63 protein-coding genes and 3 pseudogenes (2 of these 66 cut by a window edge) are annotated in these 54,771 nt (G+C 69.1%); 24 read left to right on the plus strand and 42 right to left on the minus strand.

What is annotated here, in order from left to right; all coding sequences use genetic code 11:
- The 17 genes and pseudogenes from DAETH_RS18850 to DAETH_RS18930 all read right to left on the minus strand — a co-directional run.
- Positions 1-44, minus strand: the beginning of a protein-coding gene (locus tag DAETH_RS18850; RefSeq protein WP_264777635.1) for a major royal jelly family protein. The gene continues 1,069 nt to the left of window position 1, outside the view; only the first 44 of its 1,113 coding nucleotides appear in the window; it begins with the start codon at positions 42-44; its stop codon lies beyond the left edge, outside the window.
- A gap of 82 nt (positions 45-126) precedes the next feature.
- A complete protein-coding gene (locus DAETH_RS18855) occupies positions 127-1,269 on the minus strand; it encodes a glutathione-independent formaldehyde dehydrogenase (protein WP_264777636.1) in 1,143 nt (380 codons plus the stop codon).
- Positions 1,270-1,590: 321 nt separating this feature from the next.
- A complete protein-coding gene (locus DAETH_RS18860; RefSeq protein ID WP_264777637.1) occupies positions 1,591-2,760 on the minus strand; it encodes a zinc-dependent alcohol dehydrogenase in 1,170 nt (389 codons plus the stop codon).
- 38 nt (positions 2,761-2,798) lie between these two features.
- The gene (locus tag DAETH_RS18865; RefSeq protein WP_264777638.1) at positions 2,799-3,536 is read right to left on the minus strand and encodes an SRPBCC family protein; all 738 of its coding nucleotides are present in this window, start codon (positions 3,534-3,536) and stop codon (positions 2,799-2,801) included.
- A gap of 132 nt (positions 3,537-3,668) precedes the next feature.
- Positions 3,669-4,895 carry a zinc-dependent alcohol dehydrogenase gene (locus DAETH_RS18870; protein WP_264777639.1) on the minus strand — a complete coding sequence of 409 codons (1,227 nt, stop codon included), beginning with the start codon at positions 4,893-4,895 and terminating at the stop codon, positions 3,669-3,671.
- Positions 4,892-5,542, minus strand: coding sequence for an SRPBCC family protein (locus DAETH_RS18875; RefSeq protein WP_264777640.1), 651 nt, complete (start codon positions 5,540-5,542; stop codon positions 4,892-4,894). Before DAETH_RS18875 ends, DAETH_RS18870 begins: the two co-directional genes overlap by 4 nt.
- 101 nt (positions 5,543-5,643) lie before the next feature.
- Complete coding sequence (locus tag DAETH_RS18880; RefSeq protein ID WP_264777641.1) at positions 5,644-5,940, minus strand: hypothetical protein; 297 nt, start codon at positions 5,938-5,940, stop codon at positions 5,644-5,646.
- A gap of 263 nt (positions 5,941-6,203) precedes the next feature.
- A pseudogene (locus tag DAETH_RS18885) lies at positions 6,204-6,737 on the minus strand (recombinase family protein); the annotation flags it as partial.
- A gap of 189 nt (positions 6,738-6,926) precedes the next feature.
- Positions 6,927-8,234: pseudogene (locus DAETH_RS18890) on the minus strand (transposase).
- A gap of 131 nt (positions 8,235-8,365) precedes the next feature.
- Entirely contained in the window at positions 8,366-9,184 is an 819-nt protein-coding gene (locus DAETH_RS18895; RefSeq protein ID WP_264777643.1) for a class I SAM-dependent methyltransferase, read from the minus strand.
- An 11-nt stretch (positions 9,185-9,195) separates the two neighbouring features.
- Positions 9,196-9,381: a hypothetical protein gene (locus DAETH_RS18900; protein ID WP_264777644.1), complete on the minus strand. Its 186-nt coding sequence runs from the start codon at positions 9,379-9,381 to the stop codon at positions 9,196-9,198.
- A gap of 52 nt (positions 9,382-9,433) precedes the next feature.
- Positions 9,434-12,445, minus strand: coding sequence for a Calx-beta domain-containing protein (locus DAETH_RS18905; RefSeq protein WP_264777645.1), 3,012 nt, complete (start codon positions 12,443-12,445; stop codon positions 9,434-9,436).
- Between the two features lie 173 nt (positions 12,446-12,618).
- On the minus strand, positions 12,619-13,059 hold the full coding sequence (locus tag DAETH_RS18910; RefSeq protein WP_264777646.1) for a hypothetical protein: 441 nt from the start codon (positions 13,057-13,059) through the stop codon (positions 12,619-12,621).
- A gap of 39 nt (positions 13,060-13,098) precedes the next feature.
- The gene (locus tag DAETH_RS18915) at positions 13,099-13,251 is read right to left on the minus strand and encodes a hypothetical protein (protein ID WP_264777647.1); all 153 of its coding nucleotides are present in this window, start codon (positions 13,249-13,251) and stop codon (positions 13,099-13,101) included.
- Between the two features lie 74 nt (positions 13,252-13,325).
- Positions 13,326-13,649, minus strand: a complete 324-nt coding sequence (locus DAETH_RS18920) for a hypothetical protein (protein WP_264777648.1) — start codon at positions 13,647-13,649, stop codon at positions 13,326-13,328.
- Between the two features lie 458 nt (positions 13,650-14,107).
- Entirely contained in the window at positions 14,108-14,320 is a 213-nt protein-coding gene (locus tag DAETH_RS18925) for a hypothetical protein (RefSeq protein WP_264777649.1), read from the minus strand.
- Between the two features lie 141 nt (positions 14,321-14,461).
- Complete coding sequence (locus tag DAETH_RS18930) at positions 14,462-18,001, minus strand: ATP-binding protein (RefSeq protein WP_264777650.1); 3,540 nt, start codon at positions 17,999-18,001, stop codon at positions 14,462-14,464.
- A gap of 283 nt (positions 18,002-18,284) precedes the next feature.
- Between DAETH_RS18930 and DAETH_RS18935 the strand changes: the two genes are divergently transcribed.
- The 5 genes from DAETH_RS18935 to DAETH_RS18955 all read left to right on the plus strand — a co-directional run bounded on the left by DAETH_RS18935 (position 18,285) and on the right by DAETH_RS18955 (position 21,023).
- On the plus strand, positions 18,285-18,614 hold the full coding sequence (locus DAETH_RS18935) for a LexA family protein (RefSeq protein ID WP_264777651.1): 330 nt from the start codon (positions 18,285-18,287) through the stop codon (positions 18,612-18,614).
- Positions 18,615-18,616: 2 nt separating this feature from the next.
- Positions 18,617-19,462 (plus strand): Y-family DNA polymerase, encoded by an 846-nt coding sequence (locus tag DAETH_RS18940; protein WP_264777652.1) that lies wholly within the window; start codon positions 18,617-18,619, stop codon positions 19,460-19,462.
- A gap of 9 nt (positions 19,463-19,471) precedes the next feature.
- The gene (locus DAETH_RS18945) at positions 19,472-20,185 is read left to right on the plus strand and encodes an IS6 family transposase (protein ID WP_264777631.1); all 714 of its coding nucleotides are present in this window, start codon (positions 19,472-19,474) and stop codon (positions 20,183-20,185) included.
- 64 nt (positions 20,186-20,249) lie between these two features.
- Positions 20,250-20,669, plus strand: a complete 420-nt coding sequence (locus DAETH_RS18950) for an SBBP repeat-containing protein (RefSeq protein ID WP_264777653.1) — start codon at positions 20,250-20,252, stop codon at positions 20,667-20,669.
- A gap of 189 nt (positions 20,670-20,858) precedes the next feature.
- Positions 20,859-21,023, plus strand: a complete 165-nt coding sequence (locus tag DAETH_RS18955; protein ID WP_264777654.1) for a hypothetical protein — start codon at positions 20,859-20,861, stop codon at positions 21,021-21,023.
- Here DAETH_RS18955 and DAETH_RS18960 read toward each other — a convergent pair.
- Positions 21,020-21,649, minus strand: coding sequence for a cysteine hydrolase (locus DAETH_RS18960; RefSeq protein WP_264777655.1), 630 nt, complete (start codon positions 21,647-21,649; stop codon positions 21,020-21,022). The two genes, DAETH_RS18955 and DAETH_RS18960, sit on opposite strands and share 4 nt — an antisense overlap.
- Positions 21,650-21,900: 251 nt before the next feature.
- On the opposite strand from DAETH_RS18960, the gene DAETH_RS18965 reads away from it, so the two are divergent.
- Positions 21,901-22,281, plus strand: a complete 381-nt coding sequence (locus tag DAETH_RS18965) for a winged helix-turn-helix transcriptional regulator (RefSeq protein ID WP_264777656.1) — start codon at positions 21,901-21,903, stop codon at positions 22,279-22,281.
- Positions 22,282-22,771: 490 nt separating this feature from the next.
- A complete protein-coding gene (locus DAETH_RS18970; RefSeq protein WP_264777657.1) occupies positions 22,772-23,029 on the plus strand; it encodes a hypothetical protein in 258 nt (85 codons plus the stop codon).
- Positions 23,030-23,300: 271 nt separating this feature from the next.
- On the opposite strand, the gene DAETH_RS18975 is transcribed toward DAETH_RS18970, so the two are convergent.
- From DAETH_RS18975 to DAETH_RS19065, 19 genes and pseudogenes are all read right to left on the minus strand, one after another.
- Positions 23,301-23,921, minus strand: a complete 621-nt coding sequence (locus DAETH_RS18975; RefSeq protein ID WP_264777658.1) for an NADPH-dependent F420 reductase — start codon at positions 23,919-23,921, stop codon at positions 23,301-23,303.
- A gap of 272 nt (positions 23,922-24,193) precedes the next feature.
- Positions 24,194-24,775 carry a Uma2 family endonuclease gene (locus DAETH_RS18980; protein ID WP_264777659.1) on the minus strand — a complete coding sequence of 194 codons (582 nt, stop codon included), beginning with the start codon at positions 24,773-24,775 and terminating at the stop codon, positions 24,194-24,196.
- A 367-nt stretch (positions 24,776-25,142) separates the two neighbouring features.
- Positions 25,143-25,661 (minus strand): SRPBCC family protein, encoded by a 519-nt coding sequence (locus DAETH_RS18985; RefSeq protein ID WP_264777660.1) that lies wholly within the window; start codon positions 25,659-25,661, stop codon positions 25,143-25,145.
- Positions 25,654-26,703, minus strand: a complete 1,050-nt coding sequence (locus tag DAETH_RS18990) for a saccharopine dehydrogenase family protein (protein ID WP_264777661.1) — start codon at positions 26,701-26,703, stop codon at positions 25,654-25,656. Before DAETH_RS18990 ends, DAETH_RS18985 begins: the two co-directional genes overlap by 8 nt.
- 45 nt (positions 26,704-26,748) lie before the next feature.
- Positions 26,749-27,549 (minus strand): SDR family NAD(P)-dependent oxidoreductase, encoded by an 801-nt coding sequence (locus tag DAETH_RS18995; protein ID WP_264777662.1) that lies wholly within the window; start codon positions 27,547-27,549, stop codon positions 26,749-26,751.
- A gap of 54 nt (positions 27,550-27,603) precedes the next feature.
- Positions 27,604-28,476, minus strand: a complete 873-nt coding sequence (locus tag DAETH_RS19000; protein ID WP_264777663.1) for an SDR family oxidoreductase — start codon at positions 28,474-28,476, stop codon at positions 27,604-27,606.
- A gap of 79 nt (positions 28,477-28,555) precedes the next feature.
- Positions 28,556-29,215 carry a TetR/AcrR family transcriptional regulator gene (locus tag DAETH_RS19005; RefSeq protein ID WP_264777664.1) on the minus strand — a complete coding sequence of 220 codons (660 nt, stop codon included), beginning with the start codon at positions 29,213-29,215 and terminating at the stop codon, positions 28,556-28,558.
- A gap of 355 nt (positions 29,216-29,570) precedes the next feature.
- The gene (locus tag DAETH_RS19010; protein WP_264777665.1) at positions 29,571-30,272 is read right to left on the minus strand and encodes an SDR family oxidoreductase; all 702 of its coding nucleotides are present in this window, start codon (positions 30,270-30,272) and stop codon (positions 29,571-29,573) included.
- Positions 30,265-30,522, minus strand: coding sequence for a hypothetical protein (locus DAETH_RS19015; protein ID WP_264777666.1), 258 nt, complete (start codon positions 30,520-30,522; stop codon positions 30,265-30,267). The genes DAETH_RS19010 and DAETH_RS19015 overlap by 8 nt, the downstream gene beginning before the upstream one ends.
- A gap of 46 nt (positions 30,523-30,568) precedes the next feature.
- Entirely contained in the window at positions 30,569-31,135 is a 567-nt protein-coding gene (locus DAETH_RS19020; protein WP_264777667.1) for an NADPH-dependent F420 reductase, read from the minus strand.
- Entirely contained in the window at positions 31,132-31,863 is a 732-nt protein-coding gene (locus DAETH_RS19025) for a nuclear transport factor 2 family protein (RefSeq protein WP_264777668.1), read from the minus strand. Before DAETH_RS19025 ends, DAETH_RS19020 begins: the two co-directional genes overlap by 4 nt.
- A complete protein-coding gene (locus DAETH_RS19030; protein WP_264777669.1) occupies positions 31,860-32,048 on the minus strand; it encodes a Sec-independent protein translocase subunit TatA/TatB in 189 nt (62 codons plus the stop codon). Before DAETH_RS19030 ends, DAETH_RS19025 begins: the two co-directional genes overlap by 4 nt.
- A 78-nt stretch (positions 32,049-32,126) precedes the next feature.
- Positions 32,127-32,525 (minus strand): nuclear transport factor 2 family protein, encoded by a 399-nt coding sequence (locus DAETH_RS19035; RefSeq protein WP_264777670.1) that lies wholly within the window; start codon positions 32,523-32,525, stop codon positions 32,127-32,129.
- A gap of 10 nt (positions 32,526-32,535) precedes the next feature.
- The gene (locus DAETH_RS19040; protein WP_264777671.1) at positions 32,536-33,492 is read right to left on the minus strand and encodes an alpha/beta hydrolase; all 957 of its coding nucleotides are present in this window, start codon (positions 33,490-33,492) and stop codon (positions 32,536-32,538) included.
- Positions 33,493-33,550: 58 nt separating this feature from the next.
- The gene (locus tag DAETH_RS19045) at positions 33,551-34,147 is read right to left on the minus strand and encodes a nuclear transport factor 2 family protein (RefSeq protein ID WP_264777672.1); all 597 of its coding nucleotides are present in this window, start codon (positions 34,145-34,147) and stop codon (positions 33,551-33,553) included.
- 10 nt (positions 34,148-34,157) lie between these two features.
- A pseudogene (locus tag DAETH_RS19050) lies at positions 34,158-34,984 on the minus strand (SDR family NAD(P)-dependent oxidoreductase).
- A gap of 250 nt (positions 34,985-35,234) precedes the next feature.
- Complete coding sequence (locus tag DAETH_RS19055) at positions 35,235-37,406, minus strand: tetratricopeptide repeat protein (RefSeq protein ID WP_264777673.1); 2,172 nt, start codon at positions 37,404-37,406, stop codon at positions 35,235-35,237.
- A gap of 238 nt (positions 37,407-37,644) precedes the next feature.
- On the minus strand, positions 37,645-38,133 hold the full coding sequence (locus DAETH_RS19060) for a thioredoxin domain-containing protein (protein ID WP_264777674.1): 489 nt from the start codon (positions 38,131-38,133) through the stop codon (positions 37,645-37,647).
- Positions 38,134-38,739: a CGNR zinc finger domain-containing protein gene (locus DAETH_RS19065; RefSeq protein WP_264777675.1), complete on the minus strand. Its 606-nt coding sequence runs from the start codon at positions 38,737-38,739 to the stop codon at positions 38,134-38,136.
- Between the two features lie 308 nt (positions 38,740-39,047).
- Between DAETH_RS19065 and DAETH_RS19070 the strand changes: the two genes are divergently transcribed.
- From DAETH_RS19070 to DAETH_RS19140, 15 genes are all read left to right on the plus strand, one after another.
- A complete protein-coding gene (locus tag DAETH_RS19070) occupies positions 39,048-39,680 on the plus strand; it encodes a YceI family protein (RefSeq protein ID WP_264777676.1) in 633 nt (210 codons plus the stop codon).
- 52 nt (positions 39,681-39,732) lie between these two features.
- On the plus strand, positions 39,733-40,140 hold the full coding sequence (locus DAETH_RS19075; RefSeq protein WP_264777677.1) for a DM13 domain-containing protein: 408 nt from the start codon (positions 39,733-39,735) through the stop codon (positions 40,138-40,140).
- A gap of 65 nt (positions 40,141-40,205) precedes the next feature.
- Complete coding sequence (locus DAETH_RS19080) at positions 40,206-41,117, plus strand: alpha/beta fold hydrolase (RefSeq protein ID WP_264777678.1); 912 nt, start codon at positions 40,206-40,208, stop codon at positions 41,115-41,117.
- Between the two features lie 93 nt (positions 41,118-41,210).
- On the plus strand, positions 41,211-42,179 hold the full coding sequence (locus DAETH_RS19085) for an NAD(P)/FAD-dependent oxidoreductase (protein ID WP_264777679.1): 969 nt from the start codon (positions 41,211-41,213) through the stop codon (positions 42,177-42,179).
- 17 nt (positions 42,180-42,196) lie between these two features.
- Positions 42,197-42,691, plus strand: coding sequence for a peroxiredoxin family protein (locus DAETH_RS19090; protein ID WP_264777680.1), 495 nt, complete (start codon positions 42,197-42,199; stop codon positions 42,689-42,691).
- 43 nt (positions 42,692-42,734) lie between these two features.
- Positions 42,735-43,214, plus strand: a complete 480-nt coding sequence (locus DAETH_RS19095; RefSeq protein WP_264777681.1) for a YkgB family protein — start codon at positions 42,735-42,737, stop codon at positions 43,212-43,214.
- A gap of 94 nt (positions 43,215-43,308) precedes the next feature.
- Positions 43,309-43,647 carry a thioredoxin gene (trxA, locus tag DAETH_RS19100; protein WP_264777682.1) on the plus strand — a complete coding sequence of 113 codons (339 nt, stop codon included), beginning with the start codon at positions 43,309-43,311 and terminating at the stop codon, positions 43,645-43,647.
- On the plus strand, positions 43,644-44,132 hold the full coding sequence (locus DAETH_RS19105) for a GNAT family N-acetyltransferase (RefSeq protein WP_264777683.1): 489 nt from the start codon (positions 43,644-43,646) through the stop codon (positions 44,130-44,132). Before trxA ends, DAETH_RS19105 begins: the two co-directional genes overlap by 4 nt.
- A 37-nt stretch (positions 44,133-44,169) precedes the next feature.
- Positions 44,170-44,622, plus strand: a complete 453-nt coding sequence (locus DAETH_RS19110) for a nucleotidyltransferase domain-containing protein (RefSeq protein WP_264777684.1) — start codon at positions 44,170-44,172, stop codon at positions 44,620-44,622.
- Positions 44,623-44,850: 228 nt separating this feature from the next.
- Positions 44,851-45,381 carry a MarR family winged helix-turn-helix transcriptional regulator gene (locus DAETH_RS19115; protein WP_264777685.1) on the plus strand — a complete coding sequence of 177 codons (531 nt, stop codon included), beginning with the start codon at positions 44,851-44,853 and terminating at the stop codon, positions 45,379-45,381.
- Positions 45,374-45,895: a TspO/MBR family protein gene (locus tag DAETH_RS19120; RefSeq protein WP_264777686.1), complete on the plus strand. Its 522-nt coding sequence runs from the start codon at positions 45,374-45,376 to the stop codon at positions 45,893-45,895. The genes DAETH_RS19115 and DAETH_RS19120 overlap by 8 nt, the downstream gene beginning before the upstream one ends.
- A gap of 86 nt (positions 45,896-45,981) precedes the next feature.
- Complete coding sequence (locus tag DAETH_RS19125; protein ID WP_264777687.1) at positions 45,982-46,185, plus strand: LysR family transcriptional regulator; 204 nt, start codon at positions 45,982-45,984, stop codon at positions 46,183-46,185.
- Positions 46,186-46,205: 20 nt separating this feature from the next.
- Complete coding sequence (locus DAETH_RS19130) at positions 46,206-46,355, plus strand: LysR substrate-binding domain-containing protein (RefSeq protein WP_264777688.1); 150 nt, start codon at positions 46,206-46,208, stop codon at positions 46,353-46,355.
- 321 nt (positions 46,356-46,676) lie between these two features.
- Complete coding sequence (locus tag DAETH_RS19135) at positions 46,677-48,164, plus strand: Fic family protein (RefSeq protein ID WP_264777689.1); 1,488 nt, start codon at positions 46,677-46,679, stop codon at positions 48,162-48,164.
- 7 nt (positions 48,165-48,171) lie between these two features.
- Complete coding sequence (locus DAETH_RS19140) at positions 48,172-48,303, plus strand: hypothetical protein (RefSeq protein WP_264777690.1); 132 nt, start codon at positions 48,172-48,174, stop codon at positions 48,301-48,303.
- 48 nt (positions 48,304-48,351) lie between these two features.
- On the opposite strand, the gene DAETH_RS19145 is transcribed toward DAETH_RS19140, so the two are convergent.
- Together DAETH_RS19145 and DAETH_RS19150 are read right to left on the minus strand one after the other, a co-directional pair.
- Positions 48,352-49,239 carry an NAD(P)-dependent oxidoreductase gene (locus DAETH_RS19145; RefSeq protein ID WP_264777691.1) on the minus strand — a complete coding sequence of 296 codons (888 nt, stop codon included), beginning with the start codon at positions 49,237-49,239 and terminating at the stop codon, positions 48,352-48,354.
- The gene (locus tag DAETH_RS19150) at positions 49,236-49,961 is read right to left on the minus strand and encodes an SDR family oxidoreductase (RefSeq protein WP_264777692.1); all 726 of its coding nucleotides are present in this window, start codon (positions 49,959-49,961) and stop codon (positions 49,236-49,238) included. The genes DAETH_RS19145 and DAETH_RS19150 overlap by 4 nt, the downstream gene beginning before the upstream one ends.
- A gap of 109 nt (positions 49,962-50,070) precedes the next feature.
- Between DAETH_RS19150 and DAETH_RS19155 the strand changes: the two genes are divergently transcribed.
- Entirely contained in the window at positions 50,071-50,991 is a 921-nt protein-coding gene (locus DAETH_RS19155; RefSeq protein WP_264777693.1) for a LysR family transcriptional regulator, read from the plus strand.
- A gap of 41 nt (positions 50,992-51,032) precedes the next feature.
- On the opposite strand, the gene DAETH_RS19160 is transcribed toward DAETH_RS19155, so the two are convergent.
- From DAETH_RS19160 to DAETH_RS19170, 3 genes are all read right to left on the minus strand, one after another.
- A complete protein-coding gene (locus DAETH_RS19160) occupies positions 51,033-51,665 on the minus strand; it encodes a TetR/AcrR family transcriptional regulator (RefSeq protein ID WP_264777694.1) in 633 nt (210 codons plus the stop codon).
- Positions 51,662-52,879 carry an SMP-30/gluconolactonase/LRE family protein gene (locus DAETH_RS19165; protein WP_264777695.1) on the minus strand — a complete coding sequence of 406 codons (1,218 nt, stop codon included), beginning with the start codon at positions 52,877-52,879 and terminating at the stop codon, positions 51,662-51,664. The genes DAETH_RS19160 and DAETH_RS19165 overlap by 4 nt, the downstream gene beginning before the upstream one ends.
- A gap of 233 nt (positions 52,880-53,112) precedes the next feature.
- Positions 53,113-53,799 (minus strand): MarR family transcriptional regulator, encoded by a 687-nt coding sequence (locus tag DAETH_RS19170; RefSeq protein WP_264777696.1) that lies wholly within the window; start codon positions 53,797-53,799, stop codon positions 53,113-53,115.
- 110 nt (positions 53,800-53,909) lie between these two features.
- Between DAETH_RS19170 and DAETH_RS19175 the strand changes: the two genes are divergently transcribed.
- Positions 53,910-54,771 carry the 5' portion of an MFS transporter gene (locus DAETH_RS19175; protein ID WP_264777697.1) on the plus strand. The gene runs 539 nt beyond the window's last position, so only the first 862 of its 1,401 coding nucleotides appear in the window; its start codon is at positions 53,910-53,912; its stop codon lies off the right edge, out of view.

The following is a 54,771-nucleotide window of genomic DNA, read 5'->3' on the forward strand; positions in this document are numbered from 1 at the left end:
CCGACGGGTTCGTCGGTGGGCAAGTTTTGCGCCTGATCGTTCATCGTATTCTCCTGACGAGAAGTCACGGGTGATTGGAGGCGGGGGCAGCAGAAGGGTTCTGCTGCCCCCACGTTCTGCCTGAAGTCAGGTGCCGGGGTGGAGGATTACCTTGGTCCAGCCGTCGTTGCGTTCGTCGAAGTTCTTGTAAGCGTCAGGCGCCTCGTCCAGCGGCAGATGGTGCGAGACGATGAAGGAAGGTTTGGCCCGGCCCACCGAGATCAGGTCCCGCAACTGGCGGTTGTACGCCTTGACGTTGCACTGCCCGGTGCCCACATGCTGCCCCCGGAACCAGAACATGCCCCAGTCGAAGGGAATCTCGCCTTCTTTGGCGAGCTTGGTGGCCCCGCCCGGGTCCTGCGGCACGAAGACGCCCACCACGCCGATTCCCCCGGTGAACTTCACCGATTTCACCAGGTTGTTCATGGTCAACCCGGGAATCTCCTTGCCGTGATGGTCGTGGCACTGATACCCCACGCACTCGCAGCCCCGGTCCGCCCCGATCCCGTTGGTCAGTTCCAGCACCCGGTCCACCGGGTTCACCTGTGAGTCGTCGATGGGGATGGCCCCGATGCTCTCGGCGAGCCGCAACCGGTCGGCGTGGTGGTCCACCACCATCACCATGCAGGCCCCCTGAAGCATGGCGGAGTAGGCCGCCATCAGGCCCACGGGACCGGCGCCGTAGACCACGACCGACTCGCCGGGGCACAGCCCCGCCAGCCGGGTCGCGTGCCAGCCGGTCGGGAAGATGTCGGCCACCATCACGTAGTCGGCCTCCTTTTCCCGGGCGTCCGGGGGAAGCAGCAGGCAGTTGTAGTCCCCGTAGGGTACCCGCAGGAGTTCGGCCTGCCCGCCCGGGTAAGGCCCCATGTCGGCAAAGCCGTAGGCCGCACCGGCCATGCCAGGGTTGGCGGTCGTGAGGCAGAAAGCACTTAGGCCCCTCTCGCAGTTCTTGCAAAAGCCGCAGCCGATGTTGAAGGGCAAGACCACCAGGTCCCCGACCTTCACCCGGTCGACCGCCTCGCCGACCTCGATCACTTCGCCGAAGTTCTCGTGTCCGAAGATGCTGCCCTTCTCGAAGTCGGTGCGGCCCTCGTACATGTGGAGATCGCTGCCGCAGATGTTGGTGCTGGTGATCCTGACCAGGACATCGGTGGGACGCTGAATCCGGGCATCCGGGACGTTCTTTACCGCCACATCGCGGGAACCGTTGTAGACGACGGCTTTCATGGTGTTCCTCCTGTTCCAGGGGACGCGTCCCTGTGGTGGCGTTGAACAGGCTGCCGACCGCTCGCTGTCCCGTCTGTTCCTCTTCGGGGCCTCCTCTCCCCGGGGAGCTTGGCCGCCATGACCTCCCCCTTCTCGAGGTCGGGTGCCCGCCCGAACAGTTCAGCGTTCTCCTTGAGGGCCGCTGCGACCGGGGAGTCGTGCGGTTCGGGCGCTGTACCGAGAACAACTTGGGGAGGGTTCAACTCGCTGCGATGGTCATCCTGCTGAGGAGTGTTGAGACCGGTTCATGGCCCCCCTCCTTTCTCGGCCTCTTGCCGACCGTCAGGGTGTGAAGACCGCGCGCACGAGGCCGTCTTCCTTGTTCTTGAACATCTGGTAGGCGCGCGGCCCGTCCTCCAGCGAGAAGCGGTGCGTGGCGAGATAGGAAGGATCGAGTTCGCCCTTCACCGCGTGCTCCAGCAGTCTGGGCAGGTAGTGCTGGCCGTGTTGCTGGGCGCTGCGCACCGTGAGGCCCTTGTTCATGATCACCCCGATAGGGAACTTGTCCATCACGCCGTACACGCCCAGGACGGAAAGCGTGCCGCCCTTGCGGACTGCCATGATGGCCTGCCGCAGTGCCTGCCCCCGGTCGGTCACGAGGCGCAGCGTCTGCATGGCCTTGTCGTACAGGTAGCCGGGTCCGGTGCCGTGCGCCTCCATCCCCACCGCGTCGATGCAGGCGTCGGGGCCGCGCCCACCTGTCATCTCGTGGAGGATGGCGAGCACGTCGGGCGTTTCGGCGTAGTTGATGGTCTCCGAGCCGATATGGTCGCGCGCCATCTTCAGCCGCTCCGGGAAGCGGTCGATGGCAATGACCCGCTCGGCCCCGAGCAACAAGGCGCTCTGCTGGGCCATCAGGCCCACGCCGCCGCAGCCCCACACGGCCACGATGTCGCCGGGCTGGATGTCACAGAAGTCGGCGCCCATGTATCCGGTGGGGGCGGCGTCGGATAAAAAGAGGACCTGCTCGTCGCGCAGCCCCTCGGGAACCTGAAAGCAGCCCACGTCGGCGTGCGGCACCCGCATGTACTGGGCGTGCGATCCGGCGTACCCCCCGAAGGCGTGGGTGTACCCGAAACACGCTCCCGTCGGATAGCCCAGCAGCGGCGCCTGCACCTCGGCGTTGGGATTGGTGTTGTCGCACAGCGAGTACAGGTCGTGCTGGCAGTACCAGCAGTCCCCGCAGGCGACGAAGGACGGCACGACCACCCGGTCACCCTTCTTGACTTTCTTCACCTCGGATCCGGCGTCCTCGACGACGCCCATGAACTCGTGGCCGATCACGTCGCCGGGCAACATGCTCGGCACGTACCCGTCGATGAAGTGCAGGTCCGAGCCGCAGGTGGTGGACATCGTGATTCGCAGGATCACGTCGTGCGGGTTGACGATCTCGGGGTCGGGGACGGTCTGGACCCGCAGGTCGTTCACGCCTTCCCAGCAGAGTGCGCGCATAGGGGGTTCTCCTTGGGTTCGCTGCGGCGGGGCGAAAGTCAGGCGGTGCTCGCCCGGGCCGAGGGGTTGCGGTCCAGCGTGGGAATCTCACCCGTTTCGACCAGGCTCTTGAAGCGGCGCAGGGCGTCTCCTACCAGCAGGCTCGGCACCAGCCCGTTCAATGCCCTCGCCGCCGCTGCGCCGAGCGTGCCGCCGGGCGGCTGGAAGTGCAGGCGCAACGTGACCTCGGTGCCGCGGTCGCCCGGCGCGGGACGGAAGTGCACCTCGCCCCGGTTGGGCAGCTCGGTGCCCGGCAGCGACTGCCAGCTCACCAGTTCTCCGGGGCGGCTTTCCACGACCCGGGTGTCCCAGGAGAGACTGCGCCCACCGGGAACGCGCACCGTCCAGTGCGCCTGATCCATGTCCGTCTCGGTGATCTCGGCGAAGTGCCCCATGACGCGGGGCAGGTGTCCCCCCTCGCGCCAGAAGCGGTACAGCTCGGCGGCGGACTTGCCGATGGTGATGGAGCGCGTCACCTCGGCCATGTGGGTTTCCGCCCCAGCTTGACCGGACTGCCTGCTCAGTTCCCGGTACAGCAGGGCGCCGCCCGCGAGCGCCAGCGCCGCGCCACCGAACGAGACGCGCCGCAGGCCGAGCGTCAGCAGAACCCCGCCGAGGATCAGGGTGACCCGGCGCTGCTCCTGACTCGCCTTGCCTGTTCCCCCCGGAAGCGCCCCCTTGAGCGCGTCCGCAATTCCGCTCGTGGCCGGTCCTCCCAATGGGCTTCCCACGTCCATACCGCCTCCTCCGTGATGGCTCACCCGTGCGCGAGGGGAGCTGGCATCGTTTGCGTTGCTCTCGCACCGCTCCCTGGTTGCTGTGTGGTCGCCCGCGCCGCTTTGGCGGGGGCACATGAGCGCCCGCGCGAGTCAGTCCGCGCCCATCGCCTTGGAGGTCCCGCTGGCGTTCCCCTGCCTGGGGGCCGCCCAGGGGTCGAGGACGCACTTCACGCAGTGGTCCTCCTTGTGCTTGAAGATGTGGTACCCGTGTGGAGCCTCGTCCAGGCTGAGGCGGTGCGAGATGATGACCGTCGGGTCGATCTCGCCCTTCACGATGTGCTCCAGCAGCCTGGGAACGAAGCGGTGCACGTGCGTCTGCCCGGTGCGCATGGTAAGCGCCTTGTTCATGAATGCGCCAAGTGGAATCTTGTCCCCGAAGCCGCCGAACACGCCCGGCACGCTCACCGTACCGCCCTTGCGTACGGAGATGATCGCGGAGCGCAGCGCGTGCGGGCGGTCGCTTTCCAGGACGCGGGTGGTCTGCTTCACGGCGTCCGCCAGCCCACCCAGGCCGAGGCCGTGCGATTCCATGCCGACCGCGTCCACCACGCTGTCCGGGCCGCGCCCGCCGGTGCGGAGCTTCAGCGCCTCCAGCACCTCCTCCTGCTCGTAATTCAGGGGGTCCGCGCCCAGCGCCGCGGCCTTTGCGAGGCGGTACGGGAAGCGGTCGATGGCGATCACACGGCCCGCGCCCAGCAGGAACGCGCTCATGATCGTGAACAGCCCGACTGGCCCGCAGCCGTACACGGCGACCGTATCGCCCGCCTGGATGTCGCAGTTCAGTGCGCCCATGTACCCGGTGGGGAGGATGTCGGTGAGGAACAGCACCTGGTCGTCCGTCAGGCCGCCAGGAATCTTGAAGAGGTTGTCGTCCGCGTACAGCGTCCGCGCGAACTGCGCCTGCCCGCCCGCGTACCCGCCTGTGAGGTGTGAGTACCCGTAAATGCCACTCGGCGCGTACCCGAACATCTTCTCCGCGAGTTTCGCGTTGGCATTGCTGTTGTCGCACAGGGAGGTGAGGTCGTGCTGGCAGAACCAGCAGTGCCCACACGCGATGGGGAACGGCACGATGACCCGGTCCCCCACCTTGACCTTCCGCACCTCACGGCCGACCTCCACGACCTCCCCCATGAATTCATGCCCGAGGATGTCCCCGTGCACCATGGTGGGAATGTACCCATCGAGGAGGTGCAGGTCGCTGCCGCAGATGGCGGTGGAGGTAATCCGCACGATGGCGTCCGTCGGTTGCAGGATGGTCGGGTCCGGGACAGTCTCGACGCCCACGCGGTTCACGCCCTGCCACACCAGCGCTTTCATGCGGTCCTCCGGTTGTCGTACATCTGCGCGAGGCCGCGCGTCACGGGGTTCTTCCGGCCGCTCGGCTGCCCCTGGTTCGTGGGCTCAGCGCCCGTCTCCAGCAGGCGCTTGAGGCGCCTCAGGTCCTCATCCACCTGCTGCGCCGGTTCCTCCCCGAACCGGCGCGCGAACGCCACGCCCAGTGCGCCTGCGGGCGGGTGGTACGTGAGGCGCACGCGCACCTCCGTGCCCCGGTCGGCGGGCGCGGGAATGAAGTCCACGCGTCCCTCGTTGATGATCTGGCTGCCCTCCACGCTGCGCCACGCGAGGTGCCGCTCGGGCTCGTCCTCGGTCAGCAACGCGTCCCACTCCACACGGCTCCCGGCTGGGCCCTTCGCCACCCAGTGCGAGCGGCCCTGTCCCTGCACCCGCACGCTCTCCAGGTGACTCATGAACCGCGCGAGGTTCCCGAAGTCCCGCCAGAAGGCGTATACCTCCGCGACGGGCCGCGTGATGGTGATGGCGCGCTCCACCTCCTGGCGCGACGTGGCCGCGCGCGTACGGCGCTGCGCGACGTTCTGCGGCAGCGGCGCGCTGGACCCCCGCATCGCAAACAGCGCGGCACCCGCCGCCACGCCCAGGGCCAGTTGAAGGAGGCTGGGCGCCAACCTGCTGGCGCGACGCGCGGGTCCTTGCTCAGATACGGAGGCCCGCCCGCCCACTCCGGTGAGTTGCAGGGCGCACAGAGTGTCTGCGACAGTGGTGGCCGTCACGATACCCAGCGCCGCCCCACTCGGGCACGCGCTGGATTCTCGGGCTTCAGGGTCGCACCGAGGGCGGCGAAGTCCATCACGTCCCCGAGCACCCGCGACCACATCCCGACGGTCGGCTGCGTAAAGACCAGCGCGGCATGCGCGAGTTCCCGAGCGCCGAACAAGCGGATCCGACTGGTGCGGTCCGGCACGCCCAGTGCTTCCGCGAGCGGTCCACTCGCAAGAAGTTGTGTGGTGCCGAGGGCGACGCTGTAATAGCCCAGCGCACGTGCGAATCGAGAGGTGTTGGTCATGTGCTGTGGCCTCCTAAAGCCGTGCATAGGAACATTCAGGCGACATGAAGGGCTTACGGACCAGCGCCGTGCGGCTGAGGCCACTCAACCGTAGCTATTGATACACCTGATTACGTGGAACACGTGGTAGTCCCGTTATGGTTGGGCTAGCAACTCTTTCCCTAGCCTTCACTGCCGATGAGGATGTAAGAAGAATCATCATCCTCCCCATTGCGCAGGTGGGTGAAGTGGCGGGTGAAGCCCGTTCACGCGTCCACGTTGAGGAGCAGCCGGGTAATGTTGACGCGAGGCACAAGGGCATACAGCCGGGCAGCGAGGTGTTCCGCTTCCTTGGCCATCTCCACGATCTCGCGCTCCTGGTGGGTCAGGAGCTTGTGCCTCCGTCCCCCGATCCGTCCTTCCAGCCGGGCCTCCTCCAAACCGACCCGTGTCCGTTCCCGGATCATGGCGCGCTCGAACTCGGCGAACGCACCGACCATCTGCATTATCCGGCCTGCGGGTGTGGTCGTGTCGATGGCCTCCGTCAAACTGCGGAAGCCCGCCCCCCGCGCGCCCAGGTGCTCCATCATGTGCAGGAGGTCCTTGAGGCTGCGGCTGAGTCGGTCCAGCTTCCAGACGAAGACCACATCGCCCTCCCGGAGCTGGTCGAGCATCTTGTGGAGTTCAGGGCGGTCCCAGAGGCCACCCGACGCGTGTTCCGTAAACGCGCGCGCTGCTCCGGCCTCTCTCAGGGCGCGAAGTTGGAGGGCGGTGTCCTGGTCATGCGCCCTGCTGACGCGGGCGTAGCTGAACTGCAAGGGGCCTCCGAGTTGCGAAAAAGGCTTGCCATTCGAGAATCTGCAATACCGCTCCGCAACTCTGGAGGGTGTGCTGCGTCAGGGCACCGGCATCATTGCACAGACGGTCGGACTCTGCTGGCGAAGTCAGGCCGCGCGCAGTTGGGCAAAGCGTGAGGGCTTCGTCCCTATAAGGCGCTCGCCCTCCCATCAAGCCGCCAAACGGACCACGTTGATCGCCAGTGCCGTCAAGACGTGCTGGAGGTGCGTCTTTCAGGTTCCGATATAGCGGCAACGACGTGGCCCAAAAGCCCGTACGCCCTGTGACAACGTGCCTTCGATCCCCGCGCGGCGCTGATACAAGCGCTTCCCTTCGTCATGGCTGGTCCAGGCGCTATTGGGGCGGACTGGACCAATGATCTGCGTGCCGTGTTGTTCCCGGGCAGCCACGATCAACTCCGCGCCGTTGTAACCGGCATCCAGCCAGTGTTGTTCCGGGCTGAGATTCCGCTGGTAGAGCTGTTCCTGAATTTAATGGCCCAGCGACGCGTCATGCACTTCGGCCATGGTCGTGGCAACATGGGTGACCAGGTGGGGCAGTCCGCCATCACAGGTTTCGGAGACATGGACCTGGTAGCCGGTCCACTCCCGACCGCGTTTTGTGCTGTACCGCGCCTCGGGATCGTAGGGGGACTCCAACATGCCCTCCTTGGGGAACTCCTCGCGTTCCCGAAAACGCAGCTTGCCCTTCTCGACGGCAAACTGGCGCTTCCAGCATCGCTGGAGCGCCAGAACCTCGGGGAGGTGAAGTGCACCGTTGGGGGCATCGGGCTGCCCCAGCAGGTCGAGCAGCGCCCGACCATCCTGGCCCACCACCCCTGCGTACTCACGCCTTGCCGTGTCGCTTTTAGGAAGTCGGTAGTTCTCGGGGCGGTGCGCGTACCGGTCGTACCACGCGGGGTCAGCTACGCGCTGCACCCAGTCGGGGGCAAAGCCAGCCAGTGCATTCAAGGCAGCCCGCACGGTTTCGGTGATCAGTTCCAGACGGCTCATGACCCGGATGGCGGCCAGGACGTGAGTTGAGTTGGTCCGCTGCTTCCCATGTCGGCGCAACAAGCCGAGTTCCTGACAGCGGTCAAGAAGTCGGTCGAGCATCAGCAGCGGGTTGTCCTGGGCCAGAAGTCGGCTGCGGAACTCGCTGAGCATACTGGAGTCGAAGCCCGGGTCGCCCAACCCGAGGGAGAGGGCATACTTCCACGCCAAGTGCCCTCGGACGGCATCAGCCGCCTGACGGTCACTCAGGTTCTCCACGAACTGCATGACGGTCACCAGGGTCAAGCGCCAGGGCGCAGCCGCAGGCTGCCCCCTGACTGGATAGAGTTGGGCAAAATCCTCGTCCACAAGCAGCACGCCCAGTTCGTCACGCAGGCGCATGAACATCGTGCCCTTGGGGAAGGCTGAGCGGGCAACGCGAGCGGTTTCCGCCGGAACCTCGGGAACCTGTCTAGGACGCAACATTCTTCAGTGTGCGCCCCACCCGGTGACTTCGCCAGCAGAGTCCGGTCGTTTGCGCAAGTTGAGGCTGGGATACAGAACCGCCCGTCAAAGCCCATACGGCTCCACTGATGCCAGCTCTTCCAGACGGCCCCTCAGAGGGTTCGCCGTCCCCAGGCTCCGGCCAGCGCTGGGGGCAGCACCGCACAGCCCGTCGTCTGGACGGCGGCGGCAATTCGCTGGGAAAGGGTCTCGATCCCGATCTGCTCGGGCGTGGCAATGCCCGCAGCGACGATTTGCGGTGCCATCGAGCGCACCACCCCACCCAGCAGCGCTGGGCCGCGTGGGTCGCCTGGGGCGAGGTAGCCCTGGACGCCGAAGGTCTGCACGTCCGCGAGGCCCGCCTCGGCCAGCAGCAGCGCCAGCCGGGTCCCCACCACCGGACTCGCGCCTGCGCTGCGAAAGGCGGCCATCACCCACTCCAGCGTCTGGGTCACCAGCGGCACGGCCGGTTCGGCACGGGACGAACCCAGGTCAAAGTCCAGCATGAGCATTACGCCGCCCGGGCGCAGCGCCCCGAGTTGATGGTGCAGCACGTTCCCCGCATCGGGCAGATGAAACAGGATCAAGCGTCCGACCACCGCGTCGAACGGGGCAGGGTCACGCCAGGTCCGCACATCGCCCTGCACGAAGGTCACTTGCGGATATTCATGGGCTCGCTCGCGGGCCACTTCGAGCAACCTCGCGCTGGTGTCGATGCCGACCACTTGCCCCTCGGGGCCGACGAGTTCGGCCACCAGCCTCGCCACATGGCCCAGTCCGGTGCCGAGATCAAGCACCCGCATCCCAGGCTCTATCCCTGCTGCCCGCAAGAACAGGCGGGTCGGAGCCTCGATGGAGGCGGCCTGGCCGTCTAGCCGGGCAATTTCTTGATCACTCGCTCCAAGCGCGTAGTTCGGGAGGGTCTGTGTCATGGTGGTTCCCCTTATGCGGACGTGAGGCTGCGTCTCTGGGCCTGGAGCAGATGGCACAGGTTGACTGGCGGCAACAATGCGTGGGGCAGCGCTGGGTGCAGATCGGCCAGTCCGGCGTAGGCCATGAAGGTCAGGTTGCTGATGGTGGCTGGCAGACGCAGCGCCGCCATGTCACGCGTGCAGAGGGTCGCCAGCACCAGCGCCGAGGCCAGGGAGCCCAGGAGATTGACGCCGACGCTGGTCGTGGGCTCAGGGATTGATCCGGGCGAGGGCGTAACCGATGTTGGAGAGGGTCTGCGCAAAGCCGCCCAGGACGATCTTGCCGTCCGCTTGCAAGACCACGTTCTCTGCGTTGGCCGCGAAGCCGAAGAAGGAGATCTCCGTCGTGCCGCCACCCAGGAAGCTGGCGTCAAGGGAGCCGTCCGCGTTGTACCGGGCGAGCGCGAACTTGTTGCCCTGCCCGCTTCGGCCGGAGGCGAGAATCTTGCCGTCCCGCTGAAGTGTGACCGCCGAGGCCGAGTCCTGCTGTGTGGTGAAGGCGGTCGTGACCGACCCGGCAGTGCCGAACCCGCTGTCGGGGCTGCCGTCGGCGTTGAGTCGCCTCAGCGCGAACCGGGTGACGTTGATGCCAGGGTCAGGCTGAACGCTGCCCACCAGAACGAACTTGCCGTCCGGCTGGAGCGCCAGCCCCGCGCCGACCCGCGCCCCCGTGAGGGTCAGCGTGCCGCCCGCCCCGAAACTGGAGTCCAGGCTGCCGCCCGCGGTGTAGCGGGCCATGCCGGTCGAGCCTCCCGAGCCGAAGGGGTCGCCGCTGACCACGATCTTACCGTCCGGCTGCACCAGCACGTTGCGCGCCACCTCTGATCCGCCCGCCTTGGTGGTCGTCACCACCCCGCCGCTGCCGAAGCGGGCGTCGAGGCTGCCGTCCGGGTTGTACCGCGCAAGTCTGAAGTCCTCGGAGACGGGATCGTCGCCCGCCACCACAAGCTTGCCGTCAGGCTGGAGCGCGACCGCGAAGGCGCGACCGCTGACGCCAGTCGTCACTTTGCCGCCCGCGCTGAAGGACGTGTCGGGGCTGCCGTCCGCGTTGTAGCGGGCCAGGGCAAAGGTGAACGGCGGGCCGGAGCGGGTATGCCCGATCACAACTATCTTGCCATCGGGCTGGACGGCGACCCCGTTCGCCACCTCCTGCACGATGCCGCCGGGGATCAGGTCGGCGGTGACCTTGCCCCCCGTGCCGAAGGACGTGTCCAGGTTGCCGTCCGCGTTGTAGCGCGCGAGCACGAAGGCGTCGGTCGAGCCTCCCGCCATCACGACCTTGCCGTCCGCTTGCAGGGCCATCGCCGAGTCGTCGCCGCCGAAGCCCTCGGTCGTCACCTTGCCCCCCGTGCCGAACGTGGGGTCGAGGAAGCCGTTCGGGTCGGGGGGCGGCGGGGGCAGGTCGTCGTCCAGAAGGGTCAGCACCGCCGTGTTCTGCGGCCCCAGCGCCGCACAGCCGCCGGGTTGCGACAGGGTAAGGTTCACGGTCCTGCCGGACGTCTCATCAGCGTCGTTCTGAAGGATGGGAATCTCGGCGGTTCGCGCCTGCGTGTCGCCGTCGGCGAAGAACACGGTGGCATTGACGGGCGTATAATCCGTTCCCGCAACCGCCGTTCCGCCGCCCGTGGTCAGGGTCGCCGTCACCGCGCCGCTGCTCCCCCCCGTGCGGGTGATCCGGACGGGCTGCGTGGCCCCGCCGAACTCATCGATGGCGTAGTCGGCCGCGCTGAACTGGAGGACGCCCGCTCCCGGATCGGAACCGGGGGTGCAGGGGGCCGGTTCGACGAGGACATCGACCGGCGGCACCGGCCCCGGGTTGTTCGTCGGTTCCAGCCCGGTCATCGTCAGCGTGGTGCCGCCGATACTCAGGGGATCGCGCAGGAAGGCCGACGCCGCTGAGGCGAGTTCCCTGCGGCTATTGCCCCTCTTGTTGCCCTGGCGGTTGGTGGCCTCGGCCAGGGCCGTGCTGCCGAGAGTGAACTCCTCACCGACGGCGATGGAGGACAGGTCGACCGTGTAGGTGCGCGGCCCTTTGAAACTCATCAGGGCCTGCCTGGAGTCGTTGAAGATGTCGGCCTCGAAGTCGTCGGGGGACCACAGGGGAGTCCTCGACGACATGGAGTGCGTCACCGTGGCCCGGAAGTCGCGCGTGTGGCCCTGCATCTCGGCAACTCCCGCCGTGTAGAAGAAGGTCCTGCCCGGATTGGTCGAAGTGTTCGTGTACGCCTGCACTGCGAGGATAACCTGTCCTCTCACCAAGTCCTGGCAGGCGTCCTGGGCGCTGACCTGGTTGGGCGGGTAGTTGCATTCCAGCACCCCGGTGGGGAGGTGGTCGAACCCCCCACCGTCGTCGCGCAGGTCGATGAACGCGCTCGTCAGGGTGAACGTCAGCGAGGCGTTCTCGGCGCGTTTGATGAAACTCTGAAACTGCCTCAGCACCACGGAACTCCCCGCCGGTTCGCCCACGAAGGTCGCGTAGGGGGCCTCGGCGAACACCCCGTAGGTCACGCCGTCCGCCGTCGAGAATACCTGACCGTTGGCCCTCCTGTCCTGGGGAATGATGTTCCCGCCGACCGACGTGATCTCGTGGTCGAGCAGGTCGGCGGTCAGATTACTGACGGGCCCGAAATCCCGGATATCCTCGAACAGCCCGCCTATCTTGACGCCGCTGAAGATCTGGGCCTTGGTCATGCTCCGGCCCCGGAAGTCGCTGAAGGTCCACTCGCGCAGCGGATCGTTGCGCTGGAGGGGCGGAACGACCACCTGCGCGAACGAGAAGCCCGTCACCGACGCGCTGACCGTGTTTGCCCCGAACATTGCCCCGGCGACCCGCTCCCACTGGTTCCCGGCGTTGGTCTTGTACAGCTCCGGCGTGCTCCCGGCGGGCAGGGACGTTGAGTTGGAGGGCAGCGTTAGGGTGACGGGCACGGCGAAGGTGGTGCCGTGCGGCGTGAACGCGAACATCGGGCCGAAGGCCGTCAACCCGCCGGGCAGCGCCGGAGCGCCCGCCGAGGTCTGCTCGATGGCGATGGCGGTGGCTTGGGTGAGTGCGCCGGGCGGGATCACGACCCTGGCGCCGCTCGGATCGGCGACGGCGCCGCCCGCCGGGCCGATCATCTCGCTGACCGGTGGGCCGCCCCCGTTCCCAGCGCAGGCGGTCAGCGTCAGCAGCAGTCCCGCCGATCCAAGGACAAAACGAAGGAAGTGTAAGTGCGTCCTCATGGAGCCCACCTCTGTGGAAAGCACGTCGCCAGAAAATCTGTCGTGGGCGGAACGTGACTCGAAATCGCGTGCCGCACGGCGTTTCCGTCGCACGCGACACACAAAGCTTGACGATCATGTCGGCGCGGGCTGCACCTTGCGGCGCGGCCCGCCCCAGTCGGCTGCTCGCTCGACTAGCCGCCCCCTCCGGTGTCCCCACCGCCGTCCCCGCCGTTCTCGCCGCCGCCGTCGCCGTGGCCTTCGCCCCCGCCCCCGGTGTTGACGTTCACATCGCCGTCGCCCGTGACGGTGACGGTGACGGTGGTGCCGTCGCCGCCGCTCTTCGTTGCGCCATAGACCGTGGCCACCAGGGTCGCAACTGCCACTATGAGCATAGTTATCTCGAAGGGTTCCATGGCCGACGTTTCGACAGTTCCCTGCTCGTCCACTGCCCGGTCGAGCAGGGTGTCGAGGCCGGCCACCTGCTGCGCCGAGATTTGCAGGGTCATCCCGCTGGCAACGACCTTCTTGGCACGTTCGGGGTGGGTTTTAACCAGTTTCAGGAACTCCTGGGACCGGTAGGTTCTGCGCGGATCCAGGGGGTTGGCCGGGTTGGTTCTGGATGCCTCTTGCATATCTCTCTCCTCAGTCGAGTGGCCCAAGCCACATGGATGTCACTGCTGGATTCCCACTGTCGACGTGACGTTGAAGCTGAAGCCCTCGTGCGGACGGCTCGCCTTCGGCGTGTCGGCCACCCGGGGGACGCTCGAGGTGGTGAGGACACCGATGACGGTGCTGCAAAGACCCGTTCGGGTGATGGTCATCATGGGTTTCCCCCGGGGAACGGCGCGCCAAGAAGGCGCCTGAGTGCGCTCGGGTGAACGGTGGCGGGCGCGAAAGGCTAGGAGCTGTCCAGAGCCACCTCCTCCGGCCACCCGGAAACGCACAACCGTCCCAGCCACTCCGGGAACAGGGCGATCTGTTGGAGTCGGGAGCGCTGACGGGGGCTAGGCGTGTCGATGTGCAGGTTCCAGAGCTCAAGGTCAAGCAGGGCGTCGGCGCACTCCACCTCGAAGCCAAACAGCGGCGAGTTCAGAGAGGCCTCGTGGTTCACCACCAGGCGCCAGGTACCGGAGGCGGCCGGGTCCTTGAAGCGGGCCTCGGAGACCGAGCACTTTTCCCGGTCGTCATGGCCCTCGTAGGTGTGGAGCAGCCGTACCTCCACGGCGGGGCGGCCCTGTTCGTCCCATTCGGCCTGGACTGGCGCCGCGCCGAGGCTCTGCCACGCCGAGGCGCGGCGCCCCAGGACCGGGCTACCCCCCAGATGGAACCCGCCCAGCGGCCAGAGCAGCCATCAGCCAGGGCGCCTCGCCGCGCCGCACAGGTCGGTCTCAGGGAGGTGGAGCGCGCCAGCGCCAGGAGGTACCGGAGAGCGCCAGGCGCACGGGGCGGCGGGGTGAGGTGAGCGAGGTTCCGGGGCCTGGTGCTGTCCATGGCTGACCTCCAGCCCGTGGGGGCGGTAAATCCGGTGTTTCGGGTGAAGTTGTGGGGCTGGACCGCTTCAGCGCGAACCCTCCTGTTGAGCCGAGCTGATCCCCTGGGCCTCCTTTCGGGTGAGTTCGGTCTGAGGGAGAGCGTGGGGTGGCAGGGCCTGCGTTGCGGACATCCGGCGTCCCCGGGTCCTTACCGCAGCCCGCGCTCCGTCACCAGCGCCTCCAGAAAGCGCATCAGGTCCATCAGGCTGGCGAACTCGCGCCGGTCGATGGGGCGGCCCTCCGGCGTCGTTCCCTGGAGCGAAGCGTCCCAGGCGTGACTCCCACGCGCGGGCCGGACGTGTACTTCCAGGTGGTAGGCGGGCGCGGACTCTGACTCGCCCGGCTGGGAACGTTGTGGCACGGCTTCACCCCGGACCGAGGTTAAATGGCGCCCCGTTCCCTGGGCGTTCCCGCCGGGAGCGCTCCGCGTTCCCTGTGGTGGCCGTGGAGCAGCGACACACCGCTTCTTCCTAGTCCGGCGGTGGTCTGACGCGGCCCGAGCTCAGGACACGTTCAGGCGGTCAAAGCGCTTCACCAACCCTGAGCGCCCTTCGAGGTGGCCCTCCAGGCTGTCCGCGAGCGACAGAAGGGTCGCCTGGGCCAGCGCACGCACGGCTGAGGCGTTACGCCGGTCACCTTCCAGCACCTCTATGACCGTGACCATCAGCTCAAGCCGGTCCGTGGGCGCAGCCCCCTCCAACTCGACGAGGTTCAGGGCGCGTTCCAGCAGTTCGGGAGGCACGTGGGCGAGGGTCAGATGAGCTTGAAGCTGGATATTCAGAACGCGGGGGGCGACGGGCGGCGGTGGCCCGAGGTTCTGAAGCTGTTCCAAGGCAGCGGCAGCGTCCCCGGACAGCACCAGCGCGCGGGCCAACTCGGTGGTGTGGGCGGCGCGGTCCATGAACGGCGCGTTCTCCAGGAAGGGTGTGGAGCGCAGCCGCTCCAGGGCGCGCACGTTCTGGCCTTCCAGCAGCTCGGTGTGAGCGACCACCGTGTCGAGCGCGGCCCGGTACAGCGGAAGGGTCATCCCCCCGGGGGCCCCGGCCAAGGGGTACACGGCCCCCAGTTCCTTCGTGGCCTCCCGTAAGTCGCCGCACTCCAGGAGCAGTCTCGCCAGCGTGAGCCGCGCTTCGATGACGGCGGGGTCCGCGCCTGTTGCCCCAAGGTGTTCTAGGGTGGCGACGGCGGCCCGCGCGGCCCCCAGCGCTTCACCGAGCGCGCCCTGGAGCCGCAGGGCCTCGGCTCGCAGGCCGGTCACGATGGCCTCCACCCGCAGGTACTGCCCCGCGGAGAGCCGCAGCGCCTCGTCGGTGTCCTCCAGCACGGCGCTCGCCTCACCCAGCGCCAGGAAGAGGGCGGCACGGTGGCGCAGCACCCAGGTCAGGATGCCCGCTTCCCCACGTTGCGAGGCGAGCGCCATCGCCCGCGCGAAGGTCAGGCGCGCGAAGTCGTACTGGCCCAGGAGCGCCGCGAGGTGGCCCTGCCAGTTGAGGGCGTAGACCAACGACACGTCGGTGGTTCCCTGGAACTCTTCCAGGGCGCGCGCGTTGTGGGCGGCGGCGCGCCCGAAGTCTCCGCGCAACAGGCAGGCCCGGGTCAGGCCGTTCTCGATGTTCCCGGCCGTGATGCTCGCCGCGTCGCTGCTGCCGGTGCGGCGGCGCAGTTCCAGGGCCTCAGCAAAGCGTTCCAGGGCGTGATCGGCGCGTCCCAGAAAGGTCTGCGCGTGCCCGTCGAGATACAGCGCGTTGACCCTGGACTCGGCAGAGAGGTTCGGCAGGGCCAGCATCGCGGCGGCCTGGGCCGCGAGTTCCACCGGCTGGCTGCGGAGCAGGTGAAACAGCCCCCGCATGAAGTGGTGTTCGGCCCGCCGCTCCGGGTCGCCCGAGCGCTCGGCCACCTGCCCGAAGTGCGTCAGGTGCCGTTCATAGCTGTCCGCGTCGGTCACGAGACCCAGGAACCACAGCCGCCGGCGTTCCAGGAGACCGCGCCGCTCCGGGTCGCGCTCGTGTTCGAGCATTCGCGCGTTGTAGCTCAGCACCTGGTCAAAGGCGTAGACGTGCGAAGCGGCCTCCAGCGCCCGCTCCAGGTGCGGCAGGGCGTCCGCCCCGTGTCCAGCGCGCTCGAAATGGGCGGCAATGCGTTCGGGTGGGGCCTGGGCCGCCTGCAATTGCCGGGCCAGCCGGTGGTGCGTGGCCCGCCGCCGTTCCGGGGTCAGCGCCTCGTCGAGCGCGCGGCGCAGCAGCTCGTGTCGGAAGTGAAAGCCAGCGTTCACCTCCTCCAGCAGGTCGGCGCGGCAGGCCGCCTCCAGCACGTCCAGCCGGGCAAACTCTTCCGCCTCCAGCCCGGCCAGCCACGCGCTCTCGAAGGGATCACCCGCAATGGCGGCGCCTTCGAGCAGGCGGCGTGCGCCCAGCCCCAACCGGTCCACCCGCCCCAACACGGTTTCACGCAGGGAGGGCGGAATCGGCAACTCCGCGTAGTCGCGCGTCGACTCGTCAAAGGGCGTGGCCCAGCCTCCTTCCGGTGCGGGGGCGAGCAGACCGGTTTCGAGCAGACCGCGCAGCAATTCCAGGATGTACAGCGGATTGCCGCGCGACGCCGCATGCAACCGCCGCGCGAACAGGGTGCCGCCGCCCGCACCGGACAGGCCCTGCACCAGGGCCAGCACGTCGGCCTCCCCCAGCGGTTCCAGATGGAGACGCTGGGCCAGCCCGTCACGCCGCAGGCCCTCGACGGTTCGCCGTGCGGGGCCGGACGCCTCCAGTTCCAGCGCCCGGGCCGTGGCGAGGGCGCGCAGCCCTTCCCCCTGCCGCACGAGATGCGAGACCAGTTCCAGCGTTCCCGTGTCAAACCAGTGCAGGTCGTCGAGGATCAGCACCTGCCCCGACACCACGCCAGTGACGGCCCGTGCCAGACCCTCCAGAAAACGAGCTCGCCCTTCCCCCGTCACGGGCGGCAGCACGGTTTCGGGCGCGCACTCTGGCACCAGCCGGGCAACTTCAAGCCGCCACACGTCTTCCAGGCGATCCGGAGACCACGCGCGGGTTTCCAGTCCCTCGCGGATGAATTGCGCCGCTGGATAGAGCGGCGTGTGCCGGGTCTCCTCGCGGCCCCGCATGGTCAGTGCTTCACCGTGCGCGCCCGCGAACTCGGTGGCGAGGCGGGTCTTGCCGACGCCCGGCTCGCCCACCAGCACGGTCAGGCGAGCGCTGGAGCGGCTCAAGTGCAGCCACGCCGCCTCGCGTCCGACGAGCGGTCCCTGGAGCTTGCCCGCCGAGACCGGGCCGGAACCGGTGCACGCTTCGGGGGGCGGGCGGCTGCGGGCGCGTTCGGCGAGAAGGAGCGTGGCCGCCTCTGGCCCGAGGTCCAGTGACGCCGTGAGGGTGCGGAAGCGTTCAAACAGCGCGGTCGCATGCGCCCGTTCTCCCAGGCTCAGGTGCAGCCGCATGGCCTCGCGCACGGCGTGTTCGTCGAAGGCGTCCGTGTCGAGGGCCTGCGCCAGAACCGCCAACGCACCACGTACATCGCCGCGCGCCTCACGCGCCGCCACCACACCCAGCCGAACCTCGCGCAGCCGCCCGGCCAGGCTGGACCGGCGCGCCTCTAGCCAGGTGATCCAGGGACCAGACTCGATCTCCAGCCCTTCAAGCAGCACGCCGTTGCCCACCGCGCTGGCCTGTTCGAGGTCGCCCGCCGCCGCCAGCCGTTCAAATTCCAGGGCATCCACGCGTCCCAGGTGGCAGCCGATGATCTCACCGCCCGTGTCGAGGAAGGCGGCCAGTCCCGTCTCCCGGAGGGTGTGCAGGAGCTTGCGCAGGTTCTTGCGCGCCCCCGCGTCACCCAGGTCGCCCCAGAGGATGTCCGCGAGCATCTCCCGCGACCGCGGTCCCTCCAGGGCCAGCAGGGCCAGCAGCGCCCGCGCCTTGCGCGCTCTGAGTTCGAGCGGCACGCCGCCAACCGTCAGCGAGAATGAACCGAGCAGATGAAGCTGGGACTCGGGCGCTGCGCCCAGCCCGTGGTCAGAGTCCGATGCACCCCCCATACGACAACTGTAAGCCTCACGGCGAGCAACGGTTTGAGCGTGAGGGGGAGGTCGCGCAGCCGACGTGACCGCGTGGGGGCTGACTCTGGATAACCGCTTCTAAGTCCTTCAATGTTAACCCTATTCAATTCAAGGGGTACGTGACCAAAACTGGGCGTTACGGCGGCTTGGTGCTCACGGAGAAGGCGCAGGCGGTGGTTGGCAGCGGCATCCCCATCTACAGCGAGATCGCCGCCGGTCCCCCCGTGTTCGCGGACCAGGCCCCGACAACATCACTCCCAGCGTGGACGCCCTGCTCGGCGTGCGTGAGGGCGACTTCTTCCTGCTCGTTCGCGGCGATTCCATGACGGGAATCGGGGTGATGGACGGCGATTACGTCCTGGTGCGTCCAGCGTCGGAGGTGCTGCACGGCGAGGTGGCGGTCGTCCTTGTGCCGGGGGAGGGGACGGCCACCTTGAAGCGGGTGTATCTCTTCGGCGACGAGGTGACCCTGTTCAGCGAGAACCCAAACTACGCCCGCATGACTTACCCGGCGGATCAAGTGGTGATCCAGGGCCGGATGATCGCCCGCCTGGGGATGGCCGCCCCCCGCGTGAGCGAGGGGAGGGACTGAGGGTGGCGCCCGGACGCACGGCCCCCATCGCCTGCGTCCACCTGTCGCCCTGGGCGCTGACGCTGCTGACCCGGCAGCATCCCGGCGTGCCGGTGGCCGTGCTGGGGGAAACGACCAGGCGGGTCACGCAGGCGAGCCCGGAAGCCCTGGCCGCCGGTGTGGGGATGGGGATGAGCGAGGCGGCGGCCCTGTCTCGCTGCCCAGACCTGCACGCCGAGGTGGTGAGCAGCCCCACCGCCCGCGCGACGTGGGCGGAGCTGCTGGAGACGCTGTACGCCCGTTACAGCGAGCGGGTGCAGGGGAGCGCGCCCGGTGTGGCGTTCCTGAACGTGGGAGACGGGGCGGCGCGTGACCTTGCGGCGGCCCTGCACGCGCCCGTGGGCCTGGCCGCCAGCCTGGAGGTCGCCCTGCTCGCCGCCCGACGTGCCAGGCCAGGCGAGGTGCGCTCGGTGATGGGGGAGGCCGAACGTGCCTTCCTGCCCCTCACGCCCGCCCATCACCTGGACATCCTCGGCCTGACCCCCTCCCACGTGGAGGGGCTGCACTTTATGGGCCTCCGGGGCCTCGCCGACCTGATGAAGTGGAGCGCCGGGCAGCGGGAGAGCTACTTCGGGGTGGACGTGGGGAAGCGGTTGAATCGCTTCTTGCGCGGGGAACGCACGCTGAGCGTCGAGCGGTACATCCCCCACTGGGTGATCGAGGCGAGGCTGGGCCTCGATCACCCGCTCACCGAGCCCGCCCAGGCCGAGGCCGTCCTGGCGGACCTGGCGCCTGGTCTCCTCGCGGAGTTGCGGGGCCGAACCTGCGCGTACCTGACCGTGCACGGTTGTGGCAAGTTGTTCGGGTAGGGTGACGCGGTGCCCTGCGGTCAGAAGCTCCCCGGCTATCGTTTTCCTCTCGCCGTGATCGGCTATGCCGTGTGGTTGTACCACCGCTTCACGCTCAGCTATCGGGATGTCGAAGAACTGCTGCTGGAACGAGGAATTTGCGTCACCCGTGAATCTATCCTGACGTGGTGCATCAAGTTCAGCGACTTCTTTGCCCAGGGACTGCGCCAGCGAGAACCCCGACGGGGTTCTCGCTGGCATCTCGACGAAATGCACGTGGACGTCGGCGGGGTCAAACACTGGCTGTGGCGAGCCGTCGATGAACGTGGAGCTGTGCTGGACGTCTTCCTTCAGCAATACCGGGATACCGAGGCCGCCCGCTCGTTCTTCGCTCGCCTGCTCGGTGAATACGAGGTTCCCGAGGTTATCCATACGGACAAGCTCTGGAGTTATGGTGCAGCGCTTCGGGAACTTCCCGTGCTCCACACCGTGGAGCACGTCCGGGTTGTGTCCACAGCCCGTTGCAATAATTTGATCGAACAGTCCCATCGACCGACACGTCAGCAGGAACGACAACAACGAGGATTCAGGTCACGAAAACGCGCTCAGGGCTTCCTCGACCTGCACGCCCGCATCAGCAACCTCCATCACCCAGCCCGCCCGACCGTTCCCGCTTGCTACCGTCGTCATCACCAACAAGCCGCCTTTAAGACGTGGCAAGAAGCCGTGTCGCAGGCGGCCTGAACTTCAGGCCGCCTGCCTTCCCGCAGCCCCTCTGCTCCCTTGAAGCCAACAACTTGCCACAACCGTGGCGGGTGAGACGAACGGCAGCTTCGCGGGCTTCACGAACGCCGGGTCGTACGACCCCTTCCTCGTCAAGCTGCGGGCGAACGGCGCGCCGGAGTGGGTCCGGCAGCTCGGGTCGCCGGGCGAGGACTACGGGTACGCCGTGGGTCTGGACCTGCGCGGCAACGTGTATCTCGCCGGTGACACGCCCGGCCGCATCGACGGTGGGGCGGGCGAGGACGGCGGCTTTTTCGTGGCCCGGTATGGTCTGGGCGGCGAGGACCGGGGGGTCCGGCAGTTCGGCAGCGCGAACGAGTTCATCGAGGATGCGGCCGTGGACCCGCTCGGCGGGGTGACCGTGACGGGCAGCACGGGCGGCGACCTCACTGGGGCGGGCAACGCGGGGGCCGTGGACGCCTTTGTCAGCCGCCTGACCTGGTGAGGTTGAGGAGCGACGGCGAGGTGTGCCCCTGCGCCGGACGCGGGCGGGCCGCACCCTACGGAGGGCCGGGGGATAGCCTCGCTGGCCCCGGACTTCGTCCCCGAGGCGCTGGCTCAGGTGCTCGGCGTGCAGACCCAGGGACTGTGCACACGGCAAGAACAGCGGGAAACCGCGCCTGCGGAGCGTGGGGTGCTGCTCGTGCTGGACAACGTCGAGCACGTCATGGCGGCGCTCCTCGCCGCACGGCTTATGGAAGCGGCACCTGGGATCCGCCTGCTGGATGCTGGCCTCGACCCGTTGCGCCTGTGCCGAGCGCAGCGGGTTGAGGCGGGAGGGCAGCGGTCCCCCTTTTAAACGGGGCGCGAAGCCTGCTTCAACGCCGCGACGAGCGCCGCGGCCGACACCCGTGCCCCGAAAATGGGCACGACCCGGTCCAGCACGTATTCCCGCTGCTCCGGGGTGAAGGCCGCCGTGGCGTCCTCCACGACCACGGCCTCGTACCCCCGGTCGTGCGCGTCGCGCAGCGTCGACTCCACGCACGTCTGGAGCGCGAAGCCCGAGAGGTAGAGGCGTTCAATGCGGTTGTTGCGGAGGAAGCCGTCAAGGTTGCTGCCCGCGAACGCACTCACACCGATCCGGCCGCGCGCCACAAATTCGCCTGCGCGCGGCGCGAAGTCCGGCGCGAACTGGCTGCCCTCACCCGAGAACAGTCCACTCGTCCTCAAGATCTCGCGCAGGCCGTACCGCACCCGCCCGAGTTCCGGATGCCCCGCCTCGAAGTCGTACCCGACGTGGATCACCGGGAGGTGCGCGTCGCGCGCCGCTTGCAGAACGCGCACGGCGTGGGACACCGCGGCATCGAACTGGACGCGGTCCTGAATGTAGGGTTGCATGCCGCCCGTGGCGTCAAGCCATTCGCGCTGAAACTCGATGAGGACGAGGGCGGCGTGGTCGAGCACGGGGGGGTCCTGATGGGTCATGGTTGGTCTCCTGAAGGGTCGTGGGGACGCCAGCTGGACGCGAGAAGCGACGGGCGGCCGGAGAAGGGCGGAACGAGGGCACGACGGAAGCCTCCGGGGACGCGTCGGCGTCCCGCGGTTGTACGGTTCCTCCTGGGTGGAGGGGCCAGGGCCGCCTGGGATGGCAACCGGTGACCTTCCTCGACTGGGGTCATGGTAGAAAAACGCCGCTCTGGACGCAAGAATGCACGAAGGCGTAATATAGGTAACGAATGGAAACTACGTTACCGCTGTACGAGCCTGATGTGCTCAACGTGAACTGCCGCTCGCGCCTTGCGTTCGACGTGGTGAGTGATAAGTGGACGCCCCTGGTGGTGTACGCCCTGCGGCGAGGCGGGCGCCGTTACAACCAGTTGCGCCGTGACGTCGGGGGCGTCTCCGCCAAGATGCTCAGTCAGAGTTTGCGGCGTTTGGAGGCCGACGGCCTGGTGGAACGTCGGGTGACGCCCGCTGTGCCGCCCGAGGTGGAATACCGCCTTACCCCGCTCGGCTCGACGCTGCTCACGCCGATCAGTGTGCTGGTGGCGTGGGCTGAGGACCATTACCTGGACGTCGAGCGCCACCGTGCGGCGGGTGGAGCGACGCGGCCCTGACCGGTGGGCCGTCCGGTGGTGCCACCGCTCCGCCTGGCCGAAGGGACTGGGGCAGGTCAACCGAGATCCGGGGGTCACGTCACTTCCATCTGTGCAAAGGCCTCGGGGTAGACCCCGGTCCGCCGCTTGAACTGCCCGCGGTTCATCTTCAGCGCCCGTTCCAGTCGCTCGTGTCCCACCCTCCCAGCTTAGCCAACCTCTTTCGCAGGAGGTCTATTTCCTTTGCCTAGGGCGCACACCCTCCTGCGGGCTGCTGAACTGTAGCCCAATTTTTCCCCCATCCGGGACCATCACGGGTTGACTGGGCGTCCCCGACGTGCGCCTCCTCTGGAGATTTGGGGTGGCGGCGAGCACCGGGTGTGCTCTGCTTCATGGCACCCCGGTGGCAGAAGGATCGGTGGAACCCCGGCACGCCCTCACCCCGTGGAGACCGGGCCAGCGAGGTGAGGGACAGCGGCCGGTCAACCGGGCCTGCGCCCTAAGATCAACCATGGACGACCGGGGCGGCTCCCATCTTCCCACCTACGCCACGAACCTGCTGGGTCGCGGGCAGGACCTGGAGCGGTACCGCGACGTGGTGAGCGACCTCGCCCGGGGCCGGGGGACGCTCACCGAGGACGAGGGGGCGGAACTCACCCGCCGGATGGAACAGTTCCTGCCGGACGCGCCGCTGGCCTCGTGGATCGCTCCGGGCGGGAGCGCCGTGGCCGCCGAGTTGGCGCGGCGAGGCGTCCCGGATTCGGCCTGAGGACCCGGGTGCGGGGGCGAGGCCGCAGGAAGGTGGCCCCGCCCCACCTTGTGAGAGCGGTGGCCCCACAGGTTGAGGGGCAGTCTCCCACCCCACCGAGTCCACCCGGCTGGGATGACCCCAGAAACAAGCCCCCAACTTATCCGGCGAATGCTGTGAGAGGCGAAGGACCCACTTCCCCCATAGGTGCGTCCGCAGTGAATCCCGGGATGAGGGGCTCCGGCTGCGGCGACCACCGCGAGACGCGGAGGGCCCGACCCACAGGTTCGGATCAGGAGGTAGCCAGAGCCTCCCTGGCCTCGCGCCCGGTGAGGTCGCGGTTGTAGAGGGGGCTGCCCGGTTGAAAGCGAGTGCTGCCCGGCAGGTCGCCCCCGTCCACGGGCGCGAACCCCAGCTCGTCGATCAGGTGTGAGACGACCGCCTTCGCCCCGGGGTCGTCGGCCTCGACGAAGATGGCCCGGCGCTCGCTCTGGGGTTTGCCCGGGTCGCCCTGCTCGGCCAGGTGCCGAAACCAGATGGTGTTGAAGGCTTTCACCACGCGAACGCCGGGCAGCAGCCGGGCGGTGTACTCGGCCTCGGACAGCCCCCCAAGGTCAATCTCGCCGTCACGCTCGGGGTAGTAGTTTGCCGCCGTGACCAGGATCTTGCCGGACAGGTCCTCACGGGGCAGCTCGGTCAGGCGTCCGAAGGGGATAGCCTCGACCACGACCTCGGCCTCCCGGGCCGCCTCCTGCGGGGTCACGGCGCGAACCCCTGGGCCAAGCTCCGCCACCATCTCCCTCAGACTCTCAGGCCCGCGCGAGTTGGCGAGCAAGACGGCATGTCCCCGCGCGGAGAAGAGGCGTGCGAGCGTGCCGCCGATGTGCCCCGAACCTATAATGCCAATGTTCATGCTGTTTCCCCCACGTCCATTCAACGTCGCGGGACGGTCCTGAGAAGAGGCGGCCAGTCACCTTTTTTTGTGGGGGGAACGAGCCGCTCGTCCTAAGCTGTTTGAACGCCTCTCGTCGCTGCTTGGACGAGGAAGTGAGCTATTAGACCTCCTGCGAAAGTGAGAGGCCAGGCTGGCCGGGTGGGACACGGCCAAGCTGCTCTTTCCATTCCTGGACGGTTTCAGGGATGTTCGTTCCTTTGTGTGGCGAAGGTGACGAGGGCCGGGCCAGATCAGACGGGGACATCGGCATAGATGTCGTCCAGGCTCAGGCGGTGGCCCAGGCAGGGAAGGTCCAGGGTGCCGCTGCTGGCGAGTTCTTGCAGCTTCCAGGTCTCGCCGCTGCGGTGGTAGGCGTACACCCGCCGCTCGGCCTGCTCGACGATCAGGTAGGTCTGGAGGCTGGGCAGGGCCGTGTAGGCGGCGTATTTGGCGAGGCGGTCATTTTGCGCGGTGCTGCGCGACGTGACCTCGACGAGCAGGCAGGGGGCGGTGACGACCGTGGCGCCCACGTCCGGCAGGTGGGGGGGACAGACGGCCATCACGTCTGGGTAATAGAAAGCGTTGGTCTGTTCAGCGCGGAGCTTCATATCGGCCACGTACACCCGGCACCCCACCGCGCGAGCGGGGGCGTGCAGCGCGGCCAGGATGTTGCCGCAGATTTGGGCGTGCCCGGCGGTCGTTCCGGCCTGCGCGCGGGTCAGCCCGTGGAGGGGGTAGACGAACCCGCCCACGTACTCCCGCTTGACCGGACTGGCCTCCTCGGTTCGGAGGTACTCCTCCACACTCATGGGCTTCAGGCTCGGGGCGCTCATGGGGTCATGGTACGCCCGAGTTGCTGAGGTCGAGTTCGGTGCGGCGCGCCTCGCCGTGGTTCAAGGCGGTCACGGGGCGTCTGTGGCGGGCGCGAGCCAGTTCCTAAAGGTCGGGTGCAGGTACTCGCCCTCGCGCACGCGCAGCGGGGCGGCGGGTCGCTGGACGTTGTGGGCCGACCCCCCCGCCACCGGGGAGGCAGCGACCCAGAGAAACCCATGCCCCCGAGCCCTGGACCGCCGACGATCTGCTCGCGTCCGGCGAAAGGTGGACCTCAAGGCGAGACGAGTTTCATGAGCAACAAAGTTGCAACGGAAGAAGAGCCGTACGTGGGCCGCGCCTTCACGGACGGGCCGCGCGGGGGCGTGCTCAGCCCAGGGGCTTTCCGGACCGCCTCGCTCCCTTCACCCGCTCGGCGGCGCAGGCCAGCCGGGACAGGCCCTTGAGCCAGCGTTGGTGCTCACGCAGCAGGGCCGCGCGCAGGAGGCCCCGGCCCAGGCGCGGCACCAGCCCGAACTGGACCTCCTCGGTGACGACCCGCGTTCCGCCCGCCACCGGGAGCAGTGTCCAGGCGTGGTACCCCCGGGCCCCCAGCCCCTCACCCCGCCACGCGAGCCGGTGGGGTGGCCCAAACTCCTCCACGACCGTCCGCACCGGCACCCCGAAGGTGGTCCAGCGAAAGCGCGTCTCCGGCCCCAGGAGTTCTCCCTCGCCTTCAAGCCGCACGTTCCGGCTGTTGGCGTACCAGGTCGGCCACAAGGCGGCGTGAATCAGCGGCGCCCAGACCGCCCCGGGCGGCGCGGGGATGAACAGCTCGTTCACCGTGTGGACGGGGGCGTGGCGTGGATCGAAGCCGGGCGGCCAGACCATCCGGGTGGGCTCAGACATCGTGACGCTCCACCCCGGGCAGGCCCAGCACGGCGTCGGGGCCGAACACCTCAGCCGGGGTCTGGAAGCCCGGTGCGGCGGCACCGTCCAGCACCGCCCGGACCGCCGCAACGGCCGTCAGCGCGCTGAAGGTATACGCCTCGGGTCCTCTCAGCAGAGCGCGGGCTGAGCGGCCGCCCGGGTCCCGCACCTCGCCCCAGACCGCCGTGAAGCCCGCAGCTCGTTCGGCGTCACTGGGTCCCTCCGGCTGCCGCCGGGCCTGACCCAACAGCAGGTTCTGCATGGGCCGGGCGGCGAGCAGCGGCGCGAGAAAGCGGCTGGCACGCATCAACCCCGAGACGGGGGGTGGCACGACCGCGTACGTCTCGATGTTCCCTATGCCCGTGCTGAGGTAGGCCGTGCTCAGGTCACCGCGCCAGGGGTTGCTCAGGGTCTGCCTTTCTTCCTTCCCAAAGAGGACCCGTTTGGTTCTCACCCCCGCCATCTCGGGGATCAGCAGCCCGCCTCGCCGGGCGACTCCCCCGTGCGGCAGGTCGGTCAGGAGCGTTTCCGCCGTGCCGCGCGACACGCCCCCCTCGGCCCAGAACGCCAGGGTGAGGTGGGTGGCCCCGGGAAGACGGCGGGCGAGGTGCACGGCGAGGCTGTCGGTGGGCAGCACCCCGAAGCCCACGCCGGGCAGCAGCATCACCCCGGCTGAGCGTGCCTCCCCGTCCCGCGCCGCCAGGGCCTCGAACTCCGGCACCTCCCCGGCAAGGTCGAGGTAGTGGGTGCCCGTCTCCAGGGCGGCGGCGACCAGCGGCGGGGCCGTCTGGCGGAAGGGGCCGCTGACGTTGAGCAGCACGTCCACGTCCGCGAGCGCGGTGCGCAGGTCGCCGGGCCGGTCGAGGCCGAAGGCGCGGTGGGGGAGACCGAGTTCGCGGGCGAGCGGCCCGAGCTTCTCCTCGCTACGTCCCCCCAGGATAGGGCGCAGTCCGCGCTGGGCGGCGGTGCGGGCGATCAGGCGGCCGGTGTACCCGGTCGCGCCGTACAGCAGGACGGTCATGGCGTTCCTTTCATTCGGGGACGGCGAGACAGACGGCCTCACCCCTCAGTGCGAGTGGGCCTGGGCGCTTTTGACGATGCCCGGCACCAGGGCACGCGGCAGGAAGCGCGGCGAGAGCGCCTGAAGCTGGTTGGCCCGCCCCGGAATGATCACGCGCTGCCCGCGCAGCAGGGCGTCCACCCCGAGCCTCGCCACGGTCGCGGAGTCCATGATGGCCCGGCCTTTCACGAGCTTGGAGTCCTCCATCCCCGCCCGGGCCTGAAAGCCAGACTCGGTGGGCCCTGGCGCCAGGGTCGTGACGGTCACGCCGGTGCCGCGCAACTCCTCGGCGATGGCCTCGGAAAAGCTCAGCACGAAGGCCTTGGTCGCGTAGTACACCGCCATCAGCGGGCCGGGCATGAAGGCGGCGGTCGAGGCCACGTTCAGCACCCGCCCGCGCCCGCGCTCCACCATGCCGGGCAGCAGGCGGCGGGTGAGTTCGACGAGGGTGGTGACGTTGACCTGAAGCATCCTCATCTCGTGGTCCAGGTCGAGCTGCCAGAACTCGCCGTAGCTCGCAAAGCCCGCGTTGTTCACGAGCACGTCCACCACGAGGCCGCGCCGCTGCACCTCGGCCTCCAGGTGAGCCGGGGCGGCAGGGTCGCTGAGGTCGAGGGCGATGGAGTGGGCGGTGACGCCGTGCTGGACCCGCAGGACTTCGCCCAGGGATTCGAGCTTGGACAGGGTTCGCGCGACGAGCACGAGATCAAAGCCGCGAGCGGCGAGTTCGCGGGCGATCTCCTCGCCGATGCCGCCGGACGCGCCGGTGACGAGGGCGAGCGGGCGGGGGGTGGGAGTCTGGGTCATGTCAAACCTCCTGAGTCGTGGAGAACGTGAGGGTCGGTGTTCTGTGCGTGCGGGTCAGCGTGCGTAGGCTTCGCTGCGGCTCCACAGTTCGCGCGCGAGGGCCTCGTCGTGGGAGGCGTCGGAAGAGGGCACTGCCTGCGCCTTCTCGTTGAAATACTCGCCGGAGCGTCCCCCAAGCGCCGGGTCGGAGGCGAGGGCGACGGACGTGCGGGCCCCCGTCGCGGGACGGGGCATCACCAGCCCGTACACGGCCCGCAAAGGGCCGGGAAGCGTCCGCGTGAGCCCCGTCCCGATCACCCCGGGGTGCAGGGCATTGGCCGTGACCCCTGTGCCCCCCAGGCGCCGCGCCAGCTCGTAGGTGAACAGCACGTTCATCAGCTTGGTGTTGCTGTAGGCCTGCCAGCCCGCGACGGGAAAGCCAGGACGGTCGTACTGCCGCGCGTTCTCCAGGTCGTCCAGGTTCACCACGCCGTCCCGGTGCGCCTCGGAGGAGACGTTCACGATCCGGCCCGCGCCGCTGGCTTTCAGGAGGGGCAGCAGCTCGTTCGTGAGCATGAAGGGGGCGAGGTGGTTCACGGCGAACTGCACCTCGATCCCATCCGGCGTGAGTTCCCGCTTCGCCGGGATGATCGCCGCGTTGTTGATCAGCACGTCGAGCCGTTCCACCTGAGCCCGCACGTCCCGCGCCAGCCGCCTCACCTCGGCCGGGGAGCGCAGGTCCGCGAGCACCAGGGACACGAGGGGATTGGCACTCGACCGCCGAATCTGCGCCACTGCCGCCTGCCCCCGCGCCTCGTCGCGGGCGTGGACGAGGACGGCCGCGCCCCGCCGGGCGAGTTCCTGCGCCGTGGCGAGGCCGATCCCGGAACTGGCCCCGGTCACCAGCACCGTCTTGCCCCGCATGTTCTGTCCCTGTGTTCGCGTCATGTCGTCCTTCTCCTGGAGGTGTGAGCGATGGGGTGATCCCCCAACGAAAACCGCTGTGGCGTGTGGGGAGGTGCCCCCGTCACTCCTCCCGGAGCGAGCCGTGCAGCAGTGCGGTGAGGGCGGCTTCCAGCTCGGCGCGGAAGTCGAGGACGAGGCCCGCGAGCGCCGGGTCCCCCGCAGCCGCGCGCAGAGCAGGGGTTTCGGCGGTGACCTGTTGCAGCCCGACGACCAAGGCGTTCAGATGCAGCAGGACCCGCGTGCCGTGCCCCGGGGGCAGGCCGGGGAGGCACCGTTCGAGCCGGGCGCCCGTGCGGATGAGGTGGTCCATCAGGCGGGCCTTGAACCCCACGCCGACCTCTGCCGGGATGTTCTGCTCCAGGACGCCGTTCAGGATCGCCAGCAGCCGGATCATGTGCTCCCGACTGTCCAGCGACTGGACGAGCAGTGCGGCGACCTCGGCTGGGCCCGTGGTGCGGGCTTCGTCGAGCGCCGTGTTCACGTCACCGAACCACCCGCCCAGCAACCGTTCGAGCGCGGCGAGAAAGACCTCCTCCTTGGTCTGGAAGTACAGGTAGACGCTGCTCTTGGCGAGCCCCGCCCCGCGCGCGATGTCGGCCATGGTGAGGTCGGTGTAGCTCTGCTCGTCCCACAGCCGCAGCGCACTGTCCAGCAGGGCCTCGCGGCGGGCCAGCTTGTCCTCCTCGCGCCGGGCGCGTTCCCCCTTCCCTTTCGTGACCACGGGTCGGATATTAACTGACCCGTGGTCACTAATCAAGAGCCCTTCTTGAAATCGATCTGGGAGCGGCGTGACGCGGGGGGCGTTGGGATGGCGATACGAAGCCATCCATGACTCCACGCCCAAAGCCGGGGCTTGTGGCTGGACTCCGCGCACCTCGAAAGGCGGGCGGCTTTGGATTCAGCGTTCGACACATCCGGGTGGCATGACAGACACCCCGTGCTCGCCCGGTCCTGCCGGACAAACCATGCCCTGGGTTCGCTGTTCCTCGCCCCGCCGACAGACATGACGGATCGTGACGTGAGAGGATGTGAACTGAGGCTGGAGCGGTCACCACCCGCCGCTGGGGTGCCGGGTTTCACCACGCGATGGGCCGACGGTCGTGGAAGAAGCCGCCCGTCGGCCCGCCGTCGGGCAGGGTCGCCAGCCAGACGATGGTGTCCGCCCCCTGCTCGACACTTCTGGGTGCCGAGGAACCGCCCATGTCCGTGCGTACCCAGCCGGGATCGGCACTGTTCACCAGCACCCTCCGGCCACCCGCGTGCGCGACGAGACGGGTCAGGGCATTCAGGGCGGCCTTGCTCGCCGAGTACGCAGGCGCGTACCCTCCCATACCCGAGAGCTGCCCGGCCCCGCTAGACACGTTCACCACCCGCCCGTACCCCCGGTCGCGCATTCCCGGCACGAACGCCTGACACAGCCTCAGCGGACCCAGGAAATTCGTCTCCAGACTCTCGTGGTACGCGGCCACCGGAATGGTGAGGGCGTCGTCCCCTTCGTGCAGCAACACGGCGGCGTTATTCACGAGGATGTCCACCCGGCCGAACTCGCGCCGCACCTGCGCGTTCAGTTCGCTCGCGGAGGCCTCGTCACTCACGTCGAGGGGCATCACCGTGATCAGCCCGCCCACACGCCGCAGGGGCTCAGCGGCCCGCTCCCCGTCCGCCGGGTTCCTGGCGGTCAGAATCACTCGCAGGCCCTGTTCAGCGAGCTGGTGGCACACCTCCAGGCCAATCCCCCGGTTTCCCCCGGTCACCAGGGCGACTCTCGGTTCAGTCATGGTTCACTTCACCCCACAAACGCCCTCCGGACCGTGCGACAAGCCCCTGAATCCGGAGGTTGGCGAGCACCACCAGGACCGTGACCATCACCAGCAAGCCGAAGAGGAGGGCGCGTGGACCCGGCCAGGCCGCAGGGTCACAGATGAGGATGCCGAAGCAGAGCATCAGGTCGGCGGTGATTAGGCGCTCGTAGATCTGGAGCCACTCCCGGAGCGAAAGGGCCGTGGGGTCGTTTCGCCGGGGGTTCATGCGCCCTTCCCCGCCCCACGGGGCTCCGGACAGAAGAGGTTTCGAATCACGGCCTGCCCCCGTACCGCCCGAAGCGGTAGGTGAGGTCCGGCCCGTCCTCCCGACCGTAGGCGAGGTGCGCGATCAGAAGCGCGAAGGCCTCCAGTTCGCGGGCGACGACGAGGGCCCCGGCGTCCACGGGCCTGAAGTTCAGGTGGCCCGCAAGCTGAGCCACCTCCTCTTTCGCCTCAACGTCGTTCCCGCACAGCAGGTCGGGTGCCAGCCCGGGGGGTCCACGCCCGACCAGCCGCAGCACCTCCCAGGGCACGGTGTTGAAGGCCTTCACCACCCGCGCTTCCGGAACCTTGCGGGCGATGACCTCCGACCCCGACAGCCCCCCGCCGAGTTCCGGCACCTCCTCCTCGACCCGTGGGTTGGTGCAGTCGATCAGCACCTGGCCGATCAAGGGTCCTGCCTGGCGCAGCACGTCGTCCACGGAGGGCCAGGGCACCGCCAGCAACACGGTCTCTGCCCCCTCCACCGCCTCCCGGGGGGTGCCGAAGCGGGCACCGACACCCGCCGAGGCGGCCAGCCGGGCGGGCTTGGCCGGGTCCCGGCTGTAGCTGAAGGTCACCCGGTGGCCCGCCCGACTCCACCCGCGATGGCACGCCCAATGCCCCGTGCTGCGCCGGTGATATACGCCACCTGCCCGGTGAGGGTTTGTGCGGGAGCAGTGCGGTTCTGACTGGTCTGCGCACCTGCTCCCCCGGCCAGTGCCCCTCCGGCGAGCACCGCTCCGGCGAGGGCGCCGCTCTTCATCAGCTCGCGGCGGGAGAGGGTTTTCTCGTCGTGGGAAGCGTCCTCGGATGGCTCCTGGGCCCGGTCGTCACTCATGATCTGGTCCTTTCTCGGCCTCGTGGGGCTCACTGGACGTATCTCCCCACCACGTCCTGAATCAGGCCGTTCCGCACCGTGCAGTGGTAGGTGAAGTGCTCGCGCAGGCTGCCCGCGCGGAAGTTGTACTCGGACCGTCACGACGTTCGGATTGTTTGGGGCCGGAGTAACGCGCACGACCTCGTACCGCCCGCCGAGGTTGAGGACTTCGGGAATCAGGAAGCGGTTCATGATCTCGTCCCGGTTGGCGTAGATGTGCCCCACGCTGTCGAAACGGGCGTTGGGGGCGAACAGCGCGGTGACCGCGCGGGCATCTCCCCGGTTGGCGGCTTGCAGGAAGCGTTGCGCGACCTGCTGGGCAGTGGGTTGAGTGGTGGCTTGCCGGGCGTTCTGGGCGAGCGTGGGTGGTGCGCCCAGGGGGAGCAGCAGGGCACCCAGCAGGAGGGCGGGGCGAAGGGAAGTTCTCACGGGTTCATCTCCTTCGTGGAAGAGGGTCGGTCAAGTTCCTGCGGCTGGACGTCCTGGCCGCCCTTCCTAAACTCGCGGATGCCCTGCCCCAGGCCCTTGCCCAGTTCGGGCAGTTTCCTCGCCCCGAACAGGATCAGGAGGACGAGCACGATCAGGAGGAGTTCGATGGGACCGAAACCGAACATCGTCGTCTCCTCGTCGGGCTGGGGAGAAAGCCAGAAGTTCCCTTCGTTCCCTTGCGTCCTTCGGTCAGGCTGGGCACCTCAGGCGTACTGCAAGTCGGCGCGGGTAAGCTTGCCGTTCCAGTAAGTGAAGGTGTAAGCGGCCCGCCAGCCCTGCGAACCCCGTGGTGCCCAGTGGACCAGCAGTCGCACCCCGTTCGGGCGAGGGGTCGCCGAGAGCACCCGCAGCGTTCCCCCCATCACCTCGTTGCGCGCCCAGGTGCGGATGGCCTCCTGACCGCGAATCTGGCGGCTCACGTCGATCACCACGCCACCTGAGGCAAAACAGCTCACCAGAGCGTTCAGGTTGTTCCGGTTCACCGCGTTCACGTAGCACTGGACGGGAGCGGGCACGCTGACGCGTGCAGAGGAAGGGGCCGGTTGGCCGAACGCTGTCGGCGCAAGCAGGGCCGCGAGGGTGATGGCAAGTGGCTTCTTCATAGGTTCCCCCTCACCGCAGGGCCGCGTGGAAGTGCGCCGCGGCCACCTCGGCGGCAGGCTGGGTCAGTTCCTCACGGTCGTAGAAGTCGATGTGCGCCCCCTGTGCCCAGTGCAGCGTCTTGGGACCTGCCACGGCCCCGTAGAAGCGGCGCACGTTGTCCGGCAGCGCCGAATCGTCGCTGTGGATGAACAGGCTGGGAACGGTGATCCGGGGGGCGGGCGAGAGGGCGTCGAACCCCAACCACTCGGGCCAGCTCATCACTGCGAAGGCGTTGCGCCACGCGGGGATATTGCCCCGGGTGGGGTCCGAGTAGTACGGCACCCCCACCATCGCCGCGTCCTGATCGGTGTCGCTCTCGGCGGGCACGTACTCCACCTCGCCGGTCTGCTCGTACTGGCGCCGGGCCGCCTCTCCCCGCTCGATGCGCCGCCGCACGCCCTCCTCCCCGCCGTAGATGGAGCCCACCGTGCCGGGGTCGTGCATCCAGGCGGCGATGGTGGCAAAGGCGCGCAGGGCAGCGCCCTGCGCGATGGCGTGCGCCATGTACCCGGCACTCGCGCACACCGCGAGGCCGCCGACACGTTCCCCGTCCACCTGCGGCAGGGTCGCCAGGAACTCGCTGGCCCGCTGCAAGTCCACGATCTTGCGCGGTGGGGACTCGTACTCGCGGACGTCCCCACCGCTCTCGCCGTAGGAGCGGAAGTCGAAGGTGAGGGTGGCGAAGCCGAGTCGGGCGAGCTTGCGGGCGTACAGGTTCGCCATCTGTTCCTTGACGGTCGTCCACGACCCGGCGACGAGCAGGGCGGGCAGACGCTCCCCCTCCTGGTGGGTCGGGGGCAGGAACAGGTGGGCGACCAGCGGGACCCCCTCGCTCTCGAAGCTCAGGCGCGTCATGCGCGGTTCGCCGTGCACTGTGGAAGAGGGGTCGTCCGGTGAGACGCCGGGCTGAGAGTTGACCTGCGTCATGGATTCCTCCTGGATCAGGGAAAGGAGGTGGGCGCAGACGACACGCCCACCCGGATCGTCACTTCCTGCCGCGTTCCTTCACGCGCTGGGTGGCGAGTTCGCTGAGCTGCTGGTTGCCGATCTGCGCGCCGAGGTTCGCGCGCATCCGCGTCACCTTCCAGCCCTGCGGGGTGCGCTGGAGTTCGTGCGTGTAGTCGCCCACGAAGATCCAGGAATCGCCTCCAGGCGCGTTTTGCAGGAAGTGGGTGGCGTTGATGTTCGACGTGACGGCCGCCCGGTCCCCTTGCAGGGTGATCTGGTGCACCGTGACCTGGTGCTGGGTGTAGTCGTACCCGGGCAGCACGGTCTGCCACGCGTCCACGACCTGCTGGGGCGTCAGGTCCTGGGGCTGGCCCGTACCCGCCGAGGCGGTGGCGTACGAGGTGTAATCGAGCAGCACCCGGGGGGCGAACTGGGCGGCCACGATGTCCCACTGGCGGCGGTCGGCGTACACGGCGATCTTGTTGATCGTCTCCGTGATCGCCTGCTTGTCTTCCAGCACCCGCAGGCGTTGCTCGACCGTCTGGCGCGCGTCCGCCTGCTGGGCGGTGGCGTACCAACCTGCGCCGGCGAGGACGGCCATGCCCGCGAGGGCAAGGAGGGTACTACGTTTCATGGGAGGCTCCTTATCCGGCCAGGTAGCCGCCGGTCACGTCGAGGTCCATGCCGACAATCTCCGTGGCGTCGTCGCTGGCGAGGAACATCACGCTGCGGGCGATCTCGTACGGGGTGACGATCCGCTTGATGGGGTAGTCCCGCGCCGCCTGCTCGGGGGTCACGCCGAAGATTTGGAGACCCCGCGCGAGCATGGGGGTGTCCACGGCCCCGGGCGAGATCGAGTTGATGCGGATGTTGCGCGGCGCGTACTCGATGGCGGCGATCTTGCTCAGGCCCATCGTCCCGTGCTTGCTGGTGGTGTACGGCGCGATGGTGGCGAGGGCGATGTGCCCGGACACCGAGGCCATGTTCACGATCACTCCCCCGCCCTGGCGCAGCATCACGGGCAGCTGTTGTTGAAGGCGATGTCCAGTCGCCCGTAGCGGCTCAGGCATCCCTCGACGAGGTTGCGCACGTCCTCCTCCTGCCGCACGTCCGCGCGCTGGTAGGTGGCGTCCCCGCCGAAGGCGCGAATCTCCGCCTGCACCTCGGCCCCCAGGTTCTCCCGGCGCCCGCAGAAGTACACCCTCGCACCCTCCCGGGCGAACTCGGCGGCGGTGGTGCGGCCGATGCCCGAGGTGGCCCCGGTGATCAGGACGACCTTGCCCGCGAACCGGCCCCGGGGGTTGGCGCGCCCCGTGGCGGGCTGGGCGGGGGTGCGCACCTGGGCGGAGGCACCGCCCAGCGCGAGGCCCGCGAGGGCGACGGCCCCCGTGGCGAGGACGTTCCGGCGGGAAACCTGGGAGGAGGGGCCCTCGTGCGCCTGATCCTGGTTCTGCTCCTGATCGTCCGACATCTCGGTCTCCTTTGAGGCATGTCGCCTGCCGTGAGGCAGGGAGAGGGACGCGCGGGCAGGCCGTGCCCGACGCCAGCCGTGCCGGGAAGCGGGATGGGTGCCCACAGGGGCCGCGCCTCACCGGCAAGTTCCGCCGTGCCCACCCGCGTCTGTGGGGTGAGAACGCCCTCAGTGTGCTTGCCGCAGGGCTGCTTGCCCTCCCTCGGATGGGGAGGTCGGCAGTGATGAAGGCCCCTTGGGATTTGGCTTCTCAGAGCAGACGATGCTTGAGGGCGATCGCCACGGCATGGGCCCGGTTGACCGCCCCCAACTTGTTCAGGACCGACTTCACGTGGAACTTCACGGTGTGCTCGGTCACGCCCAGCGTGGCTGCGATGTCGGCGTCCGAGTGCCCCTCCGCGATCAGATGCACCACGGCCGCCTCACGGGGGCTCAGGGACGGAAAGCGTCGGAGCCCCAGCAGCCCCGCCGGGTCCGACGGAAGCTGGGCGGTCAGGCCGAGGTCGAGGCTGAGGTGCACGAGGTCGGCGGGAGTCCGCACCGACGCCTGGCCGTGCAGGAACAGCACCTCGCGGACCCTTCCCCGGCTGTCCTTGAGCGGCGTGAGCAGCATTTGCAGGTAGTGGCGCCGACCCTGGCCGACCAGCCTGGCCTTGTCGTACGGGAGCGGGGGGAGCAGCACGGCCTCCCCCTCGAAGGCACGCCGCACGAGGTCTGTCACCCCGAGTTCAGCGAATTGAGCATCCTCCAAGACGTTCCTGTCCGCAATTTCCTCAGGCCTCACGCCCCAGAAGGCGCTCCAGGCGGCGTTGGCGTCCAGGGTGTACCCATCCGGCGAGAAGAGTTGCAGACTGACCGGCACCTGCTCGAAGAGGCGGCGGTAGACCCCGTCCTTCGACCCGAGGGGCGAACGTGCGGGGCGCGACCACTGTTCAAGCAGGGCACACACGTCCTCCAAGACGACCTCGAAGTCGGGAAGTCCTTCCCGTGGGGGATGGAGAAGACCGGGCAGCAGAGGCGTCCGGCTCGACCGGAGGAGTTCCTGGATCCGCCGCACCCGCCCCTCATCTGCGGGTGCGCGGGGTGTGCCGCTGTGTTCACGCAGCCGCTCCGCGTGGCGGAACAACGTGACGGCCCCACCCGGGCTGCCGCGCTGTGTTGCCAGGCTGGCGAGGGCTTCCACACCGTCCGCGAGTTGCCCGGGGTCCTGCACGCGCGCGGCGAGGGTGATGCTTTCCCCCAGCAGCGCGGCGGCGCGCTCGCGCTCCCCACGCTCCAGCGCCACCAGGCCCAGGGCGTGCAGGGTCTGGCTGGTGCCCCCGGTGTCACCGAGGTCACGCCGCAGATGCAGGGCTTCGAGCAGCCGCTGGGCGGCTCGTTCGGGCTCTCCCTGCCGCAGGGCCACGAGTCCGAGGTTGGTCAGACTTCGCGCCATCCCGATACGGTCCCCGAGGTCGCGGCGCAGCCGCAGGCTCTCACGCAGGTACTCTCCCGCCTCGTCCTGCCGCCCTTCCCGCGTGGCGACGTTGCCCAGGGTGTTGAGCGCCGCCGCCTCCACCCAGCGGTCCCCCACCTCCCGGGCCAGGACCAACTCCTGGGTCAGGTAGACATTCGCTCGCCGGTACTCGCCCCGACGCATGGCGACGAACCCGAGGTTCCCCAGCACCAGCGCTTCCTCCGCCCGGTGACCGACCAGACGCCACAAGGCCAGGGCCTGCTCATGCAATTCAGTGGCAGACTCGTACTCTCCGCGTCCCTGGGCGAAGCTGGCGAGGCCGTACAGGGCGCGCGCACGGACATCCCGGGGGGCATCCGGGCAAGCTTGCAACGCGGCCTGGAGTCGGCGCGCTCCCTCGGTGTGCTGGCCCTTGACCCACCAGTAGGGGAACAGGGCAGCACCCAGGCGCAGGGCCGATGCCACCTCCCCCTGGGCCGTCAGGGTGGTGAAGGCCGCCTCGATCTCCGCCTGGCTGTCCTCCAGACGGGTGAGCCACTGGGCTTGGCCGGGTCCCCGGAGGTGCGGTCCAGCCTCTTCCGCCAGGGCGAGCAGGCGCAGGGCGTGCCTCGCAGAAGCGTTCTGGCGTGGCACCCGCCTGCGAACCGCACCGGGAGCGGTCCGCGCGAGCCTGGACCAGTCGGCCTGAGCGGTGTCAGGAACGGCCTCGCTCAGCAGGGCCTGAAGGTCTGGCCACAACCCCCGGGCCTGCCACTCCTGCACCCGGCGCCAGCAGGTCATCCCGCTGCCGCAGCCCAGGTCACGGGGGAGCCTGTTCCAGGCCAGCCCCCGGAGAAGCAGATACACCAGCCCTTCGAGGACGGCCCGGTCCCGAACGCGGGGGCGACCCTTCCGGGAGGCACCAGCGGGGGTGAGGAGGGGTTCAACCCGAGCCCACACCTCATCGGTGATGTGGTTGACTCGCATCCCTTACTGTGCGCACCGGGACTTCGGCTTTTGTTACGGCCGAGCTGAGAGGCGTCACAGAAGAGTGAAACCCCACGAGGCCGGTTCTGGAGGGTCGAGCGCCCCACGCCAGGGTCGTGGGCGACGCCCTCAACGGTGTTGCCCTCTTGCCGGGCCAGCTCGACGGCGTTCCGCTTGAACTCGGCGTCGGAGGTCCTGCGTGTTTCCATGCCCCACGTCTGTGTGAGGGTCACGCTTTTTATCCACGACCACGCACAGCAGGGCAACTCCAGTTCAGTGTTGAGTGGCGATGAAGGTGAGGGCGTCCACCGGGCTGAGGTGCCCGCGCGCCCCCCGCGTACAGGGCGAGCGCAACCACCCGCCCGGGCCGCACGACGGCGGCGGTGCTGTGCCGCCGCTCGCCCGCCTCGCCCACGTCTTGCAGGAGGCGCGCGACTTCCTCCCCGTGCAGCGCGGGCACGGGCGGGCGGCGTGCCCAGGGCCAGCGGGACCCGGGAGAAGCGGCCGCGCCGCTCAGGACCACGACCCCCACCCGCTCCTCGCGCAGCCGCTCGGCGTGCCGCCCGCAGTCCCGGCGCTGGGCCTCGCAGTGCGGGCAGCCGTCCCCGTGATCGAAGAGCACGACGCCCCGCCCGCCTTGCAAGACCTCCGCGAGGTGGGCCGAGTGGTCCCGGCCGTCCCGCACCACCACGTCAGGCAACACGTCCCCGGGCTGGAGGCGCGACACTCATGCGCTCCCGGCCACGCCCTCCCGGCCCTTGCGGCGGAAGCGGGCCTGTTTCTGCACGTTGCCGCAGCCCTGCATGGAGCACCAGCGCCGGGAGTTGTTGCGGCTCTCGTCGTAGAACAGCAGGTCGCACTCGGGGTTCTCGCACTCTTTCAGCCGGTGCGGCTCCAGACGGTGCAGGAGTTCGGCGGCACTCCTCGCCACCCGCACGCTGGGGTCGAGCGGCCCCAGGATCTCCAGCCGGGCGCCCCTTGCGAACTTCCCGCCCTCCCGGCTGACCTGCACCCGCTCGCGGCCCTGGTCGAGCACGGCGTTGAGCGTAGTCAGGCCGCGCTCGGTGCCCGAGGGGTCGTCCTCGTGTCGGGCAAGGGGGCGGTACACCGCGTCGAGGGCGCTTCTCAACCGCCGAGCAGCGTGCAGGGCCGCCTCGGGGTCAAGCCGGGTGGCCTCTTCCTCGGAGAGCACCCCCGCGCGCACGAACCAGCGCCGCGCGTCCTCGCCGGAGGTCAGCAGTTCGTCCGCCCCGCCGGGCTGAGCGCGGTGCATCAGGGTGTTCACGAGGTCCACGCTCGGGTCCCCACCCACAAACTCGAAGTCGAGGGTCATGGCCTGAGCATACTCCTGTAACTATCTTAACTCCAGTACGAAAGTTACAAGTCTGGAACGGCGCCGGGCCATAAAACGTCGCCGTTCCCGACGGAGTTTGCCGCAGTAGGGCGCTCCTTCCCCACGGGTCTGGCTTTTCTGCCGTCCCGTAGCCTGCTTACCCCGGGTAAAACCAGGAGACTCTCTGGGTAACAAGTCCTGAACTAAGTATAACCTTCAAAAGAACTTGACAGTGGTTACACCAGGGGCGTAAGGTCAGTCCAAGCAAAGACCGCGAACAGTGGTTACGCAAAGACAGGAGGCTCACCATGCACAGCTCCATGACCCTCGCCGCCCCGAAGCCCGCCCGCCGCCCCGCCCCCCGCTTCCTGCTGCTCGCCGGCGCGGCGCTCGTCCTGGGTGGTCTGGGATTCGGGGCACAGACGTACCTGGGGCATGGACCCGCACCCATCACCGTCACCGACACCTCCGGCGGCGCCACCTTCAACTTCCGCGTCACCGGCATCCCCGTCCCCGGCAAGATTCAGGGGGTCACCCCGAAGCTGACCTTCTCCCCGAGCGACCTCGGCGCCGCCCAGGGGCAGATCACGGTCAACCTGCGGGGGCTGGACACCGGCATCGCCCTGCGCGACGAGCACGCCCGCAATTACCTCGGCGTGGCGAAGCACCCCACCGCGATCTTCGCCCTGAGCCGCATCGAAGGGGCCAGGACCCTCAAGCCCGGCCAGACGCTCAACGCGACCGCCCAGGGCACCCTCGACCTCAACGGCGTCAAGGTCCCGCTGAGCGCCCCCATCGCCCTGAGCTACGCCCCCGACGGCTCGGCCATCAACGTCAGCACCGCCTTCGACGTGACCTTCAAGCAGCACCACATCTCCATCCCCGGGGCGGACCCGCAGACCGACGTGAAGGTCGCCTTCCGTCTGCCCGTCCGCCAGTAGGTCCTGTCCAGTCCATTCCCCCGCCCCACAGGCACCGACAAGGAGCACGACCATGACGCACTTCACCGCCAAGACCGCCCTGACCGCCCTCGCCTTCCTGACCCTGACCCCGGGCCTCGCGCAGGGGACGCCCGGCGCCTTCCACGCCCTCGGCGCCCCCACCACCGGCAGCGCCGCCATCGTGCAGAAGAACGGGCAGGCGACGCTGGAACTGCGCGGCCTGAAGACCGAGCCGGGGCCGGACCTCCAGGTGTGGCTGTACCAGAACGCGGCGCCGCAGAAGGGGGCCAAGGACGCGGACATCGGCAAGGGCAAGTACGTGAAGGTGGGGGAGCTGAAGAAGTTCAACGGGAATTTCTCGTACCCCATTCCCAAGGGCACGAACGTCACCGGGTACAAGAGCGTGGTGATCTGGTGCGAGCAGGTCAAGACGGCCTTCGGGGCCGCCGACCTCCAGTGAGCCCGTCGGGAACCGGGCTACTCTCCCGGTTCCCGCCCCCATCTGACGCCTTCGGAAAGGACAGCATGACCCTTCACGCCACCAGCGGTGCCCGGCCGCCCCTCGGGGCCCATCCCACCTCGCCTACCACGTTTCACACCGTTCAGCTTGGCGGGGTCAACGTGTTCTACCGTGAGGCGGGCTCGCCACAGCATCCCACCGTGGTGCTGCTGCACGGCTTTCCGTCGGCCTCGCACCAGTACCAGGGCCTGATGGACCGCCTCGCGGACCGCTATCACCTGATCGCGCCCGACTACCCCGGTTTCGGCCACAGCCATCACCCCGAGCCCGCCTTCGCGTACACTTTCGATCACCTCGCCGCCGTCGTGGAGAGCCTGCTGGTCCGGCTCGGGCTCGACCGTTACAGCCTTTATCTTCAGGACTACGGGGGCCCGGTCGGACTGCGCCTCGCGGCCGAGCACCCCGAGCGGGTGCAGGCCCTCATCTTGCAAAACACCAACGCGTACGAGGAGGGCCTGTCGCCTGCCTTCGACCCCGTGCGCACCCTGTGGCACCGACGCGACGCCGAGACCGAAGCCGCCGTTCTGCCCTTCTTCGCCCTCGACACGACCGTCTTTCAGCACACCCAGGGGGCGGCCGACCCGGCGCGCATCAACCCGGACGTCATCGACCTCGATCAGGCCAACCTCGACCGGCCCGGGGCCCACGCGATCCAGCTTGACCTGCTCTACGACTACCGCACCAACCTCGACGCCTACCCCGCCTTTCAGGCGTACCTGCGTGAGCACCGGCCACCCACCCTGATTCCCTGGGGCAAGAACGATCCCTTCTTCACCGAGGCGGGTGCCCGCGCCTTCTTGCGCGATGTGCCGGACGCTGAGTTGCACCTGCTGGATGCGGGGCACTTCGCCCTCGACGACCACGCCGACGAGATCGCCAGCCTGATCCGAACGTTTCTCTCTCACCACCTCGCTTGACCGGGAGCGTGACTGCTCGCCGCCCCCACAGAACGCCATGACCCGGGGATGCGCCGACACCGCTTACCTTCACCCGGCGACAAAGGACAGGCCATGACTGAAGCGCCCCTGCACGACACCCTGATCATTGGCGGCGGCCCCGCCGGGCTCTCGGCGGCCACCCACCTCGCCTTCCACCGCCGCGACGTGGTGGTCATCGACCGAGCCAGCGGCCCGCTCCGGTACACCACGACGCCCCTGCACAACGTGCCGGGTTTCGTGGGCGAGCGTGGGGTGGACATCCTGAAGCGGTTGCGGGGAGACGCCGAGGGGGCCGGGGCGAGGCTCGTGAGGAGCAACGTCACGCGCGTCTCCGGGCAGGAGGGCGACTTCACGGTGGAGACGGACGTGGGAACCTTCCGCGCCCGCACCCTGCTGCTCGCCACGGGGGTTGCCCGGCACCACCCCCGCGTCTCGGGCCGCTTCGAGCCCTGGCTCCCCTACGCCGCCAAGGGCAACACGTACTACTGCCCGGACTGCGAGTCGCCGGAGGTGCTGGGCCAGGACGTGCTCGTGATCGGGGTGAACTCACCCGTGGGGGCGGCCAGCGTGGCGCTGACCCTCTCCGAGTTCGCACGGGAGGTGCGGGTGCTGCTCACCGACTCCGAGGAACTCGACGAGCCGTGGGCCGGGCGACTGGCCCGCCGGGGCATCACCTGGCAGGTAGGGGAGATCGCGGCCGTGGAGGGCAAGCGCGGGCACCTCGACGCCCTGACCCTCGCGGACGGAACACGCCTCACCCCGGAGGGCGTGTTCGTGGTCGGGCCGAAGACTCCCCGCAACGACCTCGCCGTGCAGCTTGGCCTGGAGCTGAGCGAGAAGGGGCACGTCAAGACCGGCTGGCGCGGGCAGACGAACGTGCCGGACGTGTGGGCCGCCGGGGACGTGCAGCCGCAGACCCAGCAGGTCTCGGTGGCCTTGGGTTCGGGCAACATCGCCGCTGTGATGATCGACCAGACGCTGACCAGGCTGGGACTGCGCGACCTCGGTCGTGAGGTCACCGAAGCCCTCGCCGCCGACTGAACCCAGGAGAGACGACCATGACCCAGACCCAGAGCCCCGCACTCCGCCTCCAGCCCGGCGCCGCCTTTCCTGCCCTCTCCGCGCCGCTCCTGGGTGGCGGTACCCTCACCCTGCCGCAAGACGCCCTGGGGGCCTGGAGCGTCGTGCTGCTCTACCGGGGCGACTGGTGCCCGTACTGCCGCACCCAGCTCACCGACTTCCAGCGCGCCGCCGAGAAGTACGCGGCAGCCGGCGTGAGGGTCTTCGCCCTGTCCGCCGACACGGAGGAGGAGGCGCAGAAGACCTTGACCCGCCACGCCCTCACCCTGCCGGTGGCCTACGGCCTGAACCCGGGGGCGGTGGCCCGCAGCCACGGCGCGTCCACGGGTGAGGACGGCGCGTACCTTCAGGCCACGGGCTTCGTGCTGCGCCCGGACGGCACGGTCGCGCTCTCGCTGTATTCCAGCGGCGCCGTCGGGCGACTGAACGCCGCCGACACACTCGGCTTCATCCAGTACCTTCAGAAGCACTGACTCTCCATCTCCACGGGCGCCGGCCCGGAAGGGACGACCCACCGTGCGCGACCCTTCCCCCCGACCTCCTGAAGGCGTGCTCCTGGCCGTGGGCGGCTTCCTGCTGCGGTACGGCGTGGTGCTGCTGCTGGTGGTCTACGGCCTGGCGAAGTGGACGCGGGCGGAGGCGCTCGCCATCCAGCCCCTCGTCGAGCACAGCCCGCTGACCTCCTGGCTCTACCAGCTCACGAGCGTGCAGCGCGGATCCGAGGCGCTCGGAGTCGTGGAGCTGAGCACCGCGACCCTGATGGCCCTGCGCCCGCTCTCCCCCCGCCTGTCCGCCGTGGGCAGCCTGCTCGCCGCCGGGATGTTCCTCGTGACCCTGAGCTTTCTCGTCACGACGCCGGGCATCGACCCGGGCACCGGCGGCTTTCTGACCAAGGACCTGATCCTGCTCGGCGCGTCGCTGTGGACTGCCGGAGAAGCCCTGCGCGCGGTCCGAACCGCTTCCCCCCGAGCACGCCGCCGGGCGGGGCTGGTGTGACGCCCGGCTTCCGACCGTGTCGCCCTGGCCCTGAGTCACCCCCGTTTCCCCAGGCGTGCAGCAGCACCGCGCCCCAAGATGAGGAGCCCATCCCATGACCCAGCCCATCCCCCTGACCGACCAGACCTTCGCCGACGAGACCGCCCACGGCCTGACCCTGGTGGACTTCTGGGCCGACTGGTGCGGCCCCTGCCACATGATCGCGCCCACCGTGGAGGGGCTCGCCGCCGAGTACGCCGGGCGCGTGAAGGTCGCCAAGGTGAACGTGGACGAGCAGCCCGAGACGGCCGGTCGCCACGGCATCCGCAGCATTCCTACCCTGATCCTCTTCCGGGACGGGCAGCCCGTGCGGCGCGTCGTCGGCGTGCAGCCGGGGCGGACCCTCGCCCGCCTGCTCGACGGGGCGCTGGCCGACACGGTGGGCGCCCCTTGATCCGGCCCGCCACTCCGGACGACTCCGCCGCCGTGACCGCGCTCGCCGTGGAGACTGGGATGTTCTCCCCGCAGGACGCGGGCGTGGTGGACCGCATGATGACCGACTACTTCGGCGGAGCCAGGGACGAGGGGCACCTGTGCCTGATCGACGAGGAGGAGGGGACCCGGGGGGTCGCGTACGTCCTCCCCGTCACGGCGACGGAGGGAACCTGGGAACTGCTCATGATCGCCGTGCGGCCCGGACTCCAGGGGCAGGGCCGGGGCGGAGCGTTGCTGCGGCGCGTAGAGGACGACCTGCGCTCCCAGGGTGGGCGCCTCCTGCTCGTCCAGACCTCGGGCACGCCCGACTTCGCGCGCACCCGGGCCTTCTACGCGAAGAGTGGCTACGAGCAGGAGGCGCGGGTCCGCGACTACTACGCCCCGGGAGTAGACATGATCCTGTTCCGCAAGGCGCTGACTGCCCCCGGCGATGGACCGGGCTGAGCCCGTCACGCCGTCCCAGGTGGCCGTCCTGCGCCGCTTGACCGAGACACTGGAACGCCACGACATCCCGTACCAGGTCACGGGGGGCCTCGCGGGCAACGTCCACGGCTCCCGCTGGCCCCTGCACGACCTCGACCTCGACGTGAGGACCGCCGACCTGCCGCGCCTCGCCGCCCTGTTCGCCCCCGCCGTGGTGTGGGGGCCGGGGCGGTACGTGGACGCCGAGTTCGACCTGCCGCTGCTGAGGTTGAACGTGGACGGGGTGGAGGTCGATTTCAGCGGGGCCGAGGACGCCTGGGCCAGGAGGAACGGGAAGCGCCTGCCCCTCGTCACGGACCTCGCGCGGGCCGAGCGGCGCGTGTTCGCAGGGGTGAACCTGTGGGTCGTCCCGCTCGCGGACCTCATCACGTACAAGACGGTGCTGGGCCGAACGGCGGACCTGGAGGAACTCTCCCGCCTGAACGGAGCGGGGCGCGGGAAGGACAGGTGACCTGGGGCGGCGCTTCCAGGTCGTCTTGCCCCACCACACGCCCGTGAACCAGGGCGATCTCGTCGGTCCATGCCAACCGAAGAGTCTCGCCACCGCCGCGAGGTGCTCGTGGCCGTACCCCTCGGCCTCGGCCCGCCCGAACACCTCGCCGGCCGCCCTGCTCAGGGGGAATTGGGCTTCCTTCTAGAACGTATTGAACAAAAATGTTTTTCATTTTAACATTCTCTGGTGAAACGACGAGACGCTTCCACCTCTCCTCCGTCTTCCGCTCCTCCTTCCACAACTCCGACCCCGCGCTGGGAGCCCTTACCGGCCAGCCTCGCTCGCTGGACCGGCTACGCCCTCTTTTGGGTCACAGACCTCGCCGGGCAGCTCTACGCGGCGGGCATGGCGCGCATCGGGCTGCAACCGCCACACGTCGCCATCCTCCAAATCCTGAGCGACGAGGGCCCCATGAATCAGAATCGCCTCGCCAAGCGAACCCGCATCGATAAGGCCCCCCTGGTCGGGTTGCTCAATGCCCTGGAGACCCAGGGGCTCGTCGAGAGGCGGCCTCACCCCAGCGACCGGCGAGCGTTCGCGGTTCACCTGACTCAGGCAGGCACGGCCAAGCTGGCCGCCGCCGAGGAAGTGAACGCCGAAGTCACGGCCCGGTTCTTCGCGCCGCTCGTCCCAGCCGAGCGACAGACCCTCCACGACCTGCTCACCCGCCTCGCCACCAGCCATGGGCCGGGGCCGCAAGGAGATGACGATGCCTGACATGCTCTCGGCCCGTTCACTCCGCTCTCCCTCCTCGCCCTGGTGGATGGCCCTGGTATTTTCCCTCGGCACCCTACTTCTGGGCATGGTGTCGGCGGGCTTGAGCTTTGCAACGGCTGGAGAGCACTCCACGGCGATTCCGCTGGGTGCCTTGCCGCCCGTCTGGCCTCCCGCCTGGGTGTTCTGGGCGGTCTGGATCGTGATTTACCCGTGTTGGGGGATGGCGACCTACCTCGTCTGGCGCCGGCGCGGGGAGGCGGACGTGCGGGGCGCCCTGGTGCTGTACGCGCTCAACCTGTTGGGGAATCTGTTCTTCCTGCCGCTGAGCAACTTGACCGCCAACAATCCTGCCGTGCTCACCCTGCTCGACGCCAACGGGCTCGTCGGCATCTACGCGCTCGCGTGGTTGTACACCCGGTACAACCGGGTGACGCTGTGGTGGCTGTCGCCCTTTTTAGTGTGGATGCCGCTGACGACGGCTCTGAAGATGTGGTTCTGGTTGCTCAACACTTGATCCCATGTTCAGGGCGCCCGCCGTCGCGTCCGACGCTGGCGCCTTGGCGTACCAAAATTTCCGCATCTTGTTCGCCCCCCTCCTCCGTGTCCCGGGCGGTGGCGGCCCTGGAGGCGGAACTCGGTCTGCGTCTGTTTCACCGCACGACCCGCCGCCTGGCGCCCACCGAGGCGGGCCTGGTGTACTTCCGGCGGGTCGAGCCGCTGGTGGAGGAACTCGAACGCGCCCGGCTGGGGGCAGCCGATACCGAGTCGCACCCCCGGGGACGCTGCGGATCGCCTCACCGGTAAGCTTCGCGCAGCTCAACCTCGTGCCGCTGCTGCCCGACTTCGCGGCGCTCTATCCCGATCTCGCCCTCGACCTGGTGCTCACCGACGGCGCACCGGACCTTGTGGAGGAGCGCATCGACGTGGCCCTGCGCCTGGGGCCGCCCCCCGCCGCCGGACTGCGGGCCGTTTAATCGATCAGCAAGCTGACATTCTTGGCGGGCCGCCTGAACTTCAAGCGGCCCGCTGCACGACCGCACCCCAGACCTACAAGGCGCTTCTCAAGTGGCCTCTTCGTAGGAGCACCCAGGTACGCTGAGTTTTGCAAAAGGTGTGGACCGACTTACGAGGCACCCTCAACCCGGCTCTCGTCTGCCCCAAGCGAGTGTTCTCCGGTCTCCGGCCTACAACACTTGTAACCAAAACAGTATGCGAGGGGACTGGAATAATTGTTCCGGTAGAATCGTCATCGATTTAGGATGCCCAGCCTCCCCAGTGATCGTCAAAGCATCCCCGTGGGCCAAATCGCCCTCATGGAGCAGTTGGGGTTGAGTCTTCCCGAGCCGCACGTCCGCTCGTACATCATCAACGGGGCTCGGCGCACGGTTGAGCGCCCCGACCGAACCGAACACTTCTATCCCCCCCAGTATCTGGTGGGTGAGACCGTCCGGGACCACCTCCGCTTCACCCTGCGGTACGAGGCCTTTGACCTGCGGGTGTTGATCGCCGCCTTCGGGCAGATGGGCGGCGGGGAGATCGCCCGTTGGGTGATGGACGAGCCCACTGGCGCCTACAGTCGCCGGGCTTGGTTCCTGTACGAGCACTTCACCGGCGAGCGACTCGACCTGCCCGACATCACCATGGGCAACTACGTCGACGCCCTCGATGCGGGGCGCCATATCGTCGCCACGCCCGTCAACTCTCCCAGACACCGGGTGCGCGACAACCTCCTCGGCACGCGGGACCTCTGTGTCACCGTGAGGCGCACGGAGACCCTGAAGGAGTTACGGCAGGCCCGTCTGGACCTGCTGGCTCAGCAACTCATCACGCAGTATGACCCGCACACGCTCGCCCGGGCCGTCACGTACCTGTACACTAAGGAGACGCGGTCGTCCTACGACATCGAGGGCGAGACGCCCTCCCACGACCGCTTCGAGGGGTTCGTCCGGGTGCTGCGGGAGGCGGCGACCTTCACGCCGACCCCTGAGGCGCTGGTGCGGCTACAGAACCAGATCGTCGACCCCCGCTTCGCCGTCAGCGGCGTCCGCGACAACCAGAACTACGTGGGCGAGGCCACCCGTTTCGGGGAGTACGTCCACTACGTGTGCCCCAAGCCCGAGGACGTGCCCACCCTGATGCGTGGCTGGTCGGCCCTGACGGAGCGTCTCCTGAACGACCCTCAGATCGACCCGGTGATCGCGGCGGCGTGTATCGCCTTCTCCTTCGTCTTCATCCACCCCTTCGAGGACGGGAACGGCCGTATCCATCGTTTCCTGATCCACCACACTCTCGCCAAGCGCAAGTACAGCCCACCGGGGGTGATCTTCCCGGTCAGCGCCTCGATCCTGAGGAGCAAGGACAAGTATGACGAGGTGCTGGAGACCTTCTCCCGCCCCCTGCTCGCCCACCTGAGCTACGAGTTGAACGAGCAGTGGGAGATGACGGTGCCGGGCGACACCTATCCCCTGTACCGTGCCTTCGACGCCACGGCCTTCGCGGAGTACCTGTACGCCCGGGTGCGGGAGACCGTCGAGCGCGACCTGAAGGAGGAACTGTCGTGGATCACGGCGTATGACGACGTGTACGCCATCGTGACGGGTGTGGTCGATATGCCCGACCGGATGGCGCGCAACCTCACCCGCTACTTCGTGCAGGAGGGGGGCCGCCTCTCCAACCACAAGCGGAGGCAGTTTTCCCAAATTACCGAGGCTGAGATCGCGGAGATGACGGCGCTGATGGCCCGCCTGTTTCGGCCGGAGAGAGAGTCGGGCGACACGGGTTGAGCGGCGCATGTTCGCGGGAATGGACCTGTGGGTCATCCCGCTGCGCGACCTCATCGCGTGCAAGACGGTGCTGGGCCGAACGGCGGACGTGAAGGAATTCTCCCGCTTGAACGGAGCGGGGCCCGGGAAGGACAGGTGACCTGGGGTGGCGTTTCCAGGTCGTCTTGCCCCACCACACGTTCCTGAATCAGGGGGATCTCGTCGGTCCGTGTCCACCGAAGAGTCGTGCCACCGCCGCAAGGTGCTCGTGGCCGTACCCTGCGGCCTCGGCGCGCCCGAACACCTCGCGGGCCGCCTGGCTCAGGGGGAGTTCGGCTTCCCCCGTCGTGGCCGCCTCAAGGATGTACCGCAGGTCCTTGGTCACGAGGGCCACGGGAAAGAGCGGGGCGAAGTTACGTGCGGCCATCGAGGCGAGGGCACCCTTCGCGGCCGGGCTCAGCACGGGGAGTGCGCCGAGGACCTCGGCCGCCCGGGCCTCGTCGACGCCCGAGCGGCGCAGAAAGCCGAGGAGTTCGCCCAGCGCCGCGACCTGCACGGCGAACAGCGCGTTCACGGCGAGCTTCATGGCCGTGCCCTGCCCGACCTCGCCGACGTGATGCACGGCGCTTCCCGCGAGGTCGAGGACGGGCCGAACACGCGCGAGCGTCGCCTCGTCGCCGCCCACGAGGTACACCAGTTGCCCCGCCTCCGCCTGGGGGCGCGAGCCCACGACCGGCGCGTCCAGAAAGGAGGCTCCGCGTGCCTGGGCCCGCGCCGCCAGCTCCCGGATGCGGGTCGGCGTGAGCGTGCTCGATTCCACGGCGACCGCGCCGGGCACCAGCCCCTCCAGCGCCCCCTCCTCACCCTCCCACACGGCCCGGGAGGCGTCGTCGTCCGTCACCATCGCCACCACGACGTCCGCGCCCCCCGCGGCCTCACGGGGGGTCGTCGCCACCCGGGCCCCCTGTGATTGCAGGGCCACGGTCGCGTCCGGCGAGCGGTTGTAGACCGAGACCCCGAGCCCGCCCGCCAGGAGACGCCGCGCCACGCGCGAGCCCATGGCGCCCACCCCCAGGACCGCGACCGTGCCGCTCACGAGTTCGCCATCTGCCGCTCGACGGCCTTGTGGTCCGCGCGCCAGCCCGCGTACACGGAACGTGACATGGGATCGGGAAAGATGTCTTCCTCACCCACCTCAATACCGTCCAACACCGCCCGGGCCACCTCTTCGGGGCTGGTCTTCGGCATGTCGAAGTCGCGGATCATGTCGGTGTCCACCGCCCCGGGAAAAACGCCGAACACCTCGATGCCTCGGCCCGCGAGGTCGGCGCGGATGCTCTGGGTCATCGACCACGCGGCGGCCTTTGAGGCGTTGTACACCCCCAGACCCGGCATGGACGCCAGCGCGACGACCGTGAGCAGATTGACGACGGCGCCGCCGCCATTGGCCTCGATCACGGGTGCAAAGGCCCGGACCATGTGCAGGGTGCCGTAGTAGTTGGTGTCCATATCACGCACGATCAGTTCCGGCGGCGCGGAGAGGATGCTGCCCAAGGCCAGGGAGCCCGCGTTGTTGACCAGCAGGGTCACGTCACCCGCTTGACGGGCCACAGCCTGTACCGCGCTCTGATCGGTCACGTCGAGGGTCAGGGGGACCACCCGCTCGGGGTCGAGCGCGACGACTCGGCTCAGCTCTCCCTTGTTCCGCACCGCCGCGTACACCCGCGTTGAACCCTGCTCCAGGAGCCGCTCGACCAACGCCCGCCCGATGCCCCGGTTCGCGCCCGTCACGAGCGCCACACTGCCCTCCATCTTCATAGGTCCTCCTCCGAACGCCCGGAACCCGGCGCCGTACCAGAACCCTATTCCTCACCGTAGCGCCCGAACAGACTGGAAGACGCACCACACCCGTGCGTAGAATGCACGAATGGACGTGGAGACCCTGCGGACGTTCTTGGACGTGGTGCGGCGCGGCAACTTCGCGGCTGTGGCGCGCGACCGCAACGTGGACCCCTCCTCCGTGTCCCGGGCAGTGGCGGCCCTGGAGGCGGAACTCGGTCTGCGTCTGTTTCACCGCACGACCCGCCGCCTGGCGCCCACCGAGGCGGGCCTGGTGTACTTCCGGCGGGTCGAGCCGCTGGTGGAGGAACTCGAACGCGCCCGGCTGGGGGCGGCCGATACCGAGTCGCACCCCCGGGGGACGCTGCGGATCGCCTCACCGGTAAGCTTCGCGCAGCTCAACCTCGTGCCGCTGCTGCCCGACTTCGCGGCGCTCTATCCCGATCTCGCCCTCGACCTGGTGCTCACCGACGGCGCGCCCGACCTCGTAGAGGAGCGCATCGACGTGGCCCTGCGCCTGGGGCCGCCCCCCGCCGCCGGACTGCGGGCCGTGCCCCTCGCCCGGATGGACGCGCGGGTGTGCGCCAGCCCCGCCTACCTGGAGCGCGCCGGGCGCCCCGAGCGGCCGGGGGACCTGACCCGGCACGCGGGGCTGCTGCTGCACCTCGCGGGCTTTCGGGACGTGTGGCGCTTTCGTTCCCCGGACGGCCGCGTCACCGAGGTCGAGGTGCCCGCGCGGCTGCGCACCTCGAACGCGGTGGCCCTGAAAATGTGCGCCCTGGGCGGCATGGGCGTCTTGCTTCAGGCCCGCTGGATCGTGGGGCGTGAGTTGCGCGCGGGCACGCTCGTGGACCTGTTCCCCGACTTCGAGGTGAGCGCGACGACCTACGAGGACGCCGGGGTGTGGCTGGCCTACCCCGACCGCGCCTACCTGCCCCTGAAGGTGCGGGTCTTCGAGGACTTCCTGCGCCGCGCCTTCGCGGCCGGGCCGCCCTGGGACGCGGACTGAGCCGCACGTCCCGCGTGGGGCGCCGACCTCGGGGGATGGGGTCAGGGACCACGTGCCCCGGCCCTTACGCCCCGGGCCGGTCCTGGTCCGGCGCCGTGGCGGAAGAGCCGCTCGACGAGCGCCGCCTCGTCTGCCGGTGGGTGCCGCTCGCCACCCTTGACGAAACTGCGCGCGATGGAGGGCGTGAACACCAGGGCGGTGAGCAGCGCCGCCAGCCGGTCCAGGGGCCACTCGCCCAGCCGCCCCGCCGCGTGTTCGGCGCGCAGTTCCCGCTCGACCAGGGCCAGGTACGGCCCCAGCGCGTCGTCCCCCAGGGCCTCGGGAGAGACGCCCGACGTGAAGAACACCCGGAAGAAGGCCTCCTGCTCCTGCTGGAACTCCAGGCTCTCCTCGATCAGGCGGCCCAGGCGGCGCCCGGGCTCCGGCTCGGCGTCCACCACGTCCCCCACCTGCCGAGCCAGCTCCCCGAGCTTCCAGACCCGCAGGGCTCGCAGCAGGGACAGCTTGTCGGGAAAGTACCGGTAGAACGCGGCGCGGGTCAGCAGCGCCCGCCGCGCAATATCCTCTATCGCCGCGCCGGGCACACCCTGCTCGGCGAACACCTCGAGGGCGATGCCGAGCAGCTCCTGCACGCGCTTCTCGCGGCGCCGGTCGCGGAGACTGGGCGCCGTCACCGCGTCTCCCCGCCGGGAAGGGGCCGCGCGGGCAGCGGGACGCGCAGGACCGGACCGCCGTCGATGCTGCCGAGGTAGAGAAAGCCCCCGTGATACACCGCCGAGCTGAGGAAGTTGAGCCTCCGGGGCGGGTTCTGGAGACTCAGCAGCGGCCGTCCCCGCAGGTCCACGGCGAGCACCGAGCCCTCTCCGCGCCGCGACTCGTCCCGGCTGGGCGGGGCGTTGAACAACGCGCTCGGCAGCTTGGCGACCTGCGCCTTGAGCCAGGGGTACGGCGCGAGACGGTCCGCCAGGGGGTTGCGCGGCCGGTTGACGGCGATCCACAGCACCCCCACGTCGTCGAGGGACAGGTTGTGGACGAACCCCGGCAGGTTGTCGATAAAGACGTCCTCGGTCCCCGCCCGCGCCCCGGTCAGCCAGTACCGGCGAATGCGGTAGCGGTACTGGTCGGCCACGAGCACGAACGACCCGTCGGGCGCGAGCACCACCCCGTTGCCGAAGGACAGGTCGGGGATCAGGACCCGCACCGCCCCCGTGCGCGGGGTGTACTCCAGCAGGCGACCGCCGGGTCGCCCGGAGAGCACGTCGAGCACCGCCTTATCTGGGGTGTACGCACCGCGCGTGCCCTGGGTGAAGAAGACGCGCCCGTCCGGGTGGGCGGCCACCCCGTCGGCAAAGCCGAACGGCTCGCCGCCGATGACCTGGCCCTCCGGCACGAGGACGCGCACCTGCCGCCCGGGGCTGATCGACAGCAGGCCCTGGCCCCACGAGGCGACGAGCAGGTTCCCGGCGTGATCGAAGCGCAGGTCGAGCGGCCCGCCGCCGGGCAGGCGCACCCACTCCTCGACGCGGGCGCTGCCGTCCGGCGCGAAGGTGACGCGTTCGATGCGCGGGTTGAGGTCGCCCGCGCCCGTGGCCCCCTGCCCGCTCACCTCGTCGCGCGAGCCGACGTACATCCGGCCCTGAGCGTCGAAGGCGACGTCCTCGGGACGGTGGAGGCGGCCCGTGCCGATCCACTCGCCCGCGCGCAGGGCGTCGTTCGGGGCGAGCACGCCCGTGGGGGGCAGCGCGGGGGCGGGCGTCCAGGCGACCGGCCGGATGGGGCTCGGCCACACGAGGAACACGGCGGCCCCGGCGGCGAGCAGACCCAGGGCTACCGGGGTAACCCGGCGAGGGGAACGGGCGGCAGACCGCCTGGGGACAGACGACAGCATGGAGACTCCTCCGGGCGCCTCGGGCGCCGAGCCTGACGCCGGGACGGTCAGGGCGTGTGCGACGGTCGGTGATCACCGGCCACTTCTGGAACTCGCGTCCACCTGCCGCCTTGTAAAAGACGGATGTACTAAAAGTATACACACGTATACAACGCGGGGCATCTCCTGGCCCGGCTGCCCGAAGGTCAGCGGTGGGGGTGGTCGTCTGCTATTGCCCGGCCCGGTCACGCCACTCAGCGCAGCGTGACTTTGGGCAGCGTTCCCGGGTCTTCCAAGAGGGGGCCGAGCCGGAGTTGCAGCAGGTAGCGCCCGGAGCCGCCGCGCCCGACGTAGCGCTCCAGCACCTCGCCGAGCTCGCGGCGCAGGGCCCGGGCGTCCTCGAAGTCGAGGTGCAGGTCGGTGATCCAGCCGCCCAGGAACAGGGCGGGCAGGGCTTCCTCCTCCAGCCCGGCAGCGCTGTCGGGGTGCGGCACGATGCTCGCCCGGACGTGCCCGCTCCCGGTGCGCTCGAAGCGCATGCCCCACGGCCCCGGGTGTTCACGCCACACCCGGGCGAGCGAGCGCAGAAAGAGCGTCAGCCACGGCTGGTCGGCCCGGGCGAGCGCGACCTCCACGTTCTCGCTGGGCATGCGCTCGAAGGGGATGAAGATACGGTCGGCGACCGCGCGGTACACCTTGAGTTCGCGCCGACCCCGGCGCTCCACCCGCACGACCCGCAGCAGGCCCTCGGCCTGGAGCCTGCGCACCTGGTAGTGCATGCGCGACACGCTGACCTCCAGCTCACGCGCCGCCTGGCTCATGGTGGCCTCGCGGCCCAGGAAGGGGGCGAGGTAGCGCATCTCCCAGCCGTTCATCAGGCGCGGGGCGGCCTGCGGGTCCAGAAGGTGCAGGACGCCGTTGCTCAAAATGGAGTCGTTCATTTGAAGCAGTTTGCGCCTACGGTGGGGAGACAGTTCTCCGTCCGCCTCACGTTCGCACCCCGGCTCGGGCGCGGCCTGGCCGCCGTGTCCCCCTTTCCCCAGGAGGGCCCATGATGCCCACGCTGCGCACCCGTGACAAGCTGCTCTACGGCCCCGCCGACTTCGGGGGCAACCTCGTGGGGGTGGTGGGCAACACCTGGCTGCTGTACTACCTCGTGAACATCGCGGGGCTGGCGCCGCTGCTGGCGGGCCTCGCCTTCCTCGCCGGGCGGCTGTTCGACGCGCTCGTGGACCCCGCCATCGGGGCGCTGTCCGACCGGCTGCGGAACCGCAGGGGGCGGCTGTGGTTCACCCGCGTCTTCGCCGTGCCCGCCGGGGCCCTGTTCGGGGCCCTGTGGCTGGTGCCCTTCGCGCCGGAGGGGGGCCGCTTCGTGCTGGCGGCGCTGGGCTTCATGGCGCTCTCGGCGCTGTACTCGCTGGCGACCATCCCCTACCTCGCGCTGGGGCCCGAACTCACGCCCGACTCCGACGAGCGGACCGGCCTGAACGCCTACCGCCTCGCCTTTTCGATGCTCGCCACCCTCGTCGGCGTGGCGCTGCCGCCCCTGATCGTGCTGGGGGTGACGGGCGCGCGTGACCTCGCCGCCAGTCCACCCGCCGGGTGGGTGGTGGTGGGGGTCCTCTCGGCCGTCGCCGCCTCGGGCGCCCTGCTCGTCACGGGCTTCGGGGTGCGCGAGCCGGGGCGGGGCGGGGCGCGGGGAGAGGAGGGCTCGGCCCCGCCCCTCACCCTGAGGTCGGTGCGCGAGCTGCTGGGCACCTTCGGGTTGGGGCCGCTGCTCGGCGCGTTCCTGCTGATCACGGTCGCCCTGATGGTCACCAACTCCATCCTGCCCTTCTTCCTGGAGTCGGTGCTGCGGCTGCCGGGGGCGCTGCAAGCCCCGCTGCTGGGCGGCCTGTTCCTCGTCGCCATCC

The organism is Deinococcus aetherius (assembly GCF_025997855.1).
Lineage (GTDB): Bacteria > Deinococcota > Deinococci > Deinococcales > Deinococcaceae > Deinococcus > Deinococcus aetherius.

Excerpts from the sequence above, each read along its gene's own strand:
- DAETH_RS18855 (WP_264777636.1), bottom strand. The coding sequence starts at position 1,269 with ATGAAAGCCGTCGTCTACAACGGTTCCCGCGATGTGGCGGTAAAGAAC.
- DAETH_RS18860 (WP_264777637.1), bottom strand. The coding sequence starts at position 2,760 with ATGCGCGCACTCTGCTGGGAAGGCGTGAACGACCTGCGGGTCCAGACC.
- DAETH_RS18865 (WP_264777638.1), bottom strand. The coding sequence starts at position 3,536 with ATGGACGTGGGAAGCCCATTGGGAGGACCGGCCACGAGCGGAATTGCG.
- DAETH_RS18870 (WP_264777639.1), bottom strand. The coding sequence starts at position 4,895 with ATGAAAGCGCTGGTGTGGCAGGGCGTGAACCGCGTGGGCGTCGAGACT.
- DAETH_RS18880 (WP_264777641.1), bottom strand. The coding sequence starts at position 5,940 with ATGACCAACACCTCTCGATTCGCACGTGCGCTGGGCTATTACAGCGTC.
- DAETH_RS18895 (WP_264777643.1), bottom strand. The coding sequence starts at position 9,184 with ATGACACAGACCCTCCCGAACTACGCGCTTGGAGCGAGTGATCAAGAA.
- DAETH_RS18905 (WP_264777645.1), bottom strand. The coding sequence starts at position 12,445 with ATGAGGACGCACTTACACTTCCTTCGTTTTGTCCTTGGATCGGCGGGA.
- DAETH_RS18910 (WP_264777646.1), bottom strand. The coding sequence starts at position 13,059 with ATGCAAGAGGCATCCAGAACCAACCCGGCCAACCCCCTGGATCCGCGC.
- DAETH_RS18915 (WP_264777647.1), bottom strand. The coding sequence starts at position 13,251 with ATGATGACCATCACCCGAACGGGTCTTTGCAGCACCGTCATCGGTGTC.
- DAETH_RS18930 (WP_264777650.1), bottom strand. The coding sequence starts at position 18,001 with ATGGGGGGTGCATCGGACTCTGACCACGGGCTGGGCGCAGCGCCCGAG.
- DAETH_RS18960 (WP_264777655.1), bottom strand. The coding sequence starts at position 21,649 with ATGACCCATCAGGACCCCCCCGTGCTCGACCACGCCGCCCTCGTCCTC.
- DAETH_RS18965 (WP_264777656.1), top strand. The coding sequence starts at position 21,901 with ATGGAAACTACGTTACCGCTGTACGAGCCTGATGTGCTCAACGTGAAC.
- DAETH_RS18970 (WP_264777657.1), top strand. The coding sequence starts at position 22,772 with ATGGACGACCGGGGCGGCTCCCATCTTCCCACCTACGCCACGAACCTG.
- DAETH_RS18975 (WP_264777658.1), bottom strand. The coding sequence starts at position 23,921 with ATGAACATTGGCATTATAGGTTCGGGGCACATCGGCGGCACGCTCGCA.
- DAETH_RS18980 (WP_264777659.1), bottom strand. The coding sequence starts at position 24,775 with ATGAGCGCCCCGAGCCTGAAGCCCATGAGTGTGGAGGAGTACCTCCGA.
- DAETH_RS18985 (WP_264777660.1), bottom strand. The coding sequence starts at position 25,661 with ATGTCTGAGCCCACCCGGATGGTCTGGCCGCCCGGCTTCGATCCACGC.
- DAETH_RS18990 (WP_264777661.1), bottom strand. The coding sequence starts at position 26,703 with ATGACCGTCCTGCTGTACGGCGCGACCGGGTACACCGGCCGCCTGATC.
- DAETH_RS18995 (WP_264777662.1), bottom strand. The coding sequence starts at position 27,549 with ATGACCCAGACTCCCACCCCCCGCCCGCTCGCCCTCGTCACCGGCGCG.
- DAETH_RS19000 (WP_264777663.1), bottom strand. The coding sequence starts at position 28,476 with ATGACGCGAACACAGGGACAGAACATGCGGGGCAAGACGGTGCTGGTG.
- DAETH_RS19010 (WP_264777665.1), bottom strand. The coding sequence starts at position 30,272 with ATGACTGAACCGAGAGTCGCCCTGGTGACCGGGGGAAACCGGGGGATT.
- DAETH_RS19015 (WP_264777666.1), bottom strand. The coding sequence starts at position 30,522 with ATGAACCCCCGGCGAAACGACCCCACGGCCCTTTCGCTCCGGGAGTGG.
- DAETH_RS19030 (WP_264777669.1), bottom strand. The coding sequence starts at position 32,048 with ATGTTCGGTTTCGGTCCCATCGAACTCCTCCTGATCGTGCTCGTCCTC.
- DAETH_RS19035 (WP_264777670.1), bottom strand. The coding sequence starts at position 32,525 with ATGAAGAAGCCACTTGCCATCACCCTCGCGGCCCTGCTTGCGCCGACA.
- DAETH_RS19040 (WP_264777671.1), bottom strand. The coding sequence starts at position 33,492 with ATGACGCAGGTCAACTCTCAGCCCGGCGTCTCACCGGACGACCCCTCT.
- DAETH_RS19045 (WP_264777672.1), bottom strand. The coding sequence starts at position 34,147 with ATGAAACGTAGTACCCTCCTTGCCCTCGCGGGCATGGCCGTCCTCGCC.
- DAETH_RS19055 (WP_264777673.1), bottom strand. The coding sequence starts at position 37,406 with ATGCGAGTCAACCACATCACCGATGAGGTGTGGGCTCGGGTTGAACCC.
- DAETH_RS19065 (WP_264777675.1), bottom strand. The coding sequence starts at position 38,739 with ATGACCCTCGACTTCGAGTTTGTGGGTGGGGACCCGAGCGTGGACCTC.
- DAETH_RS19070 (WP_264777676.1), top strand. The coding sequence starts at position 39,048 with ATGCACAGCTCCATGACCCTCGCCGCCCCGAAGCCCGCCCGCCGCCCC.
- DAETH_RS19075 (WP_264777677.1), top strand. The coding sequence starts at position 39,733 with ATGACGCACTTCACCGCCAAGACCGCCCTGACCGCCCTCGCCTTCCTG.
- DAETH_RS19080 (WP_264777678.1), top strand. The coding sequence starts at position 40,206 with ATGACCCTTCACGCCACCAGCGGTGCCCGGCCGCCCCTCGGGGCCCAT.
- DAETH_RS19085 (WP_264777679.1), top strand. The coding sequence starts at position 41,211 with ATGACTGAAGCGCCCCTGCACGACACCCTGATCATTGGCGGCGGCCCC.
- DAETH_RS19090 (WP_264777680.1), top strand. The coding sequence starts at position 42,197 with ATGACCCAGACCCAGAGCCCCGCACTCCGCCTCCAGCCCGGCGCCGCC.
- trxA (WP_264777682.1), top strand. The coding sequence starts at position 43,309 with ATGACCCAGCCCATCCCCCTGACCGACCAGACCTTCGCCGACGAGACC.
- DAETH_RS19120 (WP_264777686.1), top strand. The coding sequence starts at position 45,374 with ATGCCTGACATGCTCTCGGCCCGTTCACTCCGCTCTCCCTCCTCGCCC.
- DAETH_RS19140 (WP_264777690.1), top strand. The coding sequence starts at position 48,172 with ATGTTCGCGGGAATGGACCTGTGGGTCATCCCGCTGCGCGACCTCATC.
- DAETH_RS19150 (WP_264777692.1), bottom strand. The coding sequence starts at position 49,961 with ATGAAGATGGAGGGCAGTGTGGCGCTCGTGACGGGCGCGAACCGGGGC.
- DAETH_RS19155 (WP_264777693.1), top strand. The coding sequence starts at position 50,071 with ATGGACGTGGAGACCCTGCGGACGTTCTTGGACGTGGTGCGGCGCGGC.
- DAETH_RS19165 (WP_264777695.1), bottom strand. The coding sequence starts at position 52,879 with ATGCTGTCGTCTGTCCCCAGGCGGTCTGCCGCCCGTTCCCCTCGCCGG.
- DAETH_RS19170 (WP_264777696.1), bottom strand. The coding sequence starts at position 53,799 with ATGAACGACTCCATTTTGAGCAACGGCGTCCTGCACCTTCTGGACCCG.